General features: G+C 47.6%; 39 protein-coding genes, 2 tRNA genes, 2 rRNA genes and 1 riboswitch (1 of these 44 only partly in view). Of the genes, 39 read left to right on the top strand and 4 right to left on the bottom strand.

The window, feature by feature from the left end; translation table 11 throughout:
• The 13 genes from BP95_RS0112590 to BP95_RS0112530 all read left to right on the top strand — a co-directional run.
• Positions 1-125 (top strand): 23S ribosomal RNA (locus tag BP95_RS0112590); the annotation flags it as partial.
• Positions 126-271: 146 nt separating this feature from the next.
• Positions 272-388: ribosomal RNA gene (rrf, locus tag BP95_RS0112585) — 5S ribosomal RNA — on the top strand.
• A gap of 627 nt (positions 389-1,015) precedes the next feature.
• Entirely contained in the window at positions 1,016-1,297 is a 282-nt protein-coding gene (locus BP95_RS0112580) for a hypothetical protein (RefSeq protein WP_021255010.1), read from the top strand.
• A gap of 40 nt (positions 1,298-1,337) precedes the next feature.
• The gene (locus BP95_RS0112575; protein WP_021255009.1) at positions 1,338-2,339 is read left to right on the top strand and encodes a hypothetical protein; all 1,002 of its coding nucleotides are present in this window, start codon (positions 1,338-1,340) and stop codon (positions 2,337-2,339) included.
• A 97-nt stretch (positions 2,340-2,436) separates the two neighbouring features.
• Positions 2,437-3,420 (top strand): hypothetical protein, encoded by a 984-nt coding sequence (locus tag BP95_RS0112570; protein ID WP_028532356.1) that lies wholly within the window; start codon positions 2,437-2,439, stop codon positions 3,418-3,420.
• A gap of 321 nt (positions 3,421-3,741) precedes the next feature.
• A complete protein-coding gene (locus BP95_RS0112565; RefSeq protein ID WP_021255006.1) occupies positions 3,742-4,776 on the top strand; it encodes a hypothetical protein in 1,035 nt (344 codons plus the stop codon).
• A 187-nt stretch (positions 4,777-4,963) separates the two neighbouring features.
• Positions 4,964-5,956: a hypothetical protein gene (locus BP95_RS0112560; RefSeq protein WP_028532355.1), complete on the top strand. Its 993-nt coding sequence runs from the start codon at positions 4,964-4,966 to the stop codon at positions 5,954-5,956.
• 50 nt (positions 5,957-6,006) lie between these two features.
• The gene (locus BP95_RS0112555) at positions 6,007-7,332 is read left to right on the top strand and encodes an ABC transporter substrate-binding protein (RefSeq protein WP_028532354.1); all 1,326 of its coding nucleotides are present in this window, start codon (positions 6,007-6,009) and stop codon (positions 7,330-7,332) included.
• Positions 7,333-7,345: 13 nt separating this feature from the next.
• Positions 7,346-8,758 (top strand): ABC transporter substrate-binding protein, encoded by a 1,413-nt coding sequence (locus BP95_RS0112550; protein ID WP_028532353.1) that lies wholly within the window; start codon positions 7,346-7,348, stop codon positions 8,756-8,758.
• Between the two features lie 85 nt (positions 8,759-8,843).
• Entirely contained in the window at positions 8,844-9,827 is a 984-nt protein-coding gene (locus BP95_RS0112545) for a hypothetical protein (RefSeq protein ID WP_028532352.1), read from the top strand.
• Positions 9,828-9,919: 92 nt separating this feature from the next.
• Positions 9,920-10,999, top strand: coding sequence for a hypothetical protein (locus BP95_RS30260; protein ID WP_021255000.1), 1,080 nt, complete (start codon positions 9,920-9,922; stop codon positions 10,997-10,999).
• A 230-nt stretch (positions 11,000-11,229) separates the two neighbouring features.
• Entirely contained in the window at positions 11,230-12,234 is a 1,005-nt protein-coding gene (locus tag BP95_RS0112535) for a hypothetical protein (protein WP_021254999.1), read from the top strand.
• 25 nt (positions 12,235-12,259) lie between these two features.
• The gene (locus BP95_RS0112530) at positions 12,260-13,258 is read left to right on the top strand and encodes a hypothetical protein (RefSeq protein WP_028532351.1); all 999 of its coding nucleotides are present in this window, start codon (positions 12,260-12,262) and stop codon (positions 13,256-13,258) included.
• 68 nt (positions 13,259-13,326) lie between these two features.
• Here the strand turns inward: BP95_RS0112530 and BP95_RS0112525 are convergent.
• Positions 13,327-13,408 (bottom strand) — tRNA-Leu (locus tag BP95_RS0112525).
• Positions 13,409-13,417: 9 nt separating this feature from the next.
• Positions 13,418-13,493, bottom strand: a tRNA-His gene (locus BP95_RS0112520).
• Between the two features lie 273 nt (positions 13,494-13,766).
• Here BP95_RS0112520 and BP95_RS30255 point away from each other — a divergent pair.
• Together BP95_RS30255 and BP95_RS33070 are read left to right on the top strand one after the other, a co-directional pair.
• The gene (locus tag BP95_RS30255) at positions 13,767-14,717 is read left to right on the top strand and encodes a transglycosylase domain-containing protein (RefSeq protein WP_036667018.1); all 951 of its coding nucleotides are present in this window, start codon (positions 13,767-13,769) and stop codon (positions 14,715-14,717) included.
• 208 nt (positions 14,718-14,925) lie between these two features.
• Positions 14,926-15,966, top strand: a complete 1,041-nt coding sequence (locus BP95_RS33070; protein ID WP_028532350.1) for a matrixin family metalloprotease — start codon at positions 14,926-14,928, stop codon at positions 15,964-15,966.
• Here BP95_RS33070 and BP95_RS30250 read toward each other — a convergent pair.
• Positions 15,963-16,313 (bottom strand): hypothetical protein, encoded by a 351-nt coding sequence (locus BP95_RS30250; RefSeq protein WP_051614071.1) that lies wholly within the window; start codon positions 16,311-16,313, stop codon positions 15,963-15,965. The genes BP95_RS33070 and BP95_RS30250 overlap by 4 nt on opposite strands.
• A gap of 214 nt (positions 16,314-16,527) precedes the next feature.
• Here BP95_RS30250 and BP95_RS0112500 point away from each other — a divergent pair, with 214 nt between their 5' ends.
• The 21 genes from BP95_RS0112500 (at position 16,528) to BP95_RS0112400 (ending at position 39,516) form a co-directional block, all read left to right on the top strand.
• A complete protein-coding gene (locus BP95_RS0112500) occupies positions 16,528-16,809 on the top strand; it encodes a DUF1294 domain-containing protein (RefSeq protein ID WP_021254994.1) in 282 nt (93 codons plus the stop codon).
• Between the two features lie 47 nt (positions 16,810-16,856).
• On the top strand, positions 16,857-17,291 hold the full coding sequence (locus BP95_RS0112495; RefSeq protein ID WP_028532349.1) for a universal stress protein: 435 nt from the start codon (positions 16,857-16,859) through the stop codon (positions 17,289-17,291).
• 508 nt (positions 17,292-17,799) lie between these two features.
• Positions 17,800-17,900, top strand: a riboswitch (purine riboswitch).
• Positions 17,901-18,128: 228 nt separating this feature from the next.
• Entirely contained in the window at positions 18,129-18,614 is a 486-nt protein-coding gene (gene purE, locus BP95_RS0112490; protein ID WP_028532348.1) for a 5-(carboxyamino)imidazole ribonucleotide mutase, read from the top strand.
• Positions 18,611-19,828, top strand: coding sequence for a 5-(carboxyamino)imidazole ribonucleotide synthase (gene purK / locus BP95_RS0112485; protein WP_021254991.1), 1,218 nt, complete (start codon positions 18,611-18,613; stop codon positions 19,826-19,828). Before purE ends, purK begins: the two co-directional genes overlap by 4 nt.
• On the top strand, positions 19,821-21,119 hold the full coding sequence (gene purB / locus BP95_RS0112480; protein ID WP_021254990.1) for an adenylosuccinate lyase: 1,299 nt from the start codon (positions 19,821-19,823) through the stop codon (positions 21,117-21,119). The genes purK and purB overlap by 8 nt, the downstream gene beginning before the upstream one ends.
• A gap of 431 nt (positions 21,120-21,550) precedes the next feature.
• Positions 21,551-22,681: a phosphoribosylaminoimidazolesuccinocarboxamide synthase gene (locus tag BP95_RS0112475; protein WP_028532346.1), complete on the top strand. Its 1,131-nt coding sequence runs from the start codon at positions 21,551-21,553 to the stop codon at positions 22,679-22,681.
• 165 nt (positions 22,682-22,846) lie between these two features.
• Positions 22,847-23,089: a phosphoribosylformylglycinamidine synthase subunit PurS gene (gene purS, locus BP95_RS0112470; RefSeq protein WP_021254988.1), complete on the top strand. Its 243-nt coding sequence runs from the start codon at positions 22,847-22,849 to the stop codon at positions 23,087-23,089.
• Between the two features lie 3 nt (positions 23,090-23,092).
• Positions 23,093-23,779 (top strand): phosphoribosylformylglycinamidine synthase subunit PurQ, encoded by a 687-nt coding sequence (gene purQ / locus BP95_RS0112465; protein WP_028532345.1) that lies wholly within the window; start codon positions 23,093-23,095, stop codon positions 23,777-23,779.
• A gap of 76 nt (positions 23,780-23,855) precedes the next feature.
• Positions 23,856-26,096: a phosphoribosylformylglycinamidine synthase subunit PurL gene (gene purL / locus BP95_RS0112460; RefSeq protein WP_028532344.1), complete on the top strand. Its 2,241-nt coding sequence runs from the start codon at positions 23,856-23,858 to the stop codon at positions 26,094-26,096.
• The gene (purF, locus tag BP95_RS0112455) at positions 26,081-27,559 is read left to right on the top strand and encodes an amidophosphoribosyltransferase (protein ID WP_028532343.1); all 1,479 of its coding nucleotides are present in this window, start codon (positions 26,081-26,083) and stop codon (positions 27,557-27,559) included. The genes purL and purF overlap by 16 nt, the downstream gene beginning before the upstream one ends.
• A gap of 329 nt (positions 27,560-27,888) precedes the next feature.
• The gene (gene purM / locus BP95_RS0112450) at positions 27,889-28,929 is read left to right on the top strand and encodes a phosphoribosylformylglycinamidine cyclo-ligase (RefSeq protein ID WP_028532342.1); all 1,041 of its coding nucleotides are present in this window, start codon (positions 27,889-27,891) and stop codon (positions 28,927-28,929) included.
• A 332-nt stretch (positions 28,930-29,261) separates the two neighbouring features.
• Positions 29,262-29,840, top strand: coding sequence for a phosphoribosylglycinamide formyltransferase (gene purN, locus BP95_RS30245; RefSeq protein ID WP_036591715.1), 579 nt, complete (start codon positions 29,262-29,264; stop codon positions 29,838-29,840).
• 472 nt (positions 29,841-30,312) lie between these two features.
• Complete coding sequence (purH, locus tag BP95_RS0112440) at positions 30,313-31,860, top strand: bifunctional phosphoribosylaminoimidazolecarboxamide formyltransferase/IMP cyclohydrolase (protein WP_028532341.1); 1,548 nt, start codon at positions 30,313-30,315, stop codon at positions 31,858-31,860.
• Between the two features lie 10 nt (positions 31,861-31,870).
• Positions 31,871-33,178: a phosphoribosylamine--glycine ligase gene (purD, locus tag BP95_RS0112435; protein ID WP_028532340.1), complete on the top strand. Its 1,308-nt coding sequence runs from the start codon at positions 31,871-31,873 to the stop codon at positions 33,176-33,178.
• Positions 33,179-33,427: 249 nt separating this feature from the next.
• Positions 33,428-34,579, top strand: a complete 1,152-nt coding sequence (locus BP95_RS30240) for an ABC transporter ATP-binding protein (protein WP_081819876.1) — start codon at positions 33,428-33,430, stop codon at positions 34,577-34,579.
• Complete coding sequence (locus BP95_RS0112425) at positions 34,579-35,370, top strand: ABC transporter permease subunit (protein ID WP_021254979.1); 792 nt, start codon at positions 34,579-34,581, stop codon at positions 35,368-35,370. The genes BP95_RS30240 and BP95_RS0112425 overlap by 1 nt, the downstream gene beginning before the upstream one ends.
• Before the next feature lie 69 nt (positions 35,371-35,439).
• On the top strand, positions 35,440-36,018 hold the full coding sequence (locus tag BP95_RS0112420) for a TetR/AcrR family transcriptional regulator (protein WP_028532339.1): 579 nt from the start codon (positions 35,440-35,442) through the stop codon (positions 36,016-36,018).
• Between the two features lie 68 nt (positions 36,019-36,086).
• Positions 36,087-36,332, top strand: a complete 246-nt coding sequence (locus BP95_RS0112415; RefSeq protein WP_028532338.1) for a hypothetical protein — start codon at positions 36,087-36,089, stop codon at positions 36,330-36,332.
• A gap of 181 nt (positions 36,333-36,513) precedes the next feature.
• A complete protein-coding gene (locus BP95_RS0112410) occupies positions 36,514-37,344 on the top strand; it encodes an alpha/beta hydrolase family protein (RefSeq protein ID WP_021254976.1) in 831 nt (276 codons plus the stop codon).
• Positions 37,345-37,801: 457 nt separating this feature from the next.
• Positions 37,802-38,413 carry a DUF47 domain-containing protein gene (locus tag BP95_RS0112405; RefSeq protein ID WP_021254975.1) on the top strand — a complete coding sequence of 204 codons (612 nt, stop codon included), beginning with the start codon at positions 37,802-37,804 and terminating at the stop codon, positions 38,411-38,413.
• A gap of 104 nt (positions 38,414-38,517) precedes the next feature.
• Positions 38,518-39,516 carry an inorganic phosphate transporter gene (locus BP95_RS0112400; protein WP_021254974.1) on the top strand — a complete coding sequence of 333 codons (999 nt, stop codon included), beginning with the start codon at positions 38,518-38,520 and terminating at the stop codon, positions 39,514-39,516.
• A gap of 59 nt (positions 39,517-39,575) precedes the next feature.
• On the opposite strand, the gene BP95_RS0112395 is transcribed toward BP95_RS0112400, so the two are convergent.
• Positions 39,576-40,118 (bottom strand): hypothetical protein, encoded by a 543-nt coding sequence (locus BP95_RS0112395; RefSeq protein WP_051249950.1) that lies wholly within the window; start codon positions 40,116-40,118, stop codon positions 39,576-39,578.
• A 280-nt stretch (positions 40,119-40,398) separates the two neighbouring features.
• Between BP95_RS0112395 and BP95_RS0112390 the strand changes: the two genes are divergently transcribed.
• The 3 genes from BP95_RS0112390 to BP95_RS0112380 all read left to right on the top strand — a co-directional run.
• On the top strand, positions 40,399-40,689 hold the full coding sequence (locus BP95_RS0112390; protein WP_021254972.1) for a YerC/YecD family TrpR-related protein: 291 nt from the start codon (positions 40,399-40,401) through the stop codon (positions 40,687-40,689).
• Between the two features lie 4 nt (positions 40,690-40,693).
• Positions 40,694-41,794: a sirohydrochlorin chelatase gene (locus BP95_RS0112385; protein WP_021254971.1), complete on the top strand. Its 1,101-nt coding sequence runs from the start codon at positions 40,694-40,696 to the stop codon at positions 41,792-41,794.
• A 433-nt stretch (positions 41,795-42,227) separates the two neighbouring features.
• Positions 42,228-42,794, top strand: partial view of a diacylglycerol kinase gene (locus tag BP95_RS0112380; RefSeq protein WP_021254970.1) — the 5' portion only. 336 nt of this gene lie beyond the right edge of the window; only the first 567 of its 903 coding nucleotides appear in the window; the start codon lies at positions 42,228-42,230; its stop codon lies beyond the right edge, outside the window.

Genomic DNA, 42,794 nt, shown 5'->3' with positions numbered 1-42,794 from the left:
CCCCCCTCAAGATGAGATTTCCCAATTAGTAAGACCCCTTGAAGACGACGAGGTAGATAGGTTGGAGGTGGAAGCACAGCAATGTGTGGAGCTGACCAATACTAATCGGTCGAGGGCTTATCCTAAAAGATTAAACCCCAAAAAGTGAAGTGAAGCTTTGCAGCAACACCGAATACTTTCCGGGGGCCCCGGATGAACATCTAGCACTAACTTTCGCATTCAGTTTTCAAGGTTCAAACCTTGAATTTCATATTGGCTTTAGCCAATGCTGTTTGGTGGCGATGGCGGAGGGGTTCCACGCGTATCCATCCCGAACACGACCGTTAAGCCCTCCAGCGCCGATGGTACTTGGACCGCAGGGTCCCGGGAGAGTAGGACGTCGCCAAGCAAATGAAATAACCCACTAACTATTTTAGTTGGTGGGTTATTTGTTGTCCACAGATTATCCACAACGATGAATAGGTATGTTATTGAAGAAATATGCACAGAGGGATAACTTTATAAAGTGAACAATCTCGCATATATAAGCCGTCCCATCCACAATTTCTGTTGAAAACGTGTTCATAACGTTGGATAACTACACGATAATAATTCGATATTTCGCAAAATTACGAAGTTATACACATTCTAGCAATGATTCACTTATCCACACGTTGATAAGTTTCAAAGATAATTGAATCGTAAAATATTTATTCAGTGAGGGCCAGATTAGTGCCACTTACACTTTAGGTAATTTAACAACCATCCACACCTTATACACTCCAAGTTCATAATTCTTTCCCATACATCTTCATGTTCACCCATTAAAAGTTTTGAAATCCTAATATTGATGCTTTTATTTGCTTATGGGAATGAAGTTAATTGTAAGCGTATTCCCTATGTATGCACCGAGATGTCGAGGTTAAATGCGCAGAGCATCATTTCTGTTTTGTCTCTTCCTATCCGCTATGCAATGACTAATGCGGTGAAGGAAATCGTACAGCATAAAAATTCAGTTGAGGAAGTACTCAATTCTATGCAGAAGGGATTGGAAGAGAAATTAGATGCTGAGCGAGAAAAGGAAAATAAGAAAATATTCATAGTTATGGATGAAATAAAAAAGTTATCGAATGCCTGGTGCAATTTGATAACTCTTTTTTTGTATGGAAGCAGAGAAGGAAGATGTAACAAACAGTATCAGTTTTCATTTGCAAACTGGCATTACGGAGTTGGTCGTTCACATTTCATTTCTGATTTTATTCTTAAAACTTATTCATTGAATGTTAAGTTGAGTATTACATGTTCAATGTTAGCATAAAAAGAGGGTTCAAAATGAAACATAGGAGGAAATAGAACAAATGAACATTAAAACAGCAATTCTAGCATCCATGATCGTATCCAGTATGTTGGTTGCCGTGGCAGGCCCGATTCCTGCAGGGGCCGCGGCTGCGCAAGAGCATAAGCAAACGGATAATAAGAAGGTTCATATCGATCAGAAGCTGGCCGCCAAGCTGCAAAAAGCGGTAAAGCAATTTGCAGGGAAAGAGATAAAGTTACAGGAGGCTGCCGAGACTACATTTGCTACAAATGCAAAGGTTACATCGACAGATGGAAAGTACGCAGTCCACTTCGATTATCAAAAAGGAGAAGTATGGGAGATCAATGGAACGATTCCAATTGATACAATCAGCAAACAGGATCAGGAAAAGGCCCTGAAAATGCTGAAAGGAGCATACGCAAAGAAAACATACGTCTTTGATAGAGAAGCGGTCATGAAGAGGCGCTATGACGATAAAAAAGGAAAACTGCAAGATCATTATTTATCGTATGAATTGACAGGGAAAGATTTTGAAGCACTTCTGTCCAAGGATAAGCGGGGAGAGACGCCAGTAGAGTATGTCAGTCTTTCGATAAAGTTAGCCAAGGAAGAGCTCGATTCAAAGTCGCTGGAAACGGCAGCAAAGGCGATAAATGCGGCTTTCGATCATGATTTGAATGTAACAGAGGGGTCTCTTAGTTCTAACGGAGACAACTATCATATGTTGTCACTTAAGGATAATGATGTATCACTTGAGATGGAAGCAAAAAAGGGAAAGGTCTTGAATGTATTTCATCATACAAGAAAAAAGGTAATGACCGACCAAGAGATTACGACAAAAGATGCAAAGGCAGTGGTCGCTCCGCTTGCCAAGGAATTATTCAATATCGACATTTCGGGATTAGAAGTAAAGTGGGACAACCTATTTAAAGATTATTGCTTCGTTAAAGGCAAAGAAATGGTATTGAGGGCAGCATTGGATGCCGATAAGAACGTGGTGTACCTCATATCGGGTGGCACAGCATTATTGGGGGGGCATTAGACGTTATCGGACTAAATATACAGGCTCAAATGAAATACATAAATTCTAATTTTCGTTAGATGCTTAATAAACAGAAGGAATACCTAGGAGGTTAACTATGAATATAAAAAAAGCAATTCTAGCGTCTATGATCGTATCGAGTATGTTAGTTGCCGTGGCAGGCCCGATTCCTGCAGGGGCCGCGGCTGCGCAAGAGCAGAAGCAAGCGGATAATAAGAAGGTTCAAATCGACCAGAAGCTGTCCGCCAAGCTGCAAAAAGCTATCAAAATATATGCAGGGAAAGAGATCAAGCTGAAGAATTTCGGTGAGAAGATAGAATTCTCTCCAAGTGCCAAGGTTGATTCCGTAGACGGAAAATATGCTATCCGCTTTATCATTGATAACGGTAAAATATGGGAGATTGATGAAAAGGTCACAATCGATAAAATCAGTAAAGAGGATCAGGAGAAAATCTTGACAGTGTTAAAAAAAGCATATGCAAATAAAACATATGCCTTTAACAAAGAAGTGATCATGCAGCGAGGCTATGATGGCGAAAAAGAAAAACTAGGTGCGAATTTGTCGTATACGTTGACAGGGAAAGATTTTGATGTTTCCTTTGCAAAGGAAAATTCCGCTAAAGAGCTAAAAGGTACTGTTGGTGGTTTTAAGATACAGTTTACCAAGGAAGAGCTCGATCCGAAGCTCCTGGAAACGGCAGTAAAAGCGACAAAAACGGCATTCAATCATGATTTGATGGTTACAAACGCTCAGCTAACTAATGGCATTAGATGGATGCTTGAGGATAAAGATGTATTGGTCGAGATGGAGAGGGGAGAACTCACTAAGGTATCTCATAAAACGCGTAAAGCGGTAACGACTAATAAAGAAATTACGGAAAAAGAGGCTAAAGACGTGGTTGCACCGCTTGCCAAGGAATTATTCAATATGGATATTGCGCAATTGGAAGTGAAGTGGGTCAGCGAATATGAAAATTACTACTTCTTCAAAGACAAAAAACCGGTTCTGAGGGCAGCACTGGACGCTAATAAGAACGTAGTGTCCATAATAGCTGGTGTCGGAGCATTATACGGATTCTGAATAGGGCGAGTTTGGACATTAAAGAGTTATTGAATTGCATGGCGCAATTTGATAACTCTTTTACATTTGGATATTCGCATAGGAGACAATATATAAGTGCTTCGAAAGCATCTCCTGCCCAGAAAGGATATATTTATAAGACTGCTGATGAGGCAAGACAAAAGTTAAAACCGGAATATCGGAACAGCCCGCTGCAAAGCACACTTCTATGGAAAGAATAGTAGAGATGATGTCACAAATGAGCGAATTGATATTGTTATATATTGTAGGTGAATATACCAGTGGTACACCATGAGAATATAAAACATTGGAGGGTTTAGTATGAATTTGAAAAAAGCAGTTGTAGCATCCATGATCGTATCCAGTTTGTTGGTTACGCTGGCGGGCCCGACTTTTGTAGGAGCCGAAGCAGCAGGAGGAAAGAAACAAGAGCAAGCATCAAGCAGCAGTGTTCAAATTGATAAAAAGGTTGCTGCCAAGCTGCAAAAGGCTGTACAAAAATTTGCCGGCAAAGATGTCAAGCTGCAAAATGTTGGCGAACTAGTTCGTTCGACTGACACGATGGCGAGGGTTCAATCCGTAGACGGGGTCTATCAACTATTTTTTGATCATAAAACAGGACAAGTATGGACGTTGACCGGAAAAACAACGATCGACAAAATCAGCAAAAAGGATCAGGACGATGTTCTGAAATTGTTGAAAAAAATGTATTCGGGGAAAACATATGCTTTTGATAAAGAAGTGCTCCTGGAACGTTACTATGAAGATAAAAAGGAACAGTTCAGCCAAAATTCTACTTACTATTTGAAGGGGAAAGATTTTAATGCATCACTCGTTAAAAATGATCCGGATCTAAAAGATTATATTAATCAAGCCCGGATCGAATTTGCTAAGGAAGAGCTTGAAGCGAAGCTGTTGACAACGGCGGAGGAATCGGTGAAAACGGCGTTAGATCATCAATTTAACATAACAGAGGCTTATCTTGTTAGTAATACTAAAAAAAACGCATGGGAATTAAAGGACGGCAGCTCTACTCTTTACGTAGATGAACAGAGCGGGAAGGCAACTAACTTATTCCATAATACGCGCAAAAAGGTGACGACGAGCCAGACGATTACGGCAAAAGAGGCAAAAGAGGTGGCCGCTCCGCTCGCCAAGGAATTATTCAGTATCGATATAACGGGATACGAAGTAAAGTGGGATAGCTTATATCAAGACTACTGCTTCGTTAAAGATCAAGAAACCAGAGTAAGAGTGGCATTAGATGCCAATAAAAAGGTAGTGTACCTTAAATCCGGGGCAAATGCACTTTTTGGAGGGGAAGACCCTGTTGCAAGCAGACTAGATGAAGAATAATGCAAAAAGGTAAGTGAAAATCATCCATTTGAAGCATCCGAAAGGGTGCTTTTTTTAATATGCTCCGTTACTTCTGTCCAAACATTAATGTTCTCTTAATTTTTATTCATATAAAGTTTCGTGGTTAAGTTCTATTCCATTCATTAGCATTATAGCTATCAAGTGTTCCATTAAAGGAGGAAATAAAATGAACATGAAAAAAGCAATTCTAGCGTCTATGATCGTATCGAGTATGTTAGTTGCCGTGGCGGCGCCAATTCCTGTTGGAGCCGAGGCTGCGCAAGGGCAGAAGCAAGCGGATAATAAGAAGCTTCAGATTGACAAAACGATGGCTGCCAAGCTGCAGAAAGCGGTAAAGCAATTTGCGGGGAAAGAGATTAAGCTGCAGGAGGCTGCCGAATCTATAAATGATTCAGAGGCGAAGGTTACATCGGTAGATGGAAAGTACGTCGTCTACTTTAATTATAAAAAAGGTGAAGTATGGTCGTTGGACGGAATGATTCCACTCGATAAAATCAGCAAAGAGGCTCAGGAGAAGGTCCTAAAAGCGCTGAAAGGGGCATACGCAAAGAAAACGTACGTTCTTGATAAAGAAGTGATTCTGCATCGGCTGTATGATGGGAAAAAAGAAAAACTAAAAGATGACTATTCTTTGTATCAGTTGACAGGGAAGGACTTTGAAGCAAGTTGGGCGATATATGGGGGGCCAGGTTTTGTTAGTAGAGTTGCAATAAAGCTTGCCAAGGAGGATCTCGATTCGAAATCGTTGGAAATGGCAGCAAAAGCGATAAAGACGGCATTTGATCATGATTTTGAAATAACAGATGCCCAACTTCATTCTAATGGGGATAAGGTTCAAATGTTATTACTTAAGGATAACGATGTATCGCTTGAGCTAGACAAAAAAGAAGGAAAGGTCTTGAATGTATCTCATAAAAAAAGAAAAAAGGTAACGACCAACCAAGAGATTACGGAAAAAGATGCAAAGGAAGTGGTCGCTCCGCTTGCCAAGGAATTATTCAATATCGATATTTCGGGATTGGAAGCGAAGTGGGACAACAAATTTAAAGATTATTACTTCATTAAAGACAAAAAAGCGGTATTGAAAGCAGCGTTAGATGCTGATAAGAAACCCGTGTATATCGTATCAAATGGCCCAGGGTTAATGGTGGGGAATTAGATGTTAGGGTCAATTGCAAACTGTGCTTGAATAAAAAGGGAGCTAGAACTATGCATAATAGATGGAAAATTGTGATCTTGCTGCTAACTATCGTTTCCTTAATGAGCGGCTGCTTTGGCAAGAAGGAAGTGTTGGAGCCCTTGCAAGCAAGCAAAATCAAGGTGATCTATCAGGATGAGGAAGCCTTTTACCACGACTACGGGAAGTATTTTCATATGAAATATCCGCAGATTGAGGTCGAGGTTATCCCCGAGACTCAGGTGCTTCAAAATCTAGGGAAAACGATTCGTGCAGAGGATTGGGATACGGAAATAAAAAAGCTGTTGGAGAACTCCGGTGCAGACGTAATAAAGCTGGGTGATGCGAAAACGTTTCAATCATTTGCTGAAGCTGGCAGGTTATACGAATTGGAAGAAATGATCCGGCAGGACGACTATGATATGAAGGGCTTTTTGCCAGGGCTGATCGACAGAATTAAAAGCTTAGGCAACGGCAAGCTATATGGGCTTGCTCCTTATGTGGATAGGGAAGTTTTGTACTATAACGCAGCGTTGTTCAAGGAGCATCAAATCGAACCGCCGAAGAACAATATGACCTGGCAGGAAATGTTTGATTTGTCAGCGAGATTTGCCAATATCGGAAGCGGAGACAATAAGGTGTACGGGTTCTATGAATGGCATGGGGATATAGGATCCACTTTGTACAAAATTGCCGATTCCTCCGGATTGAAGCTGCTCGACCCGAAGGGAGAGAAGGTGCTTCTGAACTCAGATGGCTGGAAAAAAGCCATCAAGCAGGTAACGGATGCTGTACGCAGCAAATCTTTATTTTTGCATCCTGAAGGCCAAATTTACACACAAGAACTTAGAGATCAAGTTGCTATGGGGATAGGCAGCGCTTACAAAACTAGGGAGCTTGTATTGACCAAGCAAGATTGGAATGTAGTTACGGCTCCGGTAGATCCTGCAATGGATTCTTCATCCATTACCTTTTCTCCCATCTACGCAATTGCGGCCGACTCAGTCAACAAGCGGGCGGCTTGGGAATTCGTCAAATTTGTGAATGGCCCGGAGATGGCGCAGGCCCGTTCGAGGACATTGGAAGGTAAGCTTCCTTCACGTAACGGTTATATGAAGGATATAAAGGGCAGGAGTACGGATGCATTTTATATACCGAAGATCAGGCAGGAGAGCAGCCTTTATGAAAGTCTTCCATTCGAGTTCCTCAGATTATTTTATAAACCGCTTCGTGAGGAGCTGTTGGCCGTAGTTGCGAACGAGAAGTCAGTTGATGAAGCAGCTGCCGCGTTGGAGGTAAAAGCGCAGGAACTGCTCTTAAAAGTGCGAGAATCTGCAAACAAGGATAAAGGGAAATAGGGAGTGTAGAAACGTGTTAAAGAGTGGGAAGACCGTAATTATGCTGCTGACGATCATGTCTCTCTTAAGCGGCTGCTTCGGAGAACGGTTAGAGCTAGCGCCATTAAAAGACGGTAAAGGGAAGATCAGGGTTGTCTATCAAGATGAAGATCGGTTTTATAGTGACTATGGGAACTTCTTTAAGATGATGAACCCCGACATCGATATTGAGGTTATCAGTGAAGCAGAATTGTTTGACGAAGCCGAAAAAAACGAGGCATTCAATTTGACTGAGGAAAAGAAAAAGCTGCTCGATAAAGTTAAGCCGGATGTGCTGTTTTTGAATGAAAGCATGTTTGAGGCCTTCGCTCAAGAAGGAAGGTTGTATGATATAGAGCCGGCCATCAGCCAGGATCAATACAATTTGGACGGATTCATGCCTGGTCTTATCGACAGGCTGCGTGCAAAAGGGAATGGGAAGCTGTACGGGCTCACTCCTTCCTTCGAAACGAATGTCATCTATTATAATCGCAACTTGTTCAAGAAGCATCAAATCGAGCCGCCAAACGGGAAAATGACGTGGAAGGAGCTTATTGATCTGGCAGCGAGATTTTCGAGCGTCGAATCAGGAAAGAAGCAAGTTTTTGGATTGTATCAAACGAGAGGGCCGGCAAGTTTGATGTATGATATCGCCGCTGCATCGGCACTTAAGCTCGTTGATGCGAAGTCAGGCAAGCTGTTGATCGATTCGGATGGTTGGAAGGAAGCAATGAAGATGACGGCGGATGCCGTCCGCAATCATGCAGCCTATGCTCCTCCACCAATGGAGGAAGGAGAAGTACTTGATGGATACGATGATACTGACTTTGAGAAACATAGAGACTACTTGAAACAGTACAGCCGATCAAACGAGTTATTCTACATGGGTCAAGCGGCCATGACGATCCAAGCGCCATGGTTTGCGTCCTTTTTACGGGATATTCCCTACTACTCAAAGACACCGGAGATCGACTGGGGCATCGCGGCCGCGCCTGTTAATCCTGCTAAGCCCGATGAATCGGCTTACGTGAAATTGTCAGAGATCTATGCCATATCTGCGGATTCTCCGAACAAGCGGGCAGCTTGGGAGTTCGTCAAATTCGTGAACGGGCCGGAAATGGCGCAAGTTGCTGGGAAGGCAATGAACGATACGCTGCCTACGCGATCAGACTATTTCAAGGATTTTAGGGGGCGGGACACGGAGGCTTTTTACCTCCTGAAGCCAATGGAAGCTAGCAGTGTGTCAGATAAAAAAAGTATTCCACCAGGGTTCCAAGCTGAATTCGATTCGTTATTGTCGGATGCGCTGAAATCCTTAATTAACCAAGAGAAATCGCTGGACAATGCGGTTGCCGAGCTTCAAATCAAGGGGCAAGAAATAATAGACCAATTGCGGGAAACCAAGTAGGAGCAATAAGCGAATTAAGTTGAATCTAATTGTTCAATGTTGGCATGAAGAGAGTACTCATGTATTAATACATAGGAGGATTACTATGAATCTAAAAAAAGCAATTCTAGCATCTATGATCGTAGCCAGTATGTTGGTTACTGTGGCAGGCCCGATTCCAACAGGCGCCGCGGCTGCACAAGAGCAAAAGCAAACAGATAACAAGAAGGTTCAAATCGATCAGAAGCTGGCCGCCAAGCTGCAAAAAGCAATCAAACAATATGCAGGGAAAGAGATTAAGCTGAAGAGTGTCGGCGAGAAGATAGAATCCTCTCATGATGGTGCAAAGGTTGAATCCGTAGACGGAAAATACGCTATCTGCTTTAATGTTGGAAATGGTCGGATATGGCAGATTGAAGAAAAGGTCACAATTGATAAAATTAGTAAAGAGGATCAGGCGAAAGTCCTGAAAGTGTTGAAAGGGGCATATGCCAATAAAACATATGTCTATGCTAAAGAAGTGATTATGCAGCGAGGGTATGATGGTGATAAAGAAAAGCTAGGTGTAAGTTTGTCGTATAAGCTGACAGGGAAGGACTTTGAGGTATATTTCTTCAAAGAGAATACTGCTAAAATGCCGAAAGATGCAGTTAGTGCGTTTACAATAAACTTCACCAAGGAAGAGCTCGACCCGAAGTTGTTGGAAACGGCAATCGGAGCAATAAAAACAGTATTCAATCATGATTTGGAAGTTACATCCGCTGACCTAAGACGCTTTACATGGACACTTGAAGATAAGGACATATCGCTTGAAATGGAGGAGGGAAAGGTCACTAACGTATTTCATAAAACACGTAAAACGGTAACGACCAACAAGGGGATTACGGAAAAGGATGCCAAAGAAGCGGTTGCTCCGCTTGCTAAGGAATTATTCAATATGGACATTGCGGATTTAGAAGTGAAGTGGGACAGCACCTTTAAAAATTACTACTTCATTAAAGACAAACAACCCGTATTGAGAGTAGCACTGGACGCCAATAAGAACATAGTGTTCTTAACATCAGGTGTCAGAGCATTAAGTGGGTTCTGAATAGGGAAGGTTTGAATATGAAAGAGTTATTGAATTGCATAGCGTAATTTGAGAGATAAATATCCATACAATCATACATAGGGGGAAATAAAATGAATATCAAAAAAGCAATTCTAGCATCAATGCTTGTATCCAGTATGTTGGTTGCCGTGGCAGATCCAATTCCTGCAGGAGCAGGGGCTGCGCAAGAGCAGCAATTGGATCGCTGGACAATTCAAATAGATCCGAAGTGGACGGAAAAGCTGAATCAAGCGGTAAAATTATTTGCCGGAGAAGACGTGCAATTGCAAAAGGTAGGTAAGCTCGATTTCAATAATAAGAATGCATCTAAAATAACAGAAGTGCGATCTGTAGATGGTAAATATTCATTACAATTTGATTATGATACAGGGGTTATCTGGACGGTAAGCGGCAAAACCGCTACTATTGACCAAATCAGCAAGCAGGAACAGGAAGACGTATTAAAGTGGTTGAAAGCGATATATCCAAAGAAGAAGTATGCATTTGATAATGAAGTTGAGGTGATTCACCAATTTACGGATGAGAAACTCTCAAAAACGTCAAAAGCAGAGGTTAGAGAGGAGAAGACGTACGAATTGAAAGGAAAGGATTTCTCCGCTTCCTTACACAAATTAGATGGCATACCAGAACATATCGGTCATATCACGATTGACTTTGATAAGAAAGAGCTTGATCCGAAACTGCTGAAAACAGTTGTTGATGCTGCTCAAACTGTTTCTACAAATAAGTTTGAAATGACGACTGCTCAGCTTCGCGTCGATTTATCGCCAATTATCTCAAAGAATAAACCCAATATAACATGGGTGTTCCATGATGGCAAAGTTACGATTTATGCAGATCCCAATACAGGGAAAATCAATAGTATCTACAATGAGCTTGGAAAACAAGTACGCGAAAATAAAGGCATTTCCGAAAAAGAGGCGAGAGAAGCGGTCGCCCCAATAGTGAAGAAAGTATTTAATATCGACATGAATGGATATAGCGTGAAATGGGATGGAACAGAAAGGGATTTTGCTTTCACCAAGAAAAATGGCATGAATGTAAGAGCGGCATTGGATGCAAATAAAAAGGTCGTGTACATTCGAGTCGGAAGAGCTGCTGCTCCTGGGATCATTAGGTATGCAGCGGATTTGGAAGTGAAACCCCAATAAGCGTCTGCAAACGAACCATATTCATTATATTTTGACTCCGTATCGAATAATCCACTGGCTTCTTTGCGTCGGTGGATTTTTTTATTTGAAACCATTTTCATTCAGAATAGTAGAGATGATGTCACAAATGAGAGGAGTGAAATTGTTATACATTGTAGGTGATCACCATTTTACTGATAAAAAACGTTCAAAAACTTCAAAAGTAGGGTGAAACATAGGAGGGGTTTAGTATGAATTTGAAGAAAGCAGCTCTAGCATCCTTGCTCGTATCCAGTATGTTGGTTACCTTGGCAGGGCCGATTCCTGCGGGTGCCGGGACAGCGCAACAGTACGAACAGCAGCAATCGAATAGTAAGACGATTCAAATCGATCAGAAGCTGGCTGCCAAGCTGGAGAAGGCAGTAAAACAATTTGCGGGCAAAGAAATTAAGCTGAATTTGCAGGACGCTTCCCAACCTATCAGCGATCTGGTGCAGGTTAAGTCGGTAGATGGAAAATATAGTGTGAACTTCAAGGAAAAAACTGGAGAAATTATTACGGTTAGAGGCTATCAAAGCATCGATAAAATCAGTAAGGAGGATCTGAGCGAAGTCCTTAAAGTGTTAAAAGGATTATACCCAAAGAAAGACTATTCATTTGATAAAGAAGTTCATGTCGATCTTAACGATGTAGAAGCAAAGACACCTTTTAGCATGTATGCGTTAAACGGGAAAGGATTCTCTGCCATACTAATGAAAAATTATCCGGGATGGCCGACAAAGATTCATGTTGGAGCCCAAATCGAAGTTGCCAAGAGCGAGCTTGATCCAAAGCTCCTGGAAAAGGCAGCTGAGGCAGTAAAAACGGCTTTAGGCCATAATTTTGATGTGACGAAGGCTTGGGTTGGAGGTACGAATAAAAAAAGTACATGGAAGCTTAAAGGTGGTAATATTACGCTGTCTTTGGACGCAAAGACAGGGGAAACCGAATATATTTATGATATTTCGCGAAAACAATTGATGACGAACAAAGAGATTACGGAAAAAGAAGTGAAAGAAATAGTCGCGCCAATTGCAAAGAAGTTGTTCAATTTGGACATTCAGGGGCTTGAAGTAAAATGGGACGGCTCTGCAGGAGATTTCATCTTCAATCAAAAGAAAGATACGAAAATGACCGTTGCATTGGATGCCGATAAAAACGTAGTTTATATGTTTTCTGGAGTGAGAATGCTTCTGGAGGATTTAGAAAGAGATTAAACCTTAATACAAAGGAGAAGATAATATGAATCTAAAAAAAGCAATTTTAGCAACGATGCTCGTATCCAGTATGTTCGTTACACTTGCGGGCCCGACCTTTGCAGGAGCCGAAGCAGCAGGAGGCAAAAAGCAAGAACAAGCATCGGGCAGCAGTATTCAAGTTGATAAAAAGGTTGCTGCCAATCTGCAAAAGGCCGTGAATCAATTTGCAGGGAAAGAGATAAAGTTGAAGTTCGAGAAGGCCTTTAAACATCCATTTGATCTGGCAACGGTTCCTTCGGCAGACGAATTATACAAAGTAGATTTTAAGCCAAGTACAGGAGAACTGATCAATATTAAGGGGATTCAAACGCTTGATAAAGTGAGCAAGGATGATCAAAAGGAACTGCTGAACAAGTTGAAAGGGATGTACGCCAAGAAAGCCTATGCATTTCATAAAGAGGTTCAAATCACTCAAAGCTATGACAAAGGAAAGGTTTCACAAACCTTTTATATATTAGAGGGAAAAGACTTCATGATTTCTTGGATGAAATATCCACCTGGGCAATCGAAGAATAAAAATTATATTGGAGCAGCCGTTATTCAAGTAGACAAGAACGAGCTAGAACCGAAATTACTCAAAACGGCAGCGGATGCAGTGAAAACAGCTCTCGATCAGGAATTTGAGGTGAAGAAAGCAGAGCTTGGTTATTATGCTGGCGCTAAAGGTGATATATGGAAGCTCAAAGGTGATCATATTACTCTGGCGGTCGAAGCAAAAACAGGAAAGACAGAGTATGTATATGACGTTGCGCGAAAACAAGCAGACACGGCAGTAACAGAAAAAGAAGTGAAAGAAATAGCTGCGCCGATTGCCAAAAAATTGTTCCATATGGACATTCAGGGACTTGAAGTGAAATGGGATAAATCAGCGCGTGATTTCTATTTTATTCAAAATAAGGAGACAAAAATGTCAGTTGCATTGGATGCTGATAAAAACGTAGTTTATATGTTTGCTGGAGATAGAATGCTAATGGAAAAATGAAGTGAATGTGTATAAAAAAAGAGTTATCGAATCGCTTAGCGCGATTTGATAACTCTTTTTTTGTCGTATACCGATGGCCGGACTCGAACCGGCAAGCCTCTCGGCACCGCATTTTGAGTGCGGCGTGTCTGCCAATTCCACCACATCGGCAAAATGATATGGGGCGATCGAAGGGAATCGAACCCTCGAGTGTCGGAGCCACAATCCGATGCGTTAACCACTTCGCCACGACCGCCATATTGATTGCTCAACAGAATCTTAATTTAACATACTTTCGACATGATTTGCAACAAGGAAAATATACCAACAACATTTTTTGTGACTCACTCGTCTTCTATTCATAGAAAAGGCGTTTTCTGCTTTACTTTCACCTTTTCTTTCATCATTGTAAGCTGGCTGCAAGTCAATTCGATGTCATGGCATGAGGTCAACGTATACACTGTACGTAAGGGGTTATGTTTCAAAATGAATAATAGCTCTTACATATAAGAAGGGGAGGCGGTTACGAATGAAAAAACAAAGAAAAGGACATCTGGTTCAAGCATCGGTATTTATGCCTCTGCCTGCTCAGGAAACAATAGCACATCGCAAGGTACCGAGTGCGTCCCAAGATGAGCCTCATCGTCCTACGAAGAAAGAAACAACTATGATACATGAACAAACGGAAACGATAGCACAACCTGCCCATACGCCACACCGAATGAAGTGGAAGCGTTGGGTCATATATAGCTTGATCATTGCAATTCTTACCCCGATTATTGGGTGGGTAGGGATGGCGGCAACAGGGACGGCCTGGATTGATCAAGGCAAGCTCATAACGTTCCGTGAGCAGATTGCACAAGAAGCGACTACAGCCAAGGGACAGCATTTGGTTCAACTGGAGCATATGGCTTCCTTTATACCGCAGGAACTGATGGCCATTGAGGATCATCGCTTCAAGCTTCATCCCGGCATTGATCCGATCGGGCTGGCGCGGTCAGTCTGGATAAATGTGACGAAGCAGCAGAAGGCACAGGGCGGCAGTACGATTACGATGCAGCTGGCGCGCAACTTGTTCTTAACGCATGATAAGACATTTTCCCGCAAAATGAAGGAGATGGCGATAGCGGCCAATCTGGAGTGGAATTTTAGCAAGCAAGAGATTTTGGAAATGTACCTGAATAAAGTATATTTCGGACATGGACAATATGGCATCGAGAATGCAGCACGCTATTATTTCGGCAAGACGACACGAGTCAATGGCGATCTTCCTACGGTTAACAAGGCAGAAGCAGCGATTCTCGTTGGATTGCTTAAGGCACCTGAGCGCTATTCCCCGTCGAAGAATATGAAGCTGGCCCTCCAGCGTCAGCATGTTGTATTGAAACGTATGAAGGATTTAGGCTGGATGACAGAGGCAGAGCGCCAAGCAGCGCTGAAGACTCCGATTGGTGTCGTTGTCCACAGTAAAGGGAAATAAAGAAAGAAAAGGCACACTTGATCAAGCTCGGATGAGCTGCGGCAGGTGTGCTTTTTTTATTTTTACTCATGGAAGCGCTGAATGACGTGATTAATTTTCGTGCAAAAGCAATTTTTACAGGAATGAGACATATATATGAATCGGCGCCTATGAAATCTTTTACAGGAAAATAAGATGATGTATGAAAATGAGCAGGGAGGAATAAAGGTTGAAAAAGAAATTACTAAGTACGGCTATGTCTATGGTTCTTGTCTTTGCACTTATGGGAACTGCTCAGGCAGCGACTCCTGAGAATCCATGGAAGTTCAGCTCAAGCTCTATCCAGTTCTACAATGATGGTTCCAATAGCTTCTATAAAGGCATTTGGAATACAGGAGCAAGTCGGTGGAGCGGGACAGGCAGTGTTACAATGGGGACAGGCACGAAATATGATTTTCGGGCAGGAAATCAGAAGGTATCGCCAACGAAAGATAATGATTGGGATGGAATTTGCTACACTACATATTCGAATGGGATTGCCTCCAAAACGCGTGCTTGGGTAAATGAATACTACACAACCCAAAGTCGATATTCCCCTTCTATTACGGAGGGAGTTGCCACACATGAATTAGGGCATGCATTGGGCCTTGCACATAATGACAGCGAACCGTCGGTCATGAAATCTTTTACCTTCTGGTCTGATGGATCGCTTGCTAGAACCAATACATCCCCAACATCTGCTGATAAGGACACGGTTAAGAAGAAATACGGGACGATTGCTTTATCGCAAGCGAATCCATCGACTCCCGTTGTGCATATTGACGCTAGTTGGGCTTATGGGTACAGAGACTATACAGCACTCGCCAACGCTGTTGATGCAATCGTAGAAGGACAGGTAGTGCAGGAGAACGGAGTTCGCAAGTCAGGGAGCGGGGCGCCTGAAACGTACCGGACAGAATCCGAGTTCCAGATATCAGAGGTAATCAAAGGGAATGCTTCTCTCAGAAATAGTACGATCAATGTACTACAGATGGGCGGACGCGACCGGGAGGCCATTGTAGTTTCCGACGATACGACTCCACTAAAGCAAGGTGATCAATCGATTCTGTTCTTGAAGCAAAATGAAGATGGAACCTATCGTGTCGTGAATGAGGATACCTCGATTTTCATGAAGGTAACGAACCAGACGCTCCAAGATGGAAATATGGAGATGTACCAGAATCAGAAAAGCAAGGCGCTCGTTAGCAAAGAGGATTTGAAAGGTATTTAATTCTCTTTCCTACCAGCCTTAATAAAGAGGTTCTTCTTCACCTCAACAGCGATTGCTGTTTCTTCATTAATTTCTTTTATTTTATACAGCTTTGTTCCTACGGGGTAAGTGTTAGAGAAGCTATCTCGACTTGAGTCTTCCTCCCGATTTGAGGATGATTGGATTTCTCCCAACAGCTTATCGATCTGTTGAACCTGATCATCACTGCCAACATATCGATTCCCGTGGAAGATGATCATATTGTTGTAGGGCCAGCTTGCGCTCGTCTCCGTTTGTTCACTCGTGCAGCAAGCTGTCAGTATAAGCATCATGCATGAGATAGTGAAAATGGCAAGTAGCTTTTGCATATGGCAGCCTCAACTCCTTCGTACTCATTAACGGTATCGTGAACGGTTATGTTGCGTGAATGAAGCAGAAGCACATTAGGATCCGCGAATGTTGCCTGTACCCGGGTAAAAAGAACGTCTGAGTATGGAATCTGAGCCGGTGAATGCGACCAATCACGATACTTTTGGAATAGCCTCATTGTATAATAGGGAGAGAAAGGGGCTGTTACATAGGATGAAAGATTGGACTTGGATCGTATTCATTTATTTGCTCATCATAAATGTAGTTGGATATCAAATGATGGTTGTGGATAAGCAGCGGGCACAGAGGCATCGCCGCCGTATTCCAGAGCGGAAGCTGTTCTTGTCAGCTTGGCTTGGCGGTGCGCTGGGCGTGTTGACAGCGATGTATAACAAGCGCCATAAGACACAGCATGTTACCTTTACAGCAGGCGTGCCGTTTATATTGCTGGTGAATATTTTTGTGTTTGGTTTTATTTTGCTGCGGTTTGGTTAAATAATAAGCACAGCACTAGTAAATTATGGGGAAGTGTGGTGGGAGTTATGAAATTTCAACGCATTCTTGTCGCATATGATGGATCGGAACCGTCCCGCAAGGCTTTACAGCACGCGGTAGGACTCGCGGAAGCAAGCGAGCAGTCTCAAGTACGCGTCGTGCATGTATTTCAGTTCCCGCAATATTTTGTTGGTACGGCTTATGCTACTGCTTCAGCGGAGACAAACGAGGAGCTGTACGAATACGCAGAGCGTTTACAGCAGGAAGCAGAGGGCAAGGTTGCAGCGCTTGGCGAACGAGCGACGGTTGTCCTTCAGCAAGGCCCTCCTGGTCAAGCAATTATTGATGAGGCAGATGAGTTCAATGCGGATCTTGTTATTATCGGAAGCCGCGGCTTGAGCGGGTTGAAGGAATTCGTGCTTGGCAGTGTCAGCCATCATGTTGTGCAGCATGCAAAGATCCCGGTATTGGTCATTAAATGATGCATTGGCCTGCTGGTCGTACATGATCTTGTAGAGGCAAGTAGGCAAGCAAGAGGTATATGATCATGTTGATCTCGAAATAGGAAAAGTAAGGCGAAAAGTGAAGTTGAATGTGAACGTATCAATGTGAGTGAGTATCATTGTTAGCATATGAAAACATAGGTGAAAGCATATAGTGTAAGCATCAGTGAATGATAGCATTATGAAAGCAAAGTATAATAAGTATACGAGAGAGAAGCCAACAGTAGGAGTGTATCCTGCTGTTGGCCTTTTTAGTTGAATGATATACGAATTATAAATTGAATTATCAATTGAATCATTGAACTAATCATTAAATTAATCATAAATCCAATCATAGGTCGGAATTAATCAAGGATTCTGAATATTTAATGATGCTAACAATGTGAAAATCGCCAATAAACGAACATTAACTATTATTTATTATTTATTATTCGCATTTTATTGTTGACACGCTATGTTAAGCCTTGTTAAACTGTAGGCACAAGATGGATAAACGAATATTGTTTCTCGTATAATTCCGGGAATATGGCCGGAAGTTTCTACCCAAGAACCGTAAATTTTTGGACTACGGGAATGACGAACAGGCAAGACTGTTCTCGCTTTTTCACGTCGCCGACAGATGTCGGGGCTTGATGGGAGCCTGATCATTCTGCCCAGAGCGGAAGAAATCCGCTTGTTTGCTCATTCCGTATACTTAGTCGATGATACGTTCAGGGGGAACTCCTGAACGTTTTTTTGTTATGTAGTAGTGGTCAGGTTGGACATTGTCGAAAGCGGGGGATTGCGATGGTGAACACAGCGAGTCACGAACAAGGCATTGTGCCGGTAGTAGGCGTCATTATGGGAAGCAAGTCCGATTGGGATACGATGAAGAAGGCGTGCGAAGTGCTGGAGGAGCTGGGCGTTGCTTATGAGAAACAGGTAGTGTCCGCACACCGTACGCCAGACGAGATGTTCCGCTATGCCGAGACGGCGGAGGCAAGAGGAATCCGTGTCATTATTGCCGGAGCAGGCGGTGCTGCGCATCTGCCGGGCATGGTAGCGGCGAAGACGGTACTGCCGGTTATCGGCGTGCCGGTGAAGTCATCGCATCTGAACGGGATGGACTCGCTTCTGTCCATCGTGCAGATGCCGGCGGGCGTACCCGTGGCGACCGTCGCGATTGGGCCGGCGGGTGCGACGAACGCCGGGCTGCTGGCCGTGCAGATGCTCGGCATGCACGATGAAGTGCTGCGCGCGCGCATCGCGGCGCGCAGGGAAGCTGTTCGGCAGCAGGTGCAGGACACGGGGGCGCTCGAATGAGCGCGCCTGTGAACGGCCGCACGCTGCCGCAAGAGCGCCCGAGCCGGGTGGACGCACCGGTGCTTGTTCCCGGTGCAACGATTGGCGTGCTGGGCGGCGGCCAATTGGGCCGCATGCTGGCGCTTGAAGGCGTGCGCATGGGCTATCGCTTCACAGCGCTCGATCCAGCGCAGAACGCGCCATGTGGCGCTGCTGCCGAGTTGATTACAGCCGCTTATGACGATGCTGACGCTGCACACGAGTTAGGCCAGCGCGCGGATGTTGTCACATACGAGTTCGAGAATGTATCGGCCGAAGTGGTGGAGCGATTGGAGCGGGAAGCTTACGCGCCGCAGGGCAGCCATCTGCTGCGCATTACGCAGCATCGCTTGCGGGAGAAGGAAGCTCTCAACGCCGCGAACGTACCGGTGGCGCCATATGCAGCCGTAGCTTCCGCTGCTGAGATTCAACAGAGGCTGGAAGCGTTCGGCGGGGCAGGTGTGCTGAAGACAGCAATCGGCGGATACGATGGCAAGGGCCAGCGTATCATTCGCCACCCAGACGAAGCGGAAGGGGCTTATGAGGCGCTCGCCGCTCTCACCTCGGAGCTCGTGCTGGAGGAATTCATTCCTTTCGAGCTGGAGCTGTCCGTCATTGCAGCGCGCAGCCCGCGCGGCGAGATCGCTGTGTTCCCAGTTGCGGAAAACATTCATCGGCATCATATTCTGCATATGTCCATTGTGCCTGCACGCATTCCGCAGCATATCCAGGACGAAGCAAAGCGGCTTGCGCGCCGTATTGCCGAGGCGCTGGACGTCGTTGGCCTCATTGCTGTTGAGATGTTTCTGACCGCTGACGGCCGCCTGCTTGTGAACGAGCTTGCACCACGCCCGCACAATTCGGGACACTACACGATGGATGCCTGCCGCACTTCGCAGTTCGAGCAGCATCTTCGCGCGATATGCAACTTGCCGCTTGGCAGTACGGAGCTCCATACCCCTGTCGTTATGGTGAACTTGCTCGGCGAAGACGCTTTGGACATGGTACAATGGTTCCGTGCTGACGATCCGGCAGCCAGCCGCCTTGGCGTGACGCCGAAGCTGCACTGGTACGGCAAGTCGGAAGCGAAGACGAAGCGCAAGATGGGGCATATTAACATACTAGGGCCGGACATCGCTACTGCGCTCGAATGGATGAATTTAACGGACTTGTGGAGGAATGCAAACGATGATTGAACGGTATTCGCGCCCGGAGATGCGGGCGATTTGGACGGAAGAAAATAAATTTAAGGCTTGGCTTGAGGTGGAGTTGTGTGCGTGTGAAGCATGGGCTGATCTTGGCGTCATCCCGCATGAAGACGTGAAGAAGCTCCGCGAGCATGCAAGCTTCGATATCGAACGGATCTATGAGATTGAGGCAGAAACGCGCCACGACGTGATCGCCTTCACTCGCGCAGTATCTGAGACGCTGGGCGAAGAGCGGAAATGGGTTCACTACGGCTTAACGTCAACGGACGTCGTGGATACGGCGCTTGGCTATTTGATGAAGCAGGCGAATGAGATTATAGATCGCGACTTGCTGAATTTCATCGAGATTTTGAAAAATAAAGCACTTGAATATAAAGATACGCCAATGATGGGTCGTACGCACGGTGTGCATGCAGAACCGACAACATTCGGACTGAAGATGGCACTATGGTATGCAGAAATGCTCCGTAATTTAGAGCGTTTCCGTCGCGCAGCGGAAGGCGTCGAGTTCGGCAAAATGTCCGGTGCAGTTGGGACATATGCGAATATTGACCCATCTGTAGAGAAGTTCGTATGCGCGAAGCTTGGTACGAAGCCAGCACCGATTTCGACGCAGACGCTGCAGCGTGACCGTCATGCGGAGTACATGGCATCGCTTGCGCTTATCGCGACATCGCTTGATAAGTTCGCTACTGAGATTCGCGCCTTGCAGAAGAGTGAGTTCCGCGAAGTGGAAGAAGCATTTGCGAAGGGCCAGAAGGGCTCATCGGCAATGCCGCACAAGCGCAATCCGATTGGCTGCGAGAATATTTCCGGCTTGTCCCGCGTAATGCGCGGATATATGCTGACCGCTTATGAGGATGTGCCGCTCTGGCATGAGCGCGATATTTCGCACAGCTCGGTAGAGCGTATCATCCTGCCGGATGCGACGATGCTGTTGAACTACATGCTGAACCGCTTCATGAACATCGTGAAGAACTTGACGGTGTTCCCAGAGAATATGAAGCGCAACATGCAGCGCACTTTCGATGTTCCGTTCTCCGGCCGCGTCATGACGAAGCTGATCGACAAGGGCTGGGCGCGTGAACAGGCTTATGACACGGTACAGCCTCGTGCGATGCAGGCATGGGAAGAGCAGCGCAGCTTCCGCGACATTATTGAGAACACACCTGAGATTACGGCTGTTCTTAGTGCGGAAGAGATCGCGGATGCGTTCAATCCTGCATGGCATTTGAAAAATGTAGATACGATCTTCCGCCAAGTGGGCTTGCTTGATTAAGGCTTGGAGCAGGAAGAAGCAGATAGTAGCGGTTAGCAGCAAGGTTGCTGGTTAGCGCGAAATTGCAGTGTGGTGAGTAGCAAACTTCCAAGCTGCCTTGAACTAGTCGTGACCTGTACGACTGGCAGCCGGCACTTGCATCCCTAGCGAGCTAACATTACCTAGTACACAATTGAATGATGAGCTTGATTCCTACTCGTCCCCCTATGATGACGTGTAGGCAGCTCCCGTAGGCTGTCGCCCTGACGGCCGAATGCAGGCGGTCTCTTTCTTCCCTCCAACCACGATCGGAAGAGACTGCTGCAACGGGTGCGATATATGGGAGGGTTCCTTTTAAAGGTTGTTCGATTCTATCCGCAGATAATGTGGGCGGGTTGATTTGAACACGCGCTTTTGACTAAATGGGCGTAATGCCGAAAGGAGCACAGGAGATGTCTACAAACACTCAATTTGCGACTGAGACTGACATCGTTCCGCTGCCGCTTCTCCATCGTGGGAAAGTGCGCGAGCTGTATGAACTGGACCCAGACCATTTATTAATTGTTGTATCGGATCGAATCTCTGCATTCGACGCCGTATTGAAGCCGGAGGTTCCCGGCAAAGGAGAGGTATTGAACAGGCTGAGCCAATTCTGGTTCGAGCAGACGAAGCATGTCATTGCGAACCATGTGGTTCCATTCGATAAAGGGCTTCTGAAGCAGACTCAGGAGAAGCGATTGGAGCAATACCGTAGCAGCATACATTCAGCTAATGATATGCATTGTTGTCATGATTCACATCAGGACAGCGAGAATTCTCACCAAGACCAACACCAGAATACACACCCAGAATCACATCCAGAAATACAACGGCATGACACGGCTTTGCATCAAGCTGAGCGAAATACAGAAAGCTTGAATCGCCGAGATGAACATCTCGAACCCCAGGATTTATCCGCAATATTAAGTTCCCTACAAGATCGAATGACAATTGCTCGCCGAGCAAAGCGCATTGACTTTGAATGCGTCGTAAGAGGCTATATTACCGGCGGCGGTTGGAGGCAGTATACGGCCAACCAATCTGTCAACGGAATTGAGCTTCCTGCTGGCCTCCGCATGAATGAGAAGCTGCCGGAGCCGATTTTTACACCGTCCCGCAAGCATGATGAGGGACATGATGAAGATGTGCCGTTTGCGGTTATGTGCGAGGATTTGGGAGCAGATCTTGCGCAGCAGCTGCGTCAGGTCAGCATCGAGCTGTATACGTATGCGGCTGGAATATGCGCATCCAAGGGCATTTTGCTCGCCGATTGCAAATTTGAATTTGGAACTATTGACGGAGAACTTGTACTCATTGATGAGTTGTTCACCCCGGATTCATCGCGCTTCTGGTCGGTCGATCAGTATGTGCTGGATCAGGATATCGATAGCTTGGATAAGGAACCAGTAAGACGCTACTTGGCTGCAAGCGGTTGGGATAAATGTGGGACGCCGCCAGTGCTGCCGGAGCAGGTAGTAGAAGCTACGCGCCGCCGCTATATCGAGCTGTATGAGCGCATTACAGAGCAAGCATGGCCTGAATGATCTTCCGTTTTATAAATGTTTTAACGTTTTGTTGAATGTTCTAGTTTTATGGAGGATCGTCCAACGCTGACTAGTTTGGTCGTTGTTTTATGAATCGTATTCATTACAGTTTTGTAGACTTGTTCAAATTTCATGACAGTATGGACTGATGGGGAGGAAAAAGGGATGAAGGTGAAGGTTTTCGTAACGACTAAGGCAGGCGTATTGGATCCGCAAGGGGCTGCAGTGGAGCAGGCGGTGCACACGATGGGATACAGCGGTGTGGAGCAAGTGCGCATCGGCAAATATATGGAGTTCAATATCAACACGGAAGATCGCGAGCAGGCGTCGGCGCAGGTGGAGCAAATGTGCGAGAAGCTGCTGGCGAATCCAGTCGTTGAAGACTATCGGTACGAGTTGGAGGAATAGGCGATGAAGGCAGCGGTGCTCGTATTTCCCGGATCGAATTGTGACCTAGATTGTGTCCATGCCATACAAGATACGCTGAATGTCGAAGTGGATCGGGTATGGCATACGGAGCAGGATGTAACCGGATATGACCTTATCGTCATTCCAGGTGGCTTCTCGTATGGTGATTATTTGCGCAGTGGAGCGATTGCCAGATTCGCTCCTGTTATGAAGGCGGTCGCTAAGGCTGCTGAGACAGGCACTTATGTGCTTGGGATATGCAACGGATTTCAAATTTTGACGGAAGCGGGATTGCTTCCAGGGACACTGCGGAGAAACGAAGGGCTGAAGTTCCGGTGTCACGCTGCCCCGATTCGAGTAACTCGTGCAGATTTGCCGTTCACACGGGATTATGTCGAGGGCGACATTCTGAACATCCCAATCGCGCATGGCGAGGGCAACTATTATTGCGATGAGGCAACGCTGGCGAAGCTGAAGCAAGGCAATCAAATTGTATTTACGTATGAGCAGAACCCGAACGGTTCACTTGAACATATAGCTGGTATCTGCAACGAGGCTGGCAACGTGCTCGGCATGATGCCTCATCCCGAGCGTGCGGTTAGCGAACTGCTGGGCTCAGCGGATGGCGTTCGCTTGTTTACATCCATTTTACAAGCTTGGAGGGAACAACATGCAGTCAACGCTCACTAATACGATGGAACAAGAACAGGCGGCAGCACGCAGCGCGAAGCAGAAGGAACAATCCCTTGCTGAAGGACTTCGCCATATGAAGCAGGAACCGACTGCTGAGCAGATTGAGGAGCAGAAGCTGTACCGGACAATGGGCGTAACGGAAGATGAGTATGCACGCATATGCGAGCTGCTCGGCCGGAAGCCGAATTATACCGAAATCGGTGTGTTCAGTGTCATGTGGTCTGAGCATTGTGCTTATAAAAACTCGAAGCCGCTGCTCAAGCGATTCCCGACTTCAGGCGACCGTGTACTGGTTGGTCCGGGCGAAGGAGCGGGCATTGTCGACATTGGGGACGAACAAGCGGTTGTATTCAAAATCGAGAGCCATAACCATCCCTCTGCCATCGAACCGTTTCAAGGTGCGGCTACGGGAGTAGGCGGTATTATTCGCGATATTTTCTCGATGGGCGCGCGTCCGGTTGCTATGCTGAATTCACTGCGCTTCGGCAGCTTGCAGGATGAGCGGGTGAAGTATTTATTCGAGCATGTTGTATCAGGCATTGCTGGCTATGGCAACTGCATCGGCATTCCGACGGTGGGCGGCGAGGTCGTCTTCGATGACAGCTATGCAGGCAATCCGCTCGTTAACGCGATGTGCGTTGGGCTGATCGACCACAAAGATATCCAGAAGGGCGTGGCGAGCGGAATCGGCAATCCTGTGTATTATGTTGGGCCACCGACAGGACGCGATGGCATTCATGGTGCGACATTCGCATCGGAGGAGCTGACAGAGCAATCGGAAGCGAAGCGTCCGGCGGTACAAGTAGGCGACCCGTTCATGGAGAAGCTGGTTATGGAGTCATGCTTGGAACTGATAGCTTCCGGCATCGTGATCGGGATTCAGGATATGGGGGCGGCTGGTCTAACTTGTTCGAGCGCGGAGATGGCGAGCAAGGCAGGCAACGGGCTTGAGCTCGACTTGAACGAGGTGCCGCAGCGTGAATTTGGCATGACACCTTATGAAATGATGCTGTCCGAATCGCAGGAACGCATGCTGTTCGTTATTGAAGAGCATAACGAGCCAATTGCGATGGAAATCTTTGAACGTTGGGGCGTTATTTGCCGCAAGGTTGGCCGCGTTACAGACGATGGGCGCCTGCGCCTGCTGTATGGTGGCGAGGTTGTCGGCGATATGCCGGTTAACGGACTTGTGGATGAATGTCCGATTTATAATAAGCCTTCTGCTGTACCTGCTTATTATGAGGCTAACGCTTCCGTGGACACAACGGCTTACCCAGAAGTAAGCGGGGTTGAAGCACTGAACGGAGCGCTATTGAAGGTGCTTGGCTCACCATCTGTGGCAAGCAAGGAATGGGTATATCGCCAGTACGACACGATGGTTCGCACGAGCACAGCAGTGGCACCAGGCTCGGATGCGGCAGTTGTGCTTGTGCGCGGAACGAACAAAGCGCTCGCGATGACGACGGATTGCAATGGCCGTTATGTGATGCTTGATCCATTCATGGGAGGCCGCATTGCGGTCTGTGAGGCAGCGCGCAATATTGTATGCTCCGGTGCTGAGCCGTTGGCAATTACGGATAACTTGAACTTCGGCAATCCGGAGAAGCCGGAGAACTTCTGGCAGATGGAGCAGGCTGTTGATGGCATGGCTGAAGCATGCCGTGTGATGAATACGCCGGTTATCGGTGGGAACGTAAGCTTGTATAACGAAAATGCAAAGGGAGCCATCTATCCAACGCCAGTCGTTGGCATGGTCGGTCTCGTTCATGATACGCAGTACATTACGACACAAGCCTTCAAGCAGGCGGGAGATGCAGTACTGCTTCTGGGCCGTACGAAGGCAGAGCTTGGCGGAAGTGAATTCCAAGCCATTGTACACGGCTCGGTAGAAGGTCGTCCTCCACAGCTCGATCTGAATGCAGAATCAAGCTTGCTGAAGACCGTGTTGAGCCTGATTCAAGCAGGACTAGTGCAGTCGGCACATGATGTATCGGACGGAGGTCTCGCGGCTGCGCTTGCGGAGAGCTGCATCAGCGGTCATATCGGTGCGACGCTTGATCTAAGCACAGAAGGACTGCGTACGGATATCGCACTGTTCAGCGAGAGCCAATCCCGTATCCTGCTGTCGGTACGTGCTGAGCAGTTGGAAGAAGTGAAGGCTCGCTGCGCGGAAGCAGGAGTTCCGGTAGAGGGCATCGGTACAGTCGGAGGTGAACAGATCCACGTTCGGGTAGATGGAACGGATGCTTTGAATATGCCTTGGCAACAAGCAGAACAGGTATGGAAGGATGCGATTCCATGTCTCATGAAGTAACAGGGGCTTACTACAATGAGGGCAGCGGCAAGGATGGGCCATTTGACCGCTTGAAGGAAGAATGCGGAGTATTCGGTGTGTTTGGTTATGAAGAGGCGGCTTCGATGGTGTATTACGGGCTGCACACGCTGCAACATCGTGGCGAGGAAAGTGCAGGCATGTGTACGTCCGACGGTCAATCCTTCCACTATCATCGTGCAATGGGGCTTGTGAAGGAAGTGTTCGATGCCGAGCGATTGCAAGATATGCGCGGTGATCGGGCGATCGGCCATGTACGTTATTCGACGTCCGGCGACAGCCGGCTGGCAAACGCGCAGCCACTCGTCTTCAAGACGCGCGATGGGGATCTTGCAGTTGCGACGAACGGGAATATCGTCAACGCTCCTGCAATTCGCCGCGAGTTGGAGAAGAAGGGTTCTATTTTCCAGACGACGAGTGATACCGAGGTGATTGCGCATCTTATCGCTCGCTCGGAGCACGACGTCGTTCGTGCGGCCAAGGAGGCGCTTCGTGAGCTGGTTGGGGGCTTTGCCTTCCTCATTATGACGAACGACAAGCTGCTTGCCGCATCCGATCCGAATGGCCTCCGGCCGCTTGTGCTTGGCAGGCTAGGCGACAGTTATGTATTTGCCTCGGAGACATGTGCACTTGAAGCGGTTGGTGCGGAATTAGTTCGTTCCTTGGAGCCGGGGGAACTGCTCATCGTAGATGCGCTCGGTCATCGTTCGGAACGGTTCGCACCGCTACAACGCCGCACATTATGCGCGATGGAGTTCATCTACTTCTCAAGGCCAGATAGCCAGCTGCATGATGTCAATCTGCATACTGCACGCAAACAAATGGGCATGCAGCTTGCGAGGGAATCGTTCGTAGAGGCGGATATCGTAAGTGGTGTGCCGGATTCTAGTATATCGGCTGCTATTGGGTACGCAGAGCTGACGGGAATTCCCTATGAGATGGGCTTGATTAAGAGTAAGTATACGGGCCGGACGTTTATTCAGCCGAGCCAAGCATTGCGCGAGCAGGGTGTGAAGATGAAGCTGAGTGCGGTGCGCAGTGTCGTAGAGGGCAAACGGGTCGTTCTAATCGATGATTCGGTCGTGCGGGGCACGACATCACGCCGAATTGTGCGCATGCTGCGCGAAGCGGGGGCTTTGGAGGTTCATCTGCGCATCGCTTCGCCACCGTTCAAGCATCCGTGCTTCTACGGAATCGATACGCCGAACAGCGAGGACTTGATCGCGTCATCGCACACGGTGGAAGAGATGTGTGAACTGGTGGGGGCGGACTCCCTTGCTTTTCTGAGCCAAGACGGCATGATTGGTGCAATTGGTGGGGCATTTGCGAAGGAGTCCAACGGAGGGCTGTGCTTAGCCTGCTTCGATAAGGACTATCCAACGAATCTATATACAGACCCTGCAGCAGCGGGGACGGGCAATGAACGCTCAGGCTGTGGCTGTTGAGTGTGAGAGGCTGTCAAGTGATTTTTAGCGATTGCAAATTGATATCTAAATGATTGCAAATGTGATTGCGAAGTGATTGCGAAGTGATTGCGAAGTGATTGCGAAGTGATTGCGAAGTGATTTCTAAATGAATTTCTAAATGAATTTCTAAATGATTGCCAAGTGATCGCTCGGGCTGTGGGATGTCGCCTGCTGGGCCGAGATTCGTAACATATACATTTTGAATAATTCGAGATTTCAAGATTTCATTCATTTCACATTAACGATGACGGACGGGAATGCAGGATGCATTCCTGTCCTGCTTACAGGGAGAGAGGAGACGCACGATCATGTCAGAAGCCTACAAACAAGCGGGTGTCGATATTGCGGCGGGGAATGAAGCGGTCGAACGAATGAAGAAGCATGTGCGCCGCACATTTACGCCAGGAGTGCTAACCGATTTGGGTGGATTCGGAGCTTTGTTCCAACTGGATATTCAGCGTTACAAAGAACCGGTTCTTGTATCAGGTACGGACGGAGTGGGAACGAAGCTGAAGCTGGCGTTCGCGCTTGATAAGCATGACACGATCGGCATTGATGCTGTGGCGATGTGTGTGAATGATATTGTCGTCCAAGGTGCAGAACCGTTATTCTTCCTTGATTACTTGGCCTGCGGGAAGGTCGTTCCAGAGCAAATTGAAGCGATTGTGAGCGGTATTGCGGAAGGCTGCGCACAGTCGGGCTGCGCTCTAATCGGTGGTGAAACGGCTGAAATGCCAGGTATGTATTCGGCAGATGAGTACGATATTGCTGGCTTCAGCGTAGGTGTCGTAGATAAGAGCCGAATCATTACTGGTGAATCGATTCGCCCTGGCGATGTTGTGCTGGGTCTTGCTTCGAGTGGACTGCACAGCAATGGCTTCTCACTCGTCCGCAAGTTGTTGCTTGAACAAGGCGGACTGAGTTTGACGGATGTAGCACCTGATGGCAGCAGTACACTTGGAGAGGTACTACTTACGCCGACACGCATTTATGTGTGCTCCATGCTTGAACTGATGAAGCAAGTGAATGTGAAGGGTGCGGCTCATATTACAGGTGGGGGATTCTTAGAGAATATTCCGCGTGTGCTTCCTGAAGGTACGTCTGTTGAGATTGAGTATGGGGCATGGCCGATTCATCCTGTGTTCACTTGGTGCAAGGAAATTGGCAAGCTTACCGCTTCTGAATTATTCACGACGTTCAATATGGGAATCGGCATGGTGATCGTTGTTGGGGAAGAGGAAGCGAATACCGCAATCCGCAGTCTGGAACAAAGCGGCGAGGCTGTATATCGCATTGGAAGAGTTACGGAAGGAAGCCGTCAAGTTCACATCCCGGGGGTAGGCTTGTAATGCGGCAATCGGAATGGAACGAGGATGTGCCAGAAAGTATGCCTGAAAATATGCATGAAGGTAAGCAGGAAGGTTTGTATGGAGGTAAGCATGATGGTAAGCAGGAAGGTTTGCATGGAGGCAAGCGTACAATGGAGATGCCAACTAATGATCCAAGCAAGATGTATGGTAGTGGTACGTCCGCTGATGCATCTCCGTGCTTAAATGCAAACTCGCTCAGTAACGTAGAAGCTAGAGTCGAAGTTAGTGCCAAATCGGAGCCTAAAGAGCAGCCTAAAGAGCAGCCTAAAGAGCAGCCTAAAGAGAAGCCTAAAGAGCAGCATCTCCCACGCATTGTCGTGTTTGCTTCTGGATCGGGTTCGAACTTTCAAGCGCTTGTCGATGCGGCTGCTTGCGGGCAGCGTCTGAAAGCTGACATCGCCCTACTCGTATGCGACAAGCCTAATGCGCGCGTCATTGAGCGTGCGAAGCAAGCCGGCGTGCAGACTGCCATATTTGAACCGAAGAAATATACTTCTCGTGAGGATTATGAGCAGGACGTTCTCCGCTTGCTGCACAAGCAACGCATTGACTGGGTTGTGCTGGCAGGGTATATGCGCCTTGTAACCCCCGTATTGCTGCGAGCTTATGAAGGACGCATGGTCAATATCCATCCTTCGCTTCTGCCAGCATTTCCGGGCATGCACGCGGTACGCCAAGCATTGGATTACGGCGTGAAGGTGACGGGAGTGACGGTACATCTTGTTGATGAAGGGATGGATACAGGGCCAATATTGGCGCAGCAGGTTGTTGCCATCCTGCCTAATGATACGGAAGATACTTTGTCAGCGCGTATCCAGCAAGCTGAGCACGAACTGTACCCGCAAGTGGTGCAGAATCTCCTCTCTGCGGAGCTTCTTGCAATCAGCTAATTTTTTTGATGCTACCGATGATTATACAAGAATGCCTGCACAACATATTTGTATCTCCTTCGAGGACAAATTGGGAAAATGTCCACGCTAATGTGGACACAGAGGGTTATATTGCTGCAGATGAAGATATGTCTACATGTAGAAGTTTAAGTGTCATTTCATCTATATATTGTGTTGGTTAAGGTTTGGGGAAAGGTATCTCTATTGCAACATTGTGTCCACTATTTGAAAGACATTTTATCAGTTTTTCCACTGCACAGGGACATGTTTCTGCCGCTATTGCGAAATAGTAGTTGGCGAGACGAGACTGAGACGATGGGCTCTGATCGATATTTGAGATATTTGCGTAGAAGATTCTGACGGGTAGATAAGGTTCGTTTTTAACAGGGAGCCATAATATAGACTTCCATACGGTAACGCATTACAATGATATTTAATTAAAATGCCAAAGTTTAGCAGGGGAGAGGACAACATGGCGATTCAAAGAGCATTGATCAGTGTATCCGATAAGACGGGCGTAGTTGCATTTGCGCGCAGCTTGACGGAAGCGGGTGTGCAGATTATTTCCACGGGTGGAACGAAAACTTTGCTGGAGCAGGAGCAAGTGCCGGTTACAGGGATATCGGATGTGACGGGGTTCCCGGAAATTTTAGATGGTCGGGTCAAGACGCTGCATCCCGCCGTTCATAGCGGGCTGCTGGCGATGCGCGGCAATCCAGCTCATATGGAGCAGCTGGATGAGCTTGGCTTGTCTACGATTGATCTTGTCATTGTGAATCTCTATCCATTCCAGCAGACGATCGCAAAGCAAGGCGTGTCCTATGAGGATGCGATTGAGAATATAGATATCGGTGGCCCGACAATGCTGCGCTCCGCTGCCAAAAATCATGCAGATGTCACGGTTGTCGTCGATGCAGCGGACTATGAGACTGTCCTCGCAGAAGTTCGCGCCAGTAGAGATACGACAATCGAGACTCGTCGTCGTCTTGCGGCAAAGGTATTCCGCCATACGGCAGCTTATGATTCCATCATTGCGGAATATTTGACTGAGCAGGTTGGTGAGCAATGGCCGGAGCGACTGAGTGTGACGTATGAACTGGCACAGCCGCTTCGCTACGGGGAGAATCCGCATCAGGATGCGGCCTTCTATCGCCGACCATTGGCGGGCGCAGGCAGTATTACAACAGCTGAGCAATTGCATGGCAAGGAGCTGTCCTACAACAATATTAACGATGCCAATGCGGCGCTTGCGATCGTTAGTGAGTTCCGTACACCTGCGGTGGCTGCAGTGAAGCATATGAATCCATGCGGCGTAGGGATCGGTGCTACGGTTCTGGAAGCTTATGAGAAGGCATATGAGTCTGATCCAACGTCGATATTCGGCGGAATCGTTGCCTCTAACCGAGAAATCGATGGCGATACAGCCCGTTTGCTGCATGAAATATTTTTAGAAATTGTCATCGCTCCTAGCTTTACAGAAGAAGCGCTTGAGGTGCTTGCACAGAAGAAGAATATCCGTCTGATGAAAACAGGGACAATTCCATCCCCAGACGAGCGGGTATCATCACGGCAGCTGACGACAGTGGATGGTGGCGTGCTTGTGCAGGATCTTGATTTACATTCCTTGAAAGCAGACAGTGTACAGGTCGCAACAGAACGTGAACCATCCTCTGAGGAGATGGAACAGCTGTTGTTCGGATGGAATGTCGTGAAGCATGTGAAGTCGAATGCGATTGTCCTTGTGAAGGATGGAATGACGGTTGGTGTAGGTGCCGGACAGATGAACCGGGTAGGTGCAGCTCGCATCGCAATCGAACAAGCCGGTGAGAAGGCGCGCGGCGCTGTACTTGCATCCGATGCGTTCTTCCCAATGGGAGATACGCTGGCCTTGGCAGCAGAAGCTGGAATTACGGCAGTGATACAGCCAGGAGGCTCAGTTCGAGACAGCGAATCCATTGAAGTGGCAAATAAGCATGGTATTTCCATGGTGATGACTGGCGTACGTCACTTTAAGCACTAAGGAGGCGTTCATGAATATGGAGCACGTAGGGAAGAAGGTATTGGTCGTCGGCAGCGGCGGACGCGAGCATGCACTGGTATGGGCGCTTCGCAATAGCCCGCAAGTTGGGCAGGTGCTGTGTGCGCCAGGCAATGCAGGGATTGCGAACCTCGCCGAATGTGTGCCGCTGCCAGTCCACGATTATGAAGGCATTGCCCGATACGCAGGTGAACAGGAAGTTGACCTTGTTGTCGTAGGACCTGATGATCCACTGGCAGGCGGAATTGTTGACGTACTGAAAGCACAAGGACTGCGCGTATTTGGTCCTGATCGTAAGGCAGCTGAGATTGAGGGAAGCAAGGTGTTCATGAAGCATCTGCTTCACAAATATAAAATTCCGACCGCTGCCTACGCTGCGTTCGATAATTTCACCGAGGCTTCGGCGTACGTCCATCAACATATGCTCCCGGTCGTCATTAAGGCCGATGGTCTGGCGGCGGGCAAGGGTGTAGTTATTGCTCATACGCATGAAGAGGCAATTGAAGTATTGCATGAGGTGATGGTAGTTGGAAAGTTCGGCTCATCTGGCAGCAAGGTTGTCATTGAAGAATTTATGCTGGGTGAGGAAATGTCCATTCTGGCCTTCGTAGATGGAGAAACGGTGCGCGTATGTGAACCAGCGCAGGATCACAAGCCAATTTTCGATGGCGATCGCGGACCGAATACAGGTGGTATGGGGACATATAGCCCTTTGCCGCAATTCTCACCGTCCATTCTAGAGAAGGCGCGCCGGACGATCATTGAACCGGCTGCCAGGGCGATGGTTGCCGAGGGCCGCTCCTTCCATGGTTTGCTGTTCGCTGGACTAATGATCACGCCGGATGGGGAACCGAAGGTCATTGAGTTCAATGCACGCTTCGGCGATCCAGAGACGCAGTCTGTACTCCCACGGTTGAAGTCAGACCTGTTCGAAGTCCTGTGGGCAGTCGCTGAAGGCAGTCTACAGGAGATTGAGCTTGAATGGCATGATCATGCTGCGATGTGTGTCATTGTAGCAGCAGAAGGCTACCCTGGAGATGTTCGCAGAGGAGACGTCATTACGGGGTTGGAGCAGGCAGCGGAATCAGCTCTCTTATTCCATGCGGGCACGGTGCGTGATGAGGATGGAACGTGGCGGACAGCAGGAGGCCGAGTGCTAGGAGTTGTCGGCATAGGCAACAATGTGGCAGCAGCCAAAGCGAAGGCATATGAGGCAGTTCAACGCATCCATTTCAGTGGGATGCAATACCGCAGTGACATCGGTGCGAAGTCAGAACGAATACAAGTGCAGACAAGATAGACGAGGAAGAGGGGCGATGCTCCTCTTTTTTTTGTTATCGAAGGGGAAGTTGTAGGGAGCATTCTCGGATATCTGGGCTCGACCCGCCTATTTTTCCACTGATTCGAAATGATGAGCAGGAAAGAGCTAATGAGTGGGGAAGGGTATACTTTCGTGCTTGATTGAGTATAAAACGGACTTGTGAGTTTGAATATATGCGGAATAAGATATACTCATAATTTAACTATAGTATAGATTGGAGTGTGCCGCATGAACGCTATCAAGTTGAGCAATCTCACAAAAAGGTACGGATCACAGCGCGGTATCCACGAAGTCAATTTAGAAGTACAGCAGGGTGAGATTTTCGGATTTATTGGACCGAATGGGGCGGGAAAGTCTACTACGCTTCGTACGATTATGCAGCTCATTCGCCCTACCTCGGGGACAGTGGAATTGTTCGGAGAAGTAATGAACAAGGAACGTCCTGATGTTCGCAGGAGAATCGGCTATTTACCGTCAGAAGTGCATTATAACGAGGAGCTAACAGGCAAAGAAGTACTGGACTTCGCTGCGCGAATGAATGGGCTGTTGCTGCAACATACAACTGCAATGGCATTGGCAGATCAGTTAAAGTTGGATGTCAGTAAGCGAGTGAAGTCGTACTCACTTGGCAATCGCAAGAAGCTTGGCATTGTACAGTGTCTGCTGCATAAGCCGGATTTACTTGTACTGGATGAACCGACATCAGGGCTTGATCCGTTGATGCAGCACACCTTTTTCCAGATATTAATGGAGCAGCATGAACGGGGAGCGACCATCTTCTTCTCCACCCATATTCTAAGCGAGGTAGAGAAGTTGTGCAGCCGTGTCGCGTTCATCCGAGAAGGTCGTCTGCTGCGAGTAAGTGATGTAGATGGGATTCCAGGCAAGGATCGCCGGATTGCACATATTCAATTCAAGCAGCAGGGTAATTGCATAGAGGCTTACCGATTGAGAAATATCGATCCGAACGCAGTATACGATGGCATGGAGCATCGTCTTGTGCTGCAAGGTGATTTGCACCTAGCCCTGCAGCGTATTACTGCCCACGAGCTAAGGGATATCCGTATTGAGCAGCCTTCTTTGGAGGATCTGTTCATGGCGGAGTACGATGCGAGCGGAAATGGGGGAAATCATTCGCAGGATCAAGCGGGGCAATCAACGCAAGCTGGGCAATTGAGGGAACGCACAGGAGAGCAATCATCGCAAACTGGGCACTTGCACGAGCGCGTAGTAGAGAAGCCAAAGCAGGCTGGACATTCGCGGGAGGATGCAGTAGAGAAGCCAAAGCAGGTTGGACATTCGCGGGAGGATGCAGTAGAGAAGCCAACGCAAGCTGGGCATTCACGTGAGCGTTCTGAGAGCGAAAGGGGAGAAGCGTAATGTGGCAGGTGTTTCGTTATGAATGGAGAACGAATCGTCGCAGCTTTTTCATATGGGCAGGCATCATTATTGTGTTCCAGATGATGTTCGCTGGACTCGGCGACATGTACACGAGCAATACATCGCTGTTGGACGCCTTGAAGCAGTTTCCTCCTGCCTTGCTGGAAGGATTCGGTATGCATGTGGAGATGTTCGGCAGCTTCGAGGGCTGGATGGCTGGCGAGCCGCTTGTGTTCTACATGATGCTGTTAGGCATATTCGCTGCGATGTGGGCGGCTTCCACGGTGGCGAGGGAGAGGGATCGAGGGACAGTGGATTTTATGTTCACCCTGCCAGCATCTCGTGGGCAGCTGTTCCTCGGAAAAGCCTGCGCGCATCTTCTTGCCTTCTTCTTGATTGCAGCGGTCAGTTATGGGGTGACGGTATGGTTCGGGCACCTGTTCAGTACCGTGGCGGATGCAGGGCTGCTGCTCACCTACTCGATCGCGGGCCTGCTGGCGGCGCTGGCATTTGCCGGAATCGGATATGTGATGACGGTCTTCGTCACTTCCGAGCGAACCGGAATGTCGCTTAGTATTGGAATCGTCATCTTATCGTTCCTATTTCATCTGCTCTCCGGTATGGAGAAGTCGTTAGCCTGGATGTCGGACATCAGCTTGTTCACGGTCTTCAATGGCAAAGATTTATTCGACGCAGGCAGCTTGCCTTGGGAGGGTGTATTCATTACGATAGGGATATATGCAGGCGGGCTGCTCTTCGGCTGGCTTGTGCTGTCGAAGCGGGATCTGTAAGATGCAGTCCCTCTCTTGACGGCATAGGCGGCAGAGCCTTGTCCGCACGGAAAGGGGATCTTACGCCAGTTGAACAGTAAAGCGATCGCAATTATGGATGTCGGACAGCGGTTGTTTTTCGAACGGGGCATCCAAGAGACGAGTATGGAGCAGATTGCGGAGGCGGTTCCCGTTGCGAAAATGACGATATATAAATATTTTCAAAGTAAGGAAGGGCTGCTTGAGGCTATTACGGATCGGATGGTGCAGGAGAGCCATCAATTTTTGCTGCGTGTGATGGAAGAAGCGAAGGATATGTATGAACTATTCGACCTTTTGCTAGAATACCAGCCCTTTGATCGGATATCTTTAACGTTCGTTACCGATTTAACGCAGTACTATCCAAATCTGTTCGCAAAAATGATGGCCTATCAAGAGGAGCACGTCATCCCGGAGTTTGAAGGGGCAATCTTCCGGGGGCAGCAGAGGGGAGAGATTCGCAAAGAGCTTTCTCCGCATTTGATCGTGCGTTATCTCGTGTCGATGAAGCAGTTCTTCCTCCAGCCAGGCAATTTGGATGAGCGGATGAACGTACGCACATTGTCTGACCAGATCACGACGATGCTCTGTCATGGCATTCTGTCTGAACGTCCTTCTAACGGCGTATAAAATTCTCCTTACACACCATAATAATGTCGTATAGGCCAATCATGACATACGGCAGGAGGGTGACAAGGATGAAAGGGAAGAGCGATTCAGAACAAGGGTTAACACAGCTGTATCTCAATCAGGAGCATTCGAGGGGGCCAAGCGAAGCGTCCGCGGTTAAAGAGTCCCATTTAGCTAGCAAGTCATCCTTGACGGATGACTCTGCGGACACAGACGATTATGATCAGGCTGCCTCGCATTTACAGGCGGGGATGACGGATGGGACGCTGGAGACGCATCAGATGCTGCAGCGTTCGTACGGACTGCATTACTAATCAAAACCGTAATACCGCTGCGCGGTGTTGCGGTTTTTTTTCTTGTCTGTACTCTTGACAGCAATCGGATAGAGGAGTACACTCAATTTAAAACATAGTATATTAATCGGAATTATATGATATAAATGATGCCGGGTGCACTGCACGCACCTGAGTAATGCAGAAGGCAGGGGAGTGTAAGATGGAGCGACATATTGATATTCGATGGCAAGAAGAACGGTTGGCGGCGACGATTCATTATCCAGAGGAGAGAGCTCCATTTGAACGTGGTGTGAAGCGGCGCGCCCCTGTAACGATTATTTGCCACGGCTTCGTCGGCAGCCGAATCGGCGTTGACCGCTTGTTCGTGAATGCGGCGCGCAAACTAGCAGGGGAAGGGCACATCGTTGTGCGCTTCGACTTCGCCGGATGCGGCGAGAGCACGGGCGATTATGGGCATACTGGTCTAGATGACATGATAAGTCAGACGCAGTCAGTACTCGATTATGCGCTCGGCTGCGGTGATGTCGATCCGCAGCGGGTAACGCTGATCGGCCATAGCTTGGGTGGAGCGATTGCAATATTGACCGCTGTGCGCGATCAGCGTATTAAGCGGCTTGTCCTCTGGTCGCCTGTAGCCTACCCATTCAATGATATTGTGCGGATAGTTGGGCGAGAGCAGTACGATACGGCAATGACAAGAGGATATGCCGATTACCTAGGATATTCCTTCACGCCTGCTTACTTCAATGCGTTGGGTGTTCATCAGCCGCTGCAAGAGGCACGTAAGTTCAATGGCGATGTACTGCTTGTACACGGCACAAGTGATGATGTCATACCGGCGGATTACAGCTTTCTGTTCCAGAAGGTGTTCTGGCTGCGCAGCGACGGTCAATGTGATAAGGAAATTGTGTTCCAAGCTGATCATACGTATTCGGATGGGACGCATCGGGAGAAGCTGTTCACCTGTACACTTCAATGGCTGAAGCGGTGGGAGAAGCGGCAGGAGGAATGGGCGAACTGGAGTATATAGCTTGATAACGGTGTGGTAGTGAGATAATCCAATTATGAATGTGAGACGAAGTGGCAGCCGGAGGGCATAGCAGCTTCGTCTTTTTTGATTTGGGGTGAATACGAACACATGCCGATCTTATGTATGTCTTTGCAGAAAAAGGAGGAAACTATACCGTATGGTGGGCGCAGCATGATTGCTAGCCCATGTCTATGGCATATCCAACATTCCAACGTGGGAAACATTGGATGATGAGCGAAAAACGGCGTGAGAACGGTATTTTGCTGTACTTTTTATGAAAAACGGCGAAAATTGTCGAATAAGGGAGAATTTCTGGCGGTGAATAGGGCTGAAGTTTCGACATTTGCTCACGTTTGGTTTACGATTTCTTTACAAAACCACCGTATCCTATGATAAGATATGTAAGGTTTAGAAGATTACATCACATGCAATTTTTGTTGCAAAGGAGATCTCGGGAATGTTCAAGAAAAGGGACGTGTTTTTCGAAACGCTGCAAAACATGGCGGATACGCTCGTTCTAGCGGCAGAAACGTTCGCACAAGGCGTAGAAGATTTGACGGATGTCTTGGCGTTTACGAAGGAAATGAAGGATCTGGAAAGCAAATGTGACGTCTATGTACATACGATCTTGACAGAGCTTAATAAAACATTCATTACGCCGATTGAGCGCGAGGATATTATGGCGCTTACGACTGCACTCGACGATGTTCTTGATGGGATGGAGGCCAGCGCTTCGCGTTTCGACATGTACCAAATGATTGAACGTGATGAAATCGTGGTATTGTTCGCCGATGTTATCAAGCGCAGTGCATATGAAATACAGAAGGCAATCAAACTGTTGTCACAGAAAAAACTGCTTGCTATCCGCGAGCATAACATACGTGTCAATGAGCTGGAAAATTCCGCAGACGACATTTACCGCCGTGGGGTTCGTGCCTTGTTCGCAGAAGTAAAGGATCCAATCGAATTGATCAAACGCAAAGACGTATACGAGCGTCTTGAACAGACGACCGACAGCTGTGAGGATGTGGCGAAGCAGCTTGAAACGATCGTCATGCGAAATTCCTAATATCTGTCGTAACACATAAGATAAGCCAGCCCTAGTGTACGAAGGAGGTAGGGATTGCGCGGACGGATGATAATTAGTGCTGTGCAATCACATAGATAATGAACATGGATATTACGATGATTATCGTGGGCGTCGTTATTTTCTTGGCGCTTGCCTTTGACTTTATTAATGGCTTCCACGATACGGCGAATGCGATCGCCACGTCGGTGTCAACGAGGGCGCTTCCGCCGCGTGTTGCCATTTTGATGGCCGCTGTGATGAACTTTGCCGGGGCGCTGACCTTTACAGGGGTTGCCAAGACGATAGGCGGCAGTATTGCTGATCCAGCAAAGCTGGAGAATGGCCTTGAAATCGTCATGGCGACACTGATTTCGGCTATAATCTGGAACTTGGTTACTTGGTGGTTCGGGATTCCGTCATCTTCCTCGCATGCGCTTATTGGCGCATTGGCAGGGGCAGTATTCATCGGTGCCGGATCAGATTATTTGAACTTGGGCGGATTTAAAAACATCGTTCTCGGTCTTATTATTTCGCCAATTATTGCTTTCGCTGTCGGTTATGTCGTGATGACAATCTTAAAATGGATATTTGGTAATCATAGTCCACATACCGTTAATAAAGGGTTCCGAACCTGTCAAATTATTACGGCTGCTCTGCAATCATTCACTCATGGTACGAATGACGCGCAGAAGGCAATGGGGATTATTACATTCGCACTCGTCACTGCACAACTGCAGACCGAAATGGAAGTACAGCTGTGGGTTAAGCTTGCTGCTGCAACAGCAATGGCACTTGGTACTTCGATTGGCGGCTGGAAGATCATTAAAACGATGGGAACGAAAATCTTCAAAATCGAACCGATTAACGGCTTTGCCGCAGACTTGTCTGCAGCCTCGGTTATTATGTCGGCAACGCTGACGCATTTGCCTATTAGCACTACGCATGCTATTACCTCCGCGATCTTGGGGGTAGGCTCCGCCAAGCGTTTCTCGGCGGTGAAGTGGGGCGTAGCAGGTCGAATTGTAGTGACTTGGTTCATTACGATTCCGATTTGTGCGGTACTTGCGATGATTATTTTCAAGTTCATCGATCTATTCTTTTAAATAGAAGCACACAGAGCCGGCTCTCTCTATGGAGGAGTCGGCTCTTTTGCTGTGTGTAATTACCGGCGACGCGTCTTGGAGGTGCGACGGCGCTGCTTACTTGGAAGCGGCGATTTCCCTTTTCCTGTTGTACGCTTGCGGCGGCGCCTGCGCGGATTTTTCGTCCAATGATCATCTTCGTCACCGTCTTCTCCGTCTTTCTTTTTGCCTGGAAGGAGTGTGCCCATGAGCAGCTTGGCGACGGGAGCGATCTGGGATACGCTGTTCATCACTTTCTGCACCTTGCCCATCGTCTCGACGATGCCTTCAATTCCGCCCATGCGATCAATGACTTGCTTGATGTCACCGATCGAGAAGCCGCTTTTCTTGGCAGTGGTCTCCTCAACAACCGTGGCAATTGGCGATTCGGCTGCTTGGCTATATGGAACGATGGCTGTTGTTGTCTCTAACGGTGGCGGTGGAGTGAATGATGGCAAGAAGGGCGCAGGTTCAGGGCTGAAGCTGCGGATATGCGCCTTGTTTTCCTTTTGCTTGGGAAGACTGGGGACGGTCATCAGCTGCGACGGTAAAGGAGCCCTCTCATATTGGCGAGGGTTGTTCATCTCATCACGACCTTTTTGTATAAGTATGGCAGGTTTGCATAGTCTTAACGTACTCCAATCAACATTCTCTAGTGCTTTCTGCATTGGTATGGGATAATATACTGTATGTGATAGGCGAACAACTCGATTGGACGATCGCCCGTAGACGGACGCCCAATCTTCTATGGAAGCGCTCTATTTTCACAGTAATTCACTAACGCATGACAACTGTAATGCTTGAAAAGGTATGTCAAAGGAAGTACAATGAGGGTAACAAGCATTGATGTAGGGGTGGATAAGGTTGCAATTGAAAAAATTGAACGATAAGTCAGTCGACCAGCTGTTTGAGGCGGTTATGACGCTGAAATCAGTGGAAGAGTGTTATATTTTCTTTGATGATCTGTGCACGGTAAATGAGATTCAATCCTTATCCCAGCGGTTGGAGGTTGCTCGCATGTTGGGCAAGGGCTGTACGTACAATCAGATTGAAGCGGAGACCGGAGCAAGTACAGCCACGATTTCCCGCGTGAAGCGTTGTTTGAACTACGGCAATGATGGTTATAAAATGGCATTAGAACGCTTAGGTAAATAATCAGATGAAGCCGGGACTGCTTATCATCAGCCACGGTTCAAGAGATGAATCCTGGGTTACACTGGTAGAGGAAGCCATCGCACAGACGGATTGGCCTGATGGGGTTGCTGTCGTCTCCTCTTACTTGGAATGTGTACCGGAACAAGATATACAATACGGCATTAATACATTGGAAGCGCAAGGGGTGAACCATATTGGGGTCATCCCCTTGTTCGTGTCTGCGGGTAGTACACATGCCGATGAGATAGCATATGCGCTTGGCGCTAAGCCTGCTCCGCTCTGTGAGACAGACCTGGAGCCATTCCGAGTGCAAGCTCGCGTCTATTATGGTCGGCCGCTTGACGGAGGGAATGTTGTTCCATTGCAAAGTGCGTCATCTATGCTAGGAGAAGGAATTGAAGAGAACGGGCGAGCTGTCGAATCTTCCTTCTCTGCTCATGTTGAGCAAAGTGGAGATGGGAGTGAAAGCGGCTCTTACTTAGGATTGTCGGCACAGTCTGATCGAAGCTGTTCGATTGCGGATGTGGACAGTCAGGAGGATGTTCTCCTTCAGATGGTGGAGGAGCGGCTGCGTGGACTCGGGGTACGAACAGACTCGGATGCAGTGCTGCTCGTTGCGCACGGAAGTCGATACGAGCCATTTGCTTCGCGCTGGCATGAGAGCTTACGGCGATTGGAGCGGAAGCTTGTGCTGCGTGGCTCGTGTGCAGGAGCCTCACATGCCTTGCTCTGCTGTGAAGATATTGCGGAAGCGGTGACCCGTTTACAGAGCGTATTGACGATTGGTCAAGATGAAATCGTCTGGAGCTGCAGGGCGGAACAATTGACTGTTCCACTTGACTCGTTCGGCGGTATGGATGTCTTCGATGGTCATGATGTTGGAGGGCGCTCGTGCGGAGAACAGACTGTTGAACGCCGTGTTGCCGTCGTTCCTGTGTTCCTCAGTCGAGGTTATTTCACTTCTCATGTGATTCCGCAGCGGCTTAGTGATGTGTCTGCCATGTATGATGGCGAAGCTCTGCTGCCGCACTCCGCCTTGAATAGATGGCTGCAGCAGGAAGCGGTTCGTTTACTGGCTATGATGAAGGGGAATGTATCTCAATAGTTGGTGCCGGGATTGGGATCGTTTGAAAGTCTGCTTACGGAAGTTGCTAGGGCGATTATCCCGTCAGTTTCGAACATTTTGAGGAACGATTGTGTTATCATGAGAAGAATAGATTGTATGATGTGACGATGCAGATGGAATTGCGTGAGAATGCCACGATGCATCTTAATACATAAGAATATATGTTGGTGGTTCGGAGTTTTTATAACTGTCCGCAGGGCTGCTGTAAAGTTAGGATGTCTCCAACAAGGCATGATGTGGATATGAAGAAGCTTACTATGGTAGTATGGTTCATAACACAGGTTGTTTTGCTGTTCGAGGCAAAGTGACTAGAACTGGACGATATGGCGAAATGTTGCTGGCAGCTAAGCCTTCGCGAAGAAGGTTGTGAAATCGGTTGAACGTGAATAGATTGTAAATGGGTGAAACATTCATGGTAAAGAGAGCTAGGCTTATTTATAATCCGACATCTGGCCGGGAGGAAGGCAGGAAGCGGCTGGCGGATATATTGCATATGCTGGATGCTGCTGGCATCGAGACGACGACGCATGCGACGGAAGGCGAAGGAGATGCAACGGCTAGTGCGGCAGAAGCAATTGATAACGGCTATGATATGATTATCGCAGCTGGTGGCGATGGTACGCTCAACGAGGTTATTAATGGGATGGCGGACAAGCCGGAACGGCCTCCGCTTGGCATTATTCCACTTGGGACGACGAATGACTTCGCACGGGCGTTGGGTATTCCTCGCAATTGGGAGGATGCTTGCTCAATTATTACGCGTCAGACAACTCGGGTTATTGACCTTGGGCAGTCGAATGAGAAGTACTTCATTAATATTGCAGGCGGCGGTTCCTTGACGGAATTGACGTATGAGGTGCCAAGCAAGCTGAAGACGATTATCGGGCAGCTCGCTTATTATATGAAGGGCCTTGAGAAGATGACTCGCCTGCGTCCGACGGAGCTGCGTATTGAGCTGGAAGGCCACGGCGTCTATCAT

It is taken from the genome of Paenibacillus sp. UNC217MF, assembly GCF_000686865.1.
GTDB lineage: Bacteria > Bacillota > Bacilli > Paenibacillales > Paenibacillaceae > Paenibacillus_B > Paenibacillus_B suaedae.
This window is presented reverse-complemented; position numbering and strand designations above follow the sequence as displayed.

Excerpts from the sequence above, each read along its gene's own strand:
- BP95_RS0112580 (WP_021255010.1), top strand. The coding sequence starts at position 1,016 with ATGCAGAAGGGATTGGAAGAGAAATTAGATGCTGAGCGAGAAAAGGAA.
- BP95_RS0112575 (WP_021255009.1), top strand. The coding sequence starts at position 1,338 with ATGAACATTAAAACAGCAATTCTAGCATCCATGATCGTATCCAGTATG.
- BP95_RS0112570 (WP_028532356.1), top strand. The coding sequence starts at position 2,437 with ATGAATATAAAAAAAGCAATTCTAGCGTCTATGATCGTATCGAGTATG.
- BP95_RS0112565 (WP_021255006.1), top strand. The coding sequence starts at position 3,742 with ATGAATTTGAAAAAAGCAGTTGTAGCATCCATGATCGTATCCAGTTTG.
- BP95_RS0112560 (WP_028532355.1), top strand. The coding sequence starts at position 4,964 with ATGAACATGAAAAAAGCAATTCTAGCGTCTATGATCGTATCGAGTATG.
- BP95_RS0112555 (WP_028532354.1), top strand. The coding sequence starts at position 6,007 with ATGCATAATAGATGGAAAATTGTGATCTTGCTGCTAACTATCGTTTCC.
- BP95_RS0112545 (WP_028532352.1), top strand. The coding sequence starts at position 8,844 with ATGAATCTAAAAAAAGCAATTCTAGCATCTATGATCGTAGCCAGTATG.
- BP95_RS30260 (WP_021255000.1), top strand. The coding sequence starts at position 9,920 with ATGAATATCAAAAAAGCAATTCTAGCATCAATGCTTGTATCCAGTATG.
- BP95_RS0112535 (WP_021254999.1), top strand. The coding sequence starts at position 11,230 with ATGAATTTGAAGAAAGCAGCTCTAGCATCCTTGCTCGTATCCAGTATG.
- BP95_RS0112530 (WP_028532351.1), top strand. The coding sequence starts at position 12,260 with ATGAATCTAAAAAAAGCAATTTTAGCAACGATGCTCGTATCCAGTATG.
- BP95_RS30255 (WP_036667018.1), top strand. The coding sequence starts at position 13,767 with ATGAAAAAACAAAGAAAAGGACATCTGGTTCAAGCATCGGTATTTATG.
- BP95_RS30250 (WP_051614071.1), bottom strand. The coding sequence starts at position 16,313 with ATGCAAAAGCTACTTGCCATTTTCACTATCTCATGCATGATGCTTATA.
- BP95_RS0112500 (WP_021254994.1), top strand. The coding sequence starts at position 16,528 with ATGAAAGATTGGACTTGGATCGTATTCATTTATTTGCTCATCATAAAT.
- BP95_RS0112495 (WP_028532349.1), top strand. The coding sequence starts at position 16,857 with ATGAAATTTCAACGCATTCTTGTCGCATATGATGGATCGGAACCGTCC.
- purK (WP_021254991.1), top strand. The coding sequence starts at position 18,611 with ATGAGCGCGCCTGTGAACGGCCGCACGCTGCCGCAAGAGCGCCCGAGC.
- purB (WP_021254990.1), top strand. The coding sequence starts at position 19,821 with ATGATTGAACGGTATTCGCGCCCGGAGATGCGGGCGATTTGGACGGAA.
- BP95_RS0112475 (WP_028532346.1), top strand. The coding sequence starts at position 21,551 with ATGTCTACAAACACTCAATTTGCGACTGAGACTGACATCGTTCCGCTG.
- purS (WP_021254988.1), top strand. The coding sequence starts at position 22,847 with ATGAAGGTGAAGGTTTTCGTAACGACTAAGGCAGGCGTATTGGATCCG.
- purQ (WP_028532345.1), top strand. The coding sequence starts at position 23,093 with ATGAAGGCAGCGGTGCTCGTATTTCCCGGATCGAATTGTGACCTAGAT.
- purL (WP_028532344.1), top strand. The coding sequence starts at position 23,856 with ATGAAGCAGGAACCGACTGCTGAGCAGATTGAGGAGCAGAAGCTGTAC.
- purF (WP_028532343.1), top strand. The coding sequence starts at position 26,081 with ATGTCTCATGAAGTAACAGGGGCTTACTACAATGAGGGCAGCGGCAAG.
- purM (WP_028532342.1), top strand. The coding sequence starts at position 27,889 with ATGTCAGAAGCCTACAAACAAGCGGGTGTCGATATTGCGGCGGGGAAT.
- purH (WP_028532341.1), top strand. The coding sequence starts at position 30,313 with ATGGCGATTCAAAGAGCATTGATCAGTGTATCCGATAAGACGGGCGTA.
- purD (WP_028532340.1), top strand. The coding sequence starts at position 31,871 with ATGAATATGGAGCACGTAGGGAAGAAGGTATTGGTCGTCGGCAGCGGC.
- BP95_RS30240 (WP_081819876.1), top strand. The coding sequence starts at position 33,428 with ATGAACGCTATCAAGTTGAGCAATCTCACAAAAAGGTACGGATCACAG.
- BP95_RS0112425 (WP_021254979.1), top strand. The coding sequence starts at position 34,579 with ATGTGGCAGGTGTTTCGTTATGAATGGAGAACGAATCGTCGCAGCTTT.
- BP95_RS0112415 (WP_028532338.1), top strand. The coding sequence starts at position 36,087 with ATGAAAGGGAAGAGCGATTCAGAACAAGGGTTAACACAGCTGTATCTC.
- BP95_RS0112410 (WP_021254976.1), top strand. The coding sequence starts at position 36,514 with ATGGAGCGACATATTGATATTCGATGGCAAGAAGAACGGTTGGCGGCG.
- BP95_RS0112405 (WP_021254975.1), top strand. The coding sequence starts at position 37,802 with ATGTTCAAGAAAAGGGACGTGTTTTTCGAAACGCTGCAAAACATGGCG.
- BP95_RS0112400 (WP_021254974.1), top strand. The coding sequence starts at position 38,518 with ATGGATATTACGATGATTATCGTGGGCGTCGTTATTTTCTTGGCGCTT.
- BP95_RS0112395 (WP_051249950.1), bottom strand. The coding sequence starts at position 40,118 with ATGAACAACCCTCGCCAATATGAGAGGGCTCCTTTACCGTCGCAGCTG.
- BP95_RS0112385 (WP_021254971.1), top strand. The coding sequence starts at position 40,694 with ATGAAGCCGGGACTGCTTATCATCAGCCACGGTTCAAGAGATGAATCC.